This window comes from Paenibacillus campi, assembly GCF_034659835.1.
In the GTDB taxonomy this organism is placed as follows: domain Bacteria; phylum Bacillota; class Bacilli; order Paenibacillales; family Paenibacillaceae; genus Saccharibacillus; species Saccharibacillus campi.
Map to the genome: position 1 here is coordinate 57672 of NZ_JAXSQZ010000001.1, position 57671 is coordinate 115342.

34 protein-coding genes and 1 CRISPR repeat array (2 of these 35 cut by a window edge) are annotated in these 57671 nt (G+C 48.2%); of the genes, 16 read left to right on the forward strand and 18 right to left on the reverse strand.

Translation table 11 applies throughout. The features are described from left to right. From U1I11_RS00245 to pruA, 7 genes are all read right to left on the reverse strand, one after another. Positions 1 to 1602: the 5' portion of an ABC transporter ATP-binding protein gene (locus U1I11_RS00245; RefSeq protein WP_416235575.1), read on the reverse strand. Its footprint begins 357 nt before the window's first position; only the first 1602 of its 1959 coding nucleotides appear in the window; the start codon lies at positions 1600 to 1602; the stop codon falls past the left edge of the window. After that, a complete protein-coding gene (locus U1I11_RS00250) occupies positions 1595 to 3340 on the reverse strand; it encodes an ABC transporter ATP-binding protein (protein ID WP_322902851.1) in 1746 nt (581 codons plus the stop codon). Before U1I11_RS00250 ends, U1I11_RS00245 begins: the two co-directional genes overlap by 8 nt. A 480-nt stretch (positions 3341 to 3820) precedes the next feature. Further along, complete coding sequence (locus tag U1I11_RS00255) at positions 3821 to 4987, reverse strand: GNAT family N-acetyltransferase (protein WP_322902852.1); 1167 nt, start codon at positions 4985 to 4987, stop codon at positions 3821 to 3823. A gap of 454 nt (positions 4988 to 5441) precedes the next feature. Beyond that, positions 5442 to 7397 carry a molybdopterin oxidoreductase family protein gene (locus U1I11_RS00260; protein WP_322902854.1) on the reverse strand — a complete coding sequence of 652 codons (1956 nt, stop codon included), beginning with the start codon at positions 7395 to 7397 and terminating at the stop codon, positions 5442 to 5444. Beyond that, positions 7288 to 9696: an FAD-dependent oxidoreductase gene (locus U1I11_RS00265; RefSeq protein WP_322902855.1), complete on the reverse strand. Its 2409-nt coding sequence runs from the start codon at positions 9694 to 9696 to the stop codon at positions 7288 to 7290. The genes U1I11_RS00260 and U1I11_RS00265 overlap by 110 nt, the downstream gene beginning before the upstream one ends. Positions 9697 to 10285: 589 nt before the next feature. Further along, entirely contained in the window at positions 10286 to 11518 is a 1233-nt protein-coding gene (locus U1I11_RS00270) for a chromate transporter (RefSeq protein WP_322902856.1), read from the reverse strand. A gap of 470 nt (positions 11519 to 11988) precedes the next feature. Continuing rightward, positions 11989 to 13560, reverse strand: a complete 1572-nt coding sequence (gene pruA, locus U1I11_RS00275; protein ID WP_322904422.1) for an L-glutamate gamma-semialdehyde dehydrogenase — start codon at positions 13558 to 13560, stop codon at positions 11989 to 11991. Between the two features lie 223 nt (positions 13561 to 13783). Between pruA and U1I11_RS00280 the strand changes: the two genes are divergently transcribed. After that, positions 13784 to 15577, forward strand: a complete 1794-nt coding sequence (locus U1I11_RS00280; RefSeq protein ID WP_322902857.1) for a sigma-54 interaction domain-containing protein — start codon at positions 13784 to 13786, stop codon at positions 15575 to 15577. A 562-nt stretch (positions 15578 to 16139) separates the two neighbouring features. Here U1I11_RS00280 and U1I11_RS00285 read toward each other — a convergent pair. Beyond that, complete coding sequence (locus U1I11_RS00285; protein WP_322902858.1) at positions 16140 to 17054, reverse strand: proline dehydrogenase; 915 nt, start codon at positions 17052 to 17054, stop codon at positions 16140 to 16142. Between the two features lie 456 nt (positions 17055 to 17510). Continuing rightward, a CRISPR array of direct repeats spans positions 17511 to 19104; the repeat unit is 32 nt; unit sequence GTCACTCTCCGTGCGAGAGTGTGGATTGAAAT. Between the two features lie 809 nt (positions 19105 to 19913). On the opposite strand from U1I11_RS00285, the gene U1I11_RS00290 reads away from it, so the two are divergent. Then, the gene (locus U1I11_RS00290; RefSeq protein ID WP_322902860.1) at positions 19914 to 21128 is read left to right on the forward strand and encodes a nitrate/nitrite transporter; all 1215 of its coding nucleotides are present in this window, start codon (positions 19914 to 19916) and stop codon (positions 21126 to 21128) included. Positions 21129 to 21830: 702 nt separating this feature from the next. Here U1I11_RS00290 and U1I11_RS00295 read toward each other — a convergent pair. The 5 genes from U1I11_RS00295 to U1I11_RS00315 all read right to left on the reverse strand — a co-directional run bounded on the left by U1I11_RS00295 (position 21831) and on the right by U1I11_RS00315 (position 27700). After that, positions 21831 to 22859 carry an ABC transporter substrate-binding protein gene (locus U1I11_RS00295; RefSeq protein ID WP_322902861.1) on the reverse strand — a complete coding sequence of 343 codons (1029 nt, stop codon included), beginning with the start codon at positions 22857 to 22859 and terminating at the stop codon, positions 21831 to 21833. 199 nt (positions 22860 to 23058) lie between these two features. Continuing rightward, positions 23059 to 24060, reverse strand: coding sequence for a galactofuranose ABC transporter, permease protein YjfF (gene yjfF, locus U1I11_RS00300; protein ID WP_322902863.1), 1002 nt, complete (start codon positions 24058 to 24060; stop codon positions 23059 to 23061). After that, positions 24050 to 25090: an ABC transporter permease gene (locus U1I11_RS00305; RefSeq protein ID WP_322902864.1), complete on the reverse strand. Its 1041-nt coding sequence runs from the start codon at positions 25088 to 25090 to the stop codon at positions 24050 to 24052. The genes yjfF and U1I11_RS00305 overlap by 11 nt, the downstream gene beginning before the upstream one ends. A 7-nt stretch (positions 25091 to 25097) precedes the next feature. Beyond that, positions 25098 to 26606 carry a sugar ABC transporter ATP-binding protein gene (locus tag U1I11_RS00310; RefSeq protein ID WP_322902865.1) on the reverse strand — a complete coding sequence of 503 codons (1509 nt, stop codon included), beginning with the start codon at positions 26604 to 26606 and terminating at the stop codon, positions 25098 to 25100. Between the two features lie 92 nt (positions 26607 to 26698). Then, positions 26699 to 27700, reverse strand: a complete 1002-nt coding sequence (locus U1I11_RS00315; RefSeq protein WP_322902866.1) for an ABC transporter substrate-binding protein — start codon at positions 27698 to 27700, stop codon at positions 26699 to 26701. 350 nt (positions 27701 to 28050) lie between these two features. On the opposite strand from U1I11_RS00315, the gene U1I11_RS00320 reads away from it, so the two are divergent. The 9 genes from U1I11_RS00320 (at position 28051) to U1I11_RS00360 (ending at position 44545) form a co-directional block, all read left to right on the forward strand. Further along, positions 28051 to 29859: a sensor histidine kinase gene (locus U1I11_RS00320; RefSeq protein WP_322902868.1), complete on the forward strand. Its 1809-nt coding sequence runs from the start codon at positions 28051 to 28053 to the stop codon at positions 29857 to 29859. After that, positions 29856 to 31448: a response regulator gene (locus U1I11_RS00325; RefSeq protein ID WP_322902870.1), complete on the forward strand. Its 1593-nt coding sequence runs from the start codon at positions 29856 to 29858 to the stop codon at positions 31446 to 31448. Before U1I11_RS00320 ends, U1I11_RS00325 begins: the two co-directional genes overlap by 4 nt. Further along, a complete protein-coding gene (locus U1I11_RS00330; protein WP_322902872.1) occupies positions 31445 to 32404 on the forward strand; it encodes a sugar ABC transporter substrate-binding protein in 960 nt (319 codons plus the stop codon). Before U1I11_RS00325 ends, U1I11_RS00330 begins: the two co-directional genes overlap by 4 nt. 220 nt (positions 32405 to 32624) lie before the next feature. Next, positions 32625 to 33857 carry an aminopeptidase gene (locus U1I11_RS00335; protein ID WP_322902874.1) on the forward strand — a complete coding sequence of 411 codons (1233 nt, stop codon included), beginning with the start codon at positions 32625 to 32627 and terminating at the stop codon, positions 33855 to 33857. A gap of 347 nt (positions 33858 to 34204) precedes the next feature. Beyond that, positions 34205 to 36559, forward strand: coding sequence for a glycoside hydrolase family 3 N-terminal domain-containing protein (locus tag U1I11_RS00340; protein ID WP_322902875.1), 2355 nt, complete (start codon positions 34205 to 34207; stop codon positions 36557 to 36559). Positions 36560 to 36739: 180 nt separating this feature from the next. Further along, positions 36740 to 40642 (forward strand): alpha-mannosidase, encoded by a 3903-nt coding sequence (locus U1I11_RS00345; protein ID WP_322902877.1) that lies wholly within the window; start codon positions 36740 to 36742, stop codon positions 40640 to 40642. Next, on the forward strand, positions 40639 to 41961 hold the full coding sequence (locus U1I11_RS00350) for a glycoside hydrolase family 125 protein (RefSeq protein ID WP_322902878.1): 1323 nt from the start codon (positions 40639 to 40641) through the stop codon (positions 41959 to 41961). The genes U1I11_RS00345 and U1I11_RS00350 overlap by 4 nt, the downstream gene beginning before the upstream one ends. Before the next feature lie 135 nt (positions 41962 to 42096). After that, a complete protein-coding gene (locus U1I11_RS00355) occupies positions 42097 to 43524 on the forward strand; it encodes an alpha-L-fucosidase (protein ID WP_322902879.1) in 1428 nt (475 codons plus the stop codon). Between the two features lie 592 nt (positions 43525 to 44116). Next, positions 44117 to 44545, forward strand: a complete 429-nt coding sequence (locus U1I11_RS00360) for a DivIVA domain-containing protein (RefSeq protein ID WP_322902881.1) — start codon at positions 44117 to 44119, stop codon at positions 44543 to 44545. A gap of 229 nt (positions 44546 to 44774) precedes the next feature. On the opposite strand, the gene U1I11_RS00365 is transcribed toward U1I11_RS00360, so the two are convergent. The 3 genes from U1I11_RS00365 to U1I11_RS00375 form a co-directional block, all read right to left on the reverse strand. Beyond that, positions 44775 to 45665: a TetR/AcrR family transcriptional regulator gene (locus U1I11_RS00365; RefSeq protein WP_322902883.1), complete on the reverse strand. Its 891-nt coding sequence runs from the start codon at positions 45663 to 45665 to the stop codon at positions 44775 to 44777. Between the two features lie 392 nt (positions 45666 to 46057). After that, entirely contained in the window at positions 46058 to 49180 is a 3123-nt protein-coding gene (locus U1I11_RS00370) for an efflux RND transporter permease subunit (protein WP_322902885.1), read from the reverse strand. After that, entirely contained in the window at positions 49173 to 50690 is a 1518-nt protein-coding gene (locus U1I11_RS00375; RefSeq protein ID WP_322902886.1) for an efflux RND transporter periplasmic adaptor subunit, read from the reverse strand. The genes U1I11_RS00370 and U1I11_RS00375 overlap by 8 nt, the downstream gene beginning before the upstream one ends. 323 nt (positions 50691 to 51013) lie before the next feature. Between U1I11_RS00375 and U1I11_RS00380 the strand changes: the two genes are divergently transcribed. Both U1I11_RS00380 and U1I11_RS00385 read left to right on the forward strand, forming a co-directional pair. After that, positions 51014 to 51184 carry a hypothetical protein gene (locus tag U1I11_RS00380; protein WP_322902887.1) on the forward strand — a complete coding sequence of 57 codons (171 nt, stop codon included), beginning with the start codon at positions 51014 to 51016 and terminating at the stop codon, positions 51182 to 51184. Between the two features lie 377 nt (positions 51185 to 51561). Further along, on the forward strand, positions 51562 to 52839 hold the full coding sequence (locus U1I11_RS00385) for a TolC family protein (protein WP_322902889.1): 1278 nt from the start codon (positions 51562 to 51564) through the stop codon (positions 52837 to 52839). Positions 52840 to 52970: 131 nt separating this feature from the next. On the opposite strand, the gene U1I11_RS00390 is transcribed toward U1I11_RS00385, so the two are convergent. Both U1I11_RS00390 and U1I11_RS00395 read right to left on the reverse strand, forming a co-directional pair. Then, positions 52971 to 53453, reverse strand: coding sequence for a GNAT family N-acetyltransferase (locus U1I11_RS00390; protein WP_322902891.1), 483 nt, complete (start codon positions 53451 to 53453; stop codon positions 52971 to 52973). 204 nt (positions 53454 to 53657) lie between these two features. Further along, positions 53658 to 54917 carry an MFS transporter gene (locus U1I11_RS00395; RefSeq protein ID WP_322902893.1) on the reverse strand — a complete coding sequence of 420 codons (1260 nt, stop codon included), beginning with the start codon at positions 54915 to 54917 and terminating at the stop codon, positions 53658 to 53660. A gap of 558 nt (positions 54918 to 55475) precedes the next feature. Between U1I11_RS00395 and U1I11_RS00400 the strand changes: the two genes are divergently transcribed. The 3 genes from U1I11_RS00400 to U1I11_RS00410 form a co-directional block, all read left to right on the forward strand. After that, complete coding sequence (locus tag U1I11_RS00400; protein WP_322902895.1) at positions 55476 to 56162, forward strand: GntR family transcriptional regulator; 687 nt, start codon at positions 55476 to 55478, stop codon at positions 56160 to 56162. Positions 56163 to 56431: 269 nt separating this feature from the next. Beyond that, positions 56432 to 57175 (forward strand): ABC transporter ATP-binding protein, encoded by a 744-nt coding sequence (locus U1I11_RS00405; RefSeq protein WP_322902897.1) that lies wholly within the window; start codon positions 56432 to 56434, stop codon positions 57173 to 57175. Further along, a protein-coding gene (locus U1I11_RS00410; protein ID WP_322902898.1) for an ABC transporter permease crosses the window boundary here: on the forward strand, positions 57172 to 57671 show its 5' portion. 388 nt of this gene lie beyond the right edge of the window; only the first 500 of its 888 coding nucleotides appear in the window; its start codon is at positions 57172 to 57174; its stop codon lies beyond the right edge, outside the window. Before U1I11_RS00405 ends, U1I11_RS00410 begins: the two co-directional genes overlap by 4 nt.

Genomic DNA, 57671 nt, shown 5'->3' on the forward strand with positions numbered 1-57671 from the left:
ATCATACTGCTGTGGCAGCCGTTCGATCATCTCATGCGCACCGACAAAACGACATGCTTCCATCACCTGTTCACGGCTAATATCGGATTGGAACATCCGCACATTATCGATAATCGAACCGGAAAATAGAAACGGCTCCTGCTGAATCAAACCAACGACGCGGTGCAATTGCGGCTGCGGGATGCGGCGCAGATCGATATCATCGATCGTCACCGAACCTTCCCATACATCGTAAAAGCGATTGAGCAGCGAGATCAATGTACTTTTGCCAGCACCTGTCGTACCGACAACACCGATCATTTCGCCCGGACGGATATGCAGATCAAGCTCGGTCAGTACCGGTTGCCCTGGCTCATAACCAAACGTAATTCGGTTAAAATCAACTTTGCCGCGTACATGCTCCGGTTTGAGTAATTTAGCTTCATCCGGCGCTGGATCAGCGATTTCCGGCTGTAAACGCAAAATACGCCATATGCGATCCATCGACACGATCGTCGATTGAAATGTATTCCACTGCATCGTAATCTGGTTAATCGGCTGAAAAAACTGGCGGATATAGCTAATAAATGCGTACAGTACACCGACTTCCATTTGCCGATTAAAGACAGCGACCCCACCGAGCCATACCATCAGCACGAGCGCAATGTTGCCGAGCACATCAAACGTACGGTTGAACAGCACATTCGATTTGAGTTGCTGCACATTCGCTTCCCAGTAATCGCTATTAAATTCGGTAAAACGGCGTGTCTGCTCCTTTTCTTGATGGAAAATTTGGATCAGTCCCATGCCCGACAAATTTTCCGCTGTAAAAGCGACTAGGCGGGACAGTCGGCTACGAGCGAGCTGGTACACTTCACGCAGCCGTTTACGAAACAAAATCGCCAATGTTGCGATAATCGGCAACGTGATCATCGAATACCAGGCAAGCGTTGCATCGAGTCGGAACATAAAATAAATGATAAACAACACCATCATCCCGTCACGAATAAGGCTGAGCAGCACTTGCGTGAAAAACTGGCTAATCGTCTCGGTGTCGCTCGATACATTGGTCACTAGCCCGCCGCTGCTAGAACGATCGAAAAAGCTCATCGACAGTTTGGAAATATGGGCAAACAAATCTTTACGGATGCTGGCAACGATATGCTGCCCGGCATATTGCAGCAGATTGCTCTGTACATAGGTGAAGATTAGACTAATAATCGCCAGCCCCAAATAAATCAGCGCCATACCGATCAGAAACGCCAGCCCACTCTTGCCGACCGCAATATGATCGTCGATCACGATACTGACCAAATATGGCTGCAACAGATCGGCAGCAATCGCCAGCATCGTCGTAAAAAACAGTCCGATAAACGTCAGCTTATGCGGACGCGCATATTGCATAATTGCGCGCAATGCTTCATAGCGCGAAGGAGGAGGCGTATTGGGCTTCGAAGGCGGTTTGTCGTGCGGTTCGTTATTGCTGTTGCCCTGGTCTTGCCCATTCCGATCGGCAGCCTGCTGTTGATCGGAATGCCGTCGTTTTGTCTGTTGTGCCGCCGAACCGTCCGACGCAGCGGTCAACAGTTTGCGCCGGTTGTCATTGGTGCGGGACTCATTCATAGTACAACCCTTCTTCCTGTAGCTGGTACATAGATGCATAGATGCCCCGTTGTTCCAACAATTGCTCGTGTGTACCGTGCTCAACGATTCGCCCTTCATCCAGCACGATAATGTGATCTGCCTGTTTGACAGCGCTAATGCGGTGCGAAATGATCAGCGTCGTGCGCTGCTTGCGTTCCTGTACTAGATTGGCAAGTATACCGGTCTCCGTTACCGCATCAACCGCGCTCATACTATCATCGAGAATGAGGATCGGCCCAGTTTTGGCAAGACCACGTGCAAGGCTTGTGCGCTGACGCTGTCCACCGGATAATGTAACGCCGCGTTCGCCTAGCCGTGTATCGAATTTATCGGGAAAACGTACAATTGGCTCATAAATCATCGCCTGGCGCGCATGATTTTCCACTTTTTCCAATGGAATGCTACGGTCGCTAAAGGCGATATTGTCGCGAATCGTTGTGCTGAACAAAAAGCCGTCCTGCGGCACATAAGCGATGCGTGAACGCAGGCTATTGATCGAAATGTCGCGTACATCGGTGCCACCGAGTAGTACGGTGCCTGGCGGCGGATCGTAAATGCGCAGCAGCAGCTTGACGAGCGTTGTTTTGCCGCTGCCTGTTTTGCCAACGATCCCGAGCGTTTGTCCGCTGGCGATATGCAAATTAATATTTTGTAGCGCTGGACGTTCGCTGCCTGGATACGTAAACGAAAGCTGTTGTAGTTCCAGATCAGGCGACGCTGCCAGCGGCTCTGCATGCTCGGCATCTTGAATGTCCGGCTGCTCGCTTAGCAAGCGATTGACCCGATCTAGTGAAGCGCCGGAGCGCTGCATCATATTGATCACGTTACCAATTTGCTGTAACGGGCCTGACATAATGCGCAAGTAAAGGGTTAACGCGATAAAATTACCGATCGTAATACTGCCCTGTATCGCCAAATAGCCGCCATACAGCAATGAGATAACGAGCGACAGTGCACCGAGAAACGGTACGGCTGCCTGAAACAGCGAAGACATGCGTACGAGGTGGAGTTGATTGTTTTTAATCTGATCGACCGTGCTGCCAAAGCGTTCGCGTGCGGTCGGCTCGATCGCAAATGTTTTGGTGACACGTATGCCGCGCAGTTGTTCTTCCGCCGAATCGGTCATGACCGCCAGCGATTCCTGCACATTCATCGAACGTGTGCGAATGCGTGGGCCGAAATAAACGACGAGAAAAGGGATTGCGATCATCGGGATAATACAGACGATGATCAAATGTAGCGGAATATGGCTGAGCAGCATCATTACCACACAGGACAGAAACAGAAATACCGCATTGGTCGTCATCGTCACACCGTTGGAGATCGATTCACGTACAGAGGTAACATCGTTCGTCATCGAGCTAAGCAGCTTGCCCGTGCCCTGTCTGGAGAAATAGTGCTCGCTTAGCGTGGAAAATTTGCGGAACAGACTTTGTCGCATCGCAAACTCGAATTTCCGCCCGAGCCGCATGACCGAAAATTGCCCGGCACCAAACAATACGTTGTAGGCAATGCCAATCCCCGCCAAAATCAGACTGTAACGCACGATCATATCGTAGCGGATACCCCCCGCCACTAGTGCATCGGTAAACTGCCCCAGCACTCGCGGCAAAGCAGCCTGTGCGATATTGGAAGCGATGATCAGAACGACAGCCAGCAAATAGTAGTACCAGTGCTCCCGCACATAGTCCGTCAAAATGCTCCGGTCTTTTGTCATGGACATTCCTTCCTTCTTTACGCAGCTTAATCAGTTGCTTTGTTACACTATTATTGTTTTAACCAGAAACGTAGTGATGCTTTCACTGTTATTATAGCTTCGTTATGTCAAAATATACACTTTGATTTCAGACGGGATATTGTGTATTTGTAAGGTGAGGGAAAAGAAGTAGTGAATAGGTAATTAGGTGAAGAACGCAAAGCGAAATTGCGCAATGAACCGTTATTTTATATTTTAAAATGATGAGGACATCTATACGTTTAACAGATGTTGATTCGGCTTGCTTAAGATCGTAAAGGATTCATTATAACGATAGCGAGCAAGCTGGGATTGGCTATGAAGCTGGTTGTGATTATTAAAAGTTATGCTATTTTACGCACAAAAGAGCAATCGAGTGTTCGATCGCTCTTTTGCGATGCTACTTGTTAGCTGTAACCTGTAAATGAGATGGTGGACTATCATGCAATTTGTAAGTAGACGTTAAATAAAATACAACCCATACATATAAGGTAGCGGCACCGTCGGGAACGTTTCGGTTTGAGCGACAGCTATATCGGCTTGCGGATCGAACAATAGCGCGCACAGCTCGGCATCATCGGCAAGCGTATACTCGTTTGTCGGAGTATGCACGGTGTAGCAACTTTGCTCGTGCACCGCGACATGTACAGTCGCCTCATCGTTCAGATCATCCAATAACCCGGTTTGCGCGAGCAGTGCACCGCCGTTTACGATCATAACTGTACCGCCGTTACGGCTGGTAGTGCAGACGGCTCCGGTAGCCTGTGCTTCTGCCAACAATGATTGCTCCTGCCACGGGATCGTAACCGTAAGGGTAGACAGACTGTAGCGACGAATCGCTTCCAGCCATAGTTCGCGCACAGCATCCGGTCTGCCTGCGCATTCGATGACCGAGCCAGCACGATCGGTTGCATGGAGTGGTGCTAATGTAGTTGTTGTATCTCCATTATTGTTATTCACATCATAGAAAGGAGGAATAGATAAAATCGCTACACCGGCGATGCCATTAGGCGTAGCGGCGACGAGTACGTGTTGCTGTTGTTGATTCACATGTGCCATCGCTTGGGCAGCGAGCATTTGCTGCATTTCGCCAATACTTAGCTCTACATGGGCAGTTGGACGCTGAAGTAGCGCATGTACAGCAAACAGATCACATGACTCCATTTCACGCAGCTCCCACAAGTCAGACGGCTCGCTTAATGCGTGCTTGTGTGTCAAAGTAACGCTATGCATATGTCCAAAAAACTGACTGCCTGCACGCGTATACAGAGAGCGATCGCCGGAAATAAACATCATGGAAGCGCCTGCTGCAATCGCATGTTGTCGGCATCGTTCCAATAATTGTCCAGCTAGCCGCTGTCCACGGTAATCCGGATGCGTGCATACTGCGCCAATCGAAAAAGCACTGATCCGTTGCGAGCCGACAACGATGTTTACAGGCACTAACCCCATAAAAGAAACGAGTTGTCCGTTATCGTTAAAAGCGCCGTAGGAATGGCTCATACCCGGACGAAACAGTGTAGGAAATGAAGTTCCCATATAACGCTCACCTGTTTCGCAAAAAACGTTGTTTGTCAGCTCCGCCGCCAGTGGCAATTCGTCGATATGTACACTGCGAATGTTCATCATGTAGGTTCCTCCTGAATGAGTGCATAGTGTATAGCTGGCTGTACAGCTACACAACTATGACAATTTAAATGTTAAAGCGCTATAACTTTTGTGGTTGTATTTAGCATACAGGAAATGAGTATGGATGACTACAACTCATAGATCGAAACCGTCAAGCGGGGAGCTAGACGATGCGTTTATTGCGCAACCCTGTTTAGACTGACTTCGGACTTCGTGTGTAAAAATCGCTAACCGTGGAGAGGAGAGCACTTGTCCCTTTCGTTTGTTTGCCGAGCTGAAGCAAGTATGGGCGTACATCGGTATGCGTGCAAGCAGCAAATTTTTCTTTTTGCCATTTGCACTAAGTGTTCTGCAAAAAACGGCATCAAAAAACAGACCGATTGTTATGAATCGGTCTGCTGGCAGATTACATCATTGCACGATATATAAGGTTGTAAGACTATAAACAAGTGATTTACAGCTGTGGCGAATGTTCCGGTTGCCACGGACGGACGGTGACTGGAGTGAATTTAAAGCCCGGCATTTTGCAAAATGGATCGAGTTCCGGTGGGGTTGCCTCGTTTACATTTTGTTTGCCGCCCCAGTGCATCGGGACGAATAATGTATCGGTTCGAATCTGCTCGCTCACACGGCAACGCACGACAAGTCGTCCTTGGGCGGATTGAATTTCTGCCCATTGTCCGTCTTTAAGATGATACCGTTTGGCAGTTAACGGGTGAATTTCCACAAAGTTTTGCAGCTCGCGCGCAGCGAGCGTGGGACTGCGGCGAGTTTGCACGCCGGTTAAGTAATGGGACAGCACGCGCCCGTTCGTAAGCAGTAACGGACGCTCTGCGGACGGCTGCTCGCGCACATATCGGTGCGGCAGTGAAGTGAACAGCGCTTTACCATCATCATGGGCGAACCGTTGCTGGAACATCGTCGGTGTGCCAGCATGCTGTTCATCCGGACATGGCCAATAAATGCCTTCCTCCTGACGTAAACGTTCATACGTAATGCCAGAATAGTCGGCAAGACCGCCACGGCTGGCAAGGCGCAACTCGTCAAAAATGTGCTCGGACGACTCGAAGGCAAAATAACGCCCTGTACCTAGTCGCTCCGCAAGCGCGTGCAAAATCGACCAATCTTGCCGCGCTTCGCCAGGCGGCTCCATCACCGCTTCACGCAGCAATACACGACCTTCCAAATTCGTCAGCGTGCCGGTATTTTCCAGAAAAGAGGCAACCGGCAGTACGATATCCGCCATCCGCGCCGTTTCTGACAGAAACAGATCGGCAACGATCAGCATCTCAAGCCCTTCCAACGCACGCCGCACGAGCGGAATATTCGGGTTCGATACGACCGGATTCGAGCCCATCACGAACAACATTCGCAGTTTCCCTTGATCGGCAAGCTCCAGCATTTCGTAGGCGGAGACGCCTTTGCCCGGAATAGCAGACGGCTCCACCCCCCATATGGAAGCGACATAAGCGCGATCAGACGCATCTTCAATCGAGCGATAGCCGGGCAGTTGGTCGGCTTTTTGCCCATGTTCGCGTCCGCCTTGCCCATTTGCCTGCCCGGTAACCGCGCCATATCCGCAGCCCGGACGCCCGATTTTGCCGGTTGCTAGCACAAGATTAAGCAAATAACGAACAGCAAGATGACCGTCTGTCTGTTGCTCGATCCCGCGTGCAGTCAAGATCATACCGGTTGCCGCAGTGCCGTACCATTGCGCTGCTTGCATAATCTGTGCAGCCGGAATGCCGCATACTTGTGCGGTCTGTTCCAGCTCAATCTCATCCAGCAGTGTGCCAAGTTCGTCATAGCCATTCGTATGTGTATCGATAAACGTTCGATCGATCCAATCGTTGTCGATGATTAGCTTTAGTAAAGTGAGCGCCAGCAGCGCATCTGTGCCGGGTTTGAGCTGAAGATGCAGATCGGCAATCGCCGCCGTACCGGTCTGACGCGGATCGATCACGATCATGCGCGCTCCCCGGGCACGTGCTTCATTAAAATAAGGCAGCAGTGTAGGCTGACATTCCGCAATATTCGTGCCTGCCAGTATGATGCACTCCGTCAGCGGAATATCTTGTAACCGAAACGTTAACCCGCGATCGACACCGAATACTTTGGTGCCTGCTGAAGCCGCTGCCGACATGCAAAAGCGTCCATTATAGTCGATATAGCGTGTGCCGATGCCGATGCGGGCGAATTTGCCGAGCAAATAGGCGGTTTCATTCGTAAGCGAACCGCCGCCATACACACCGATCGTATCCGCTCCATGCTGTCGTATCGCTTCTTGAAAACGACTCGCTTTACATTGTACGCTGCAAAATGGACATTGGGTCTGCATCGGGATCGACTCCTTTCGTAACGGCTGTGTTAGCAGGTTCGTACAGACGGCGTAGCACATGCTCGCGCACATGCAATAATCCGACACGTTCTAGCCATTCATACATCGCTTCGCCATAATAAGCGGTGCTTACATAATAATGAAGACAATGATCGAGCAATGTTAGCACATCGTACCATTGCTCCATTTCACCGATTAATTCACCTGCTTGTAACGGCTCCATCGCACCGCCGGCATACAATTCCCAGCCGTCCGGTGCAGCCATAATGCCAAGATCAGCAAGTCGTACGGTCGCTTCCACAGCAGTACCGCTCACTTCGGTGACAATATGCAGCGGGTGGGGCAGAATATGTTGTTGCCAAGCGGTATACATAGACTGTAACGATGCTGTGCTTGCTTGTGCGATAGGCATCGTGATATAGGCATTGTGCATGCTGTCCAGCGATGAAGCGGCGGCAGCAGTAGATGAGGGATGCAGCGATCCAGAAATCGGATCGGTGTAACGCATTGCTGCCACATCGGCATAATAATGAATCGCTGCCCGACATAACTCGCAACCGGTATACTCCGAGTCGGTGATCAGCTCTGCCGCTAACATTTGCACGACAGATTCAGGCAAACGAAACGGTGCGTGCTTGCGGTCATTTGCATCGCCAGAGTCGTTGCTACTAGTAAAATGGTTATTTGGAACGAGCGTTTGAGCAGGATCACTATAAACGTGAGCTTGCGCTTGTGTTTGTGCAAGTCCGTAACGACTGCCAGCACTAAAGTGATCGGATGCGGTTAACCATAAACGGGCGGTATCGGTAAAAATCTGCTTCCATTGCAATGTATTGGTAAGTGTCAGCACCTGTTCCCGCAGCTCTGCTTGTGTCCACGGGAGGCAATCACAGACGGTAACTGTTGCTGGATGAGCAGGAGTGGCGGCTGACAGACCGGAAGCCGCCGCTTGTTCACAAGCGATACTACAGCGAGTGAGCGCTTCAACGGTAGGGCGGCAACCGCCGCAGGAGCCGGATGCACGGGTATGCTGTTTGACTTCATCGGCGGTTTGCAATCCGTGCTCACGCATCGCATCGAGAATATGTTGCTTGCTTACCGCATTGCAGGCACAGACGATCGAGTGTGGAGCAAGTGCAATCGCTGCCGCTTCCGCCGGATCATGGGCGGTTCCGTTAGCCGTAGCTGCTTGTTGACGTTCCAACCACTGCTCGGTTGACATGCCTTGTTTGATCATCTCGACTAATGCTGTGCCTTCCGCGGTATTGCCGTACAACACAGCGCCGCTAATGCGTCCGTGCGTAGCGGTAATTTTCCGGTACGTTCGTGCGACACCATCGTATTGCTGTACAAGCGTTTCACTATGGGCAGACTGAATATCACCGATTGAAAATACTTGCACACCGGAAATTTTGAGCTGGGAATACGGTAGTGAACCGGTGTAAGGGGGAGCGGGTTGCTGACAGAGATGGGCAGCGAGTATTTTGGCTTGTTCATATAGCGGAGCGACCAGCCCGTAACTCACACCGCGATGCTCGGCACATTCACCGACAGCGTACACATCCGGTACGCTCGTGCGCATCCAATCATCGACGATAATGGCGCGATTGACCGCCAGCCCGCTATGCTCAGCAAGCCGCACATTCGGACGAATGCCGACCGCCATGACGATCAGATCAGCCGCGAGCCGTTCGCCATTTTCAAAGCGTAGTCCTTGTGCACGGTGGGTGCCGTTAATGCGAATCGTTTGCCGATTAAGCGCAAAGCGCATCCCTTGTTGTTCCAGCTCCTGACGCAGCAAGGCGGCAGACATCTCATCCAGCTGCCGATTCATCAAATATGGCGCATTGTGTACGACATAGGTTTCCATGCCGAGCTGCACTAGTCCACGCGCCGCTTCCAGTCCGAGCAAGCCGCCCCCGATAACGGCTGCTTTGCGATAACGTTGAGCATACTCGGTCATTCGGTCGCAATCGTCTAGCGTGCGAAAGGCGATGACGCCCTTTTTGTCCGAGCCGGGCAGTGGGGGAATATAAGGAACCGAGCCGGTCGCTACGATCAGCACATCATAGCCAACTTCCAACCCGGAAGCGGTGCGCACTGTACGGCGAGCGGAATCGATCAGCGTCACCGTTTCGCCCATAAACAGCCGAATTTGGTGCTGTTCATACCATTCTAACGAATGCAGTACAATATCTTCAAACTGACGTTCGCCATGCAATATTTCCGACAGCAAAATCCGGTTATAATTCGGACGCGGTTCCGCTCCAAACACCGTAATCGCAAACCGCTCTGGCGCCATCCGTATGATTTCCTCCACACAGCGCATGCCTGCCATACCATTGCCAATTACAACCAAACGGGCAGTCATAAGGCTGACCTCCTTTATCCATACCGGCTATTGTACCGGCGTCTCTGTCTAGCTTATAATCAAGCCTATTGATTTGCGGTGACCTATCGAATAATACGTGCGATTTATCGTTCGCTAGCTGATCCAGCACTTACATCAAAAAATCAAAAAAGCCCCTTTTCCAGATATGTATGCGCACGGACGTACACATCACATACCGATAGAAAAAGGGCATCATTGCCGCATGTATCGTGACCCACATCATTGTGTGCCCGAAATCTACATTAACAGTAACGGATTGCCTGTTTTGTGTCAATATAATTGACGTAATTTTTGATGTGAGAATGAAAAATCGATTTTCATGTCAGGAAAGTGTACTTCAAAAATGCTCCTCCACAGCTATATATCGTAGATGTCGTAAACTGTCCTCGCTGCACAGCTTCCGATGGCGCTGTTGTTCGATGGTGGCATTGTGGCTAACAGGATGGTAACTAGTAGCTTGTCTCAAATTTATTCAGGGATTGCGTTCGTCTGAATGCTGCACGGTTCAAGCAGGGTTCAGATGGACGCAAGCTTACATCTTCTTGAGACAAGTCACTAGTATGGCAAGTTACAGCGATAACGAGGACAAAAGTATACCGCCTAACGCTCCCGTCCATACAATGACCCACGGCGGTAGTTTCCAATATACGAGCATGCTAAACAAAATCGCCGCAAATGCAAAATCGCTTGGCACCGCAATCGAACTTGTCCAGATCGGATCATACAAAGCCGCGATCAAAATACCAACAACTGCTGCATTCACGCCCGTAAAAGCGCCTTTAATCGCCGCATTGCGCCGTAGCGTATCCCAAAACGGTAATGCACCAAGCACGAGCAAAAAGGCAGGCAGGAAAATCGCTATTGTTGCTACCAGTCCTCCGAGCCATCCGTCCATCATCGTACCGAGATAAGCAGCAAATGTAAACAACGGTCCAGGCACCGCCTGCGCCGCTCCATATCCTGCCAAAAACGATTGCGGATCAAGCCAGCCAGCGGGAACAAATTGGCGCTCTAGCAGCGGCAATACGACATGACCACCGCCAAACACAAGCGAGCCTGCCCGATAAAAACTGTCGATCATCGCCACCCATCGTAACGATGTCAGCTCCCGTATTACCGGCAATATAACGAGTAAAGCGCCAAATACGATCAGACAGATCGCCCCGATGCGGCGTGATACCGGAACAGAAAAGCTGGCATGATGATCCGGTTCATCGTGCTTGTACATCAAGTAGCCGATCCACCCGGCTACTAGGATCATACCGATCTGTGTATAGGCGGTCTGCCACAACAATGTACCGACTAATGCAAGCAAAGCGATCGCTTTTCGTTTTAAATCAGGTGTTAGCTTCTGTGCCATGCCGAGTATAGCATGTGTGACAATGACAACGGCGACTATTTTTAAACCATGTAACCAGCCTGTTTCGCCGATAGCGAACTGCTGCACAATGAACGCAAACGACATCAGCGCTATGACCGAAGGCAATGTAAACCCGATAAATGAGACGATCCCGCCCCATATGCCGGCGCGCATCACACCGATGCCGATCCCAACCTGACTGCTTGCCGGCCCGGGCAAAAACTGGCATAAAGCAACCAAATCAGCATACGTCTGTTCGTCAAGCCATTTGCGACGCCGTACATATTCCTCGTAAAAATATCCAAGATGCGCAATCGGCCCTCCAAACGAGGTCAGCCCCAGTTTAGTAGAAACAAGCCCAATTTCGAGCAGACGCCGCGCATGCTCTCTATTACGCCTTCGTATATCGGTTTTAGTATGATCTGTTTTGATCCGTGCCATTGTATCGCTCCTTTTCTATAGTGAAGATGAAATAGTAATTTGCGGCAGCTTCACAGTCAGCCGCTGCTGCTGAGCCGTTCCAGTCTATATTCCTTTGAGTAGTAAGCTATGTACTAGATTGATGTATACCGATTTTGTATCGATCATAGCATAGGAATGAAGCGGTATTAACTGATTTACCAAACATTTACGTAGCGTATACATAACGGCAATAAAGCGTTGATATGAATGTGTCATTGCGCAAGCAACGATAATCGAACTGACATACGCATCTGTTCGCCGCGCTGTCCGTCTTGGTTAAAATAAAACAGCAGCGATGATCCGGTAATAGGTCATCGCTGCTGTTTATGTTTTATACGGTTAGCTTGGTCATATCGTATTTTAATGTTGTTGCTGTATGGACATTGGTATCATTCAGCACTTGAAGTAGATGCAAAGTTCCAAGTGAAGCTCGGTCAATGTACCGGTTATTAACCTAGCTTGCGAGACGTCAGTTTCGCCTGTGTAAACAGCAGTAAATAATCATATCCGCCGGCTTTGGAATCTGTACCTGACATATTAAAGCCGCCAAATGGATGTGCGCCGACTAATGCGCCGGTACATTTACGATTAATGTACAAATTGCCGCAATGCATTTCGTCCAGCGCTTCTGCGATCCGTGTTTCGTCGGTCGAGAAGAAGGAGCCGGTCAGTCCAAACTCTGTATCATTATAAATCGCAATCGCTTCACGATAATCGGCTGCCGGGCATAGTGCAAGTACAGGGCCAAATATTTCCTCCTGCATAATCCGCGCATCGCGTTTCACATCCGCAATTACGGTCGGCTGAATATAATAGCCGTTGCCGTCGCCACGTTGTCCGCCGGTAAGCAGACGACCTTCGGATTTGCCGAGCTCGATATAGCTCATAATTTTGTCACGGGAAGCTTCGTCAATGACTGGGCCGATCGGGTAATTGTCTTCCGGCAATCCAATCGCTAGCTTGCCTGTCAGTTCAGTAACTTTGCGTACGACTTCATCGTATACCGATTGTACGATCACGGCGCGTGAACCAGCAGAACATTTTTGCCCTTGGAAGCCAAATGCGGAGGCAACGATCGCCTGTGCTGCGGCGTCCAGATCAGCGGTTTCATCGACGACGATCCCGTCTTTGCCACCCATTTCTGCGACGAGTCGTTTGATCCAAATTTGTCCGTCCGCCGTATCTGCCGCCAGCTTGCTAATGCGCAAGCCGACTTCTTTGGAGCCGGTAAAGCTAATGAAACGCGTTTTTGGATGAGTCGTCAAATAGTCTCCGACTTCGGCACCGCTACCTGGTACATAGTTGATTACGCCTGGCGGCAAACCGATTTCTTCCATCAGCTCGACAAACATATGTGCGATTACTGGAGTGGTGGAGGCGGGTTTGAGCAACACCGTATTGCCGGATACGATCGCCGCGGTTGTCATACCGACACAGATGGCGAGTGGGAAATTCCACGGCGGGATGACGATGCCGACGCCGAGCGGGATGTAAGTTAGGCGATTTTGCTCACCGGCAACCGGAGTGAGTGGCTGTGTGTCGTTAATTCCGTCCAGCCGTAACATTTCACGCGCATAAAATTCCATAAAATCGATCGCTTCCGCTGTATCGGCATCTGCTTCGGCATAGTTTTTGCCGGATTCCATAATCATCATCGCTGAAAAGTCATGTTTGCGCTCACGCATTAATGCTGCCGCTTTGAACAAATAGTCGGCACGCTCACCAGCAGGAACTTTTTTCCATTGTACAAACGTCGTTAGCGCCGTCTGCATCGCTTGCTCGGCAAGCTGCTGATTCGCTTTGCTAACTAGTCCGATCACCTGCTCGGTTTGCCCTGGATTGATCGAAGTGATGACCTCGTCGGTAAATAATTGCTCGTTGCCGATATGGAGTGGGATTTTCCGTCCAAGCTGCTGTTTAACACGTTCCAATGCAGCTTTCATTGCATCACGCTGTGCAGGCTGGCTAAAATCCGTAAATGGCTCATTGGCAAATGGTTTAATATCGGTCATTTTATTCATCATCCGTTCTCCTCTCAAATTGGCACAAGTATGGAATAGACTACAACTAACCATTAGTGCGACCGAAATAGCGAAACTGTTCAATTCGGTCGGCAAGTGAACAAAGCATCGACAAAAAGCGGTAAAACGGCAATTTTACTGCCTATACAGTCAGCAAAGCGGTTGTAACCGTACAATCACTCATGTAAAATGAATACAAAATAACATGAAGTGAGAGGTTATCATGTTCAATAATGAACAAATTCACATACAGAAAAGATGGACATCGTTACAAACGGAACATGATCGTGATGACCTGATTCGTTTATTGGAATCGGACACAGCCGTATGGCTACACATTGAAACAGAGCGCTACGTGTTTACGACAGCCGATCTGCGATTTTGGCGGCAATGGCAAGGCGAGCTGGCAGCTGGTATACGCTGTTTTGAGCCGTCTGCTGTGTTAAAACTGCCGTTAGGGAACGATTCTGAACGCGGACAGATCGTATTGGAACATTTGTTCTTGCCCGCTCAGTTGGATCGTCCTGTCATCGTCGTCACAGCGGACGGAACGCCACAAGGCTGGCTGTCTGCCGCTGGGCTGGCAGCGCAATTGCTGCGGCAAAAGCAGCGTGCCGAGCTGTATTTACAGGCGCTGCTGGATACGGTGACTGATGCGGTGACCGCTGTCGATCAGGACGGAACGGTGATCTGCTGGAACGATACGGCAGCACAGATGTACGACATCCCACATGAGCGTATTATCGGGCATACGATCGATGAACTGTTTGACCCGGAATCGCTGATGCTGCTACATGTGCTCGATAAAGGGCGCAAAATCCGCAATATGTACCACCAGTCATCCGAAGGCACACATGTGCTGATTAACGCCTCCCCGATTATGGACGCATCCGGTACGATCGTGGGCGGGCTCGCTTCTGAGCAAGATATTACGCATCTGGTCAAACTCAATCAGGAGCTGTCTACTGCACAGGCGAGCATTCATGAAACATTGCCACGCAGCAGCGATCCGTTCACATTGTTGGACGGGCAAAGTCACAGCATTAGCAAAGTGGTACGGATCGGCAAAAAGGTTGCCGAGCTAAACACGCCCGTACTACTTTACGGCGAAACAGGCTCCGGTAAAGAGCAGCTTGCCCGTGCAATCCATCTTGCTAGCGCTCATGCTGATGCGCCATTTCTAAGCGTCAATTGTGGCGCGATTCCGCCCGGTTTGCTCGATAGCGAGCTGTTCGGCTTTATCGGCGGCACTTACTCCGGGCAGGACATTCAGGAAGCCGGCAAGTTGGAGCAGGCGGGAACGGGCACCCTTTTTCTGAACGAGATCGACCGCCTGACACCGGATATGCAAAATAAACTGTACCGTGCGCTCAAAACACGCGTCTTTCGTCGATATGGTGGACAGGACGAATTGCCACTGCATGCCCGCATCATCGCCGCCAGTCGCCACAATCTGGAAAAATTGGTGACGAGCGGACAATTCAGCTCCGAGCTGTATTATGCGCTCGGGGTCGTTACGATTGCCGTGCCGCCGCTGCGTGAACGCAGGGAGGATATCGCGATTTTGGTGCACATGTATTTGCGCGAGTTTGCGATGCAATATCATAAACCGCTGCCAAAACCAACGCCGGATGTGCTAATGGCGTTGGCACGTTACGATTGGCCAGGCAATGTGGCTGAACTGCGCGCTGTGATCGAACGCTGTATTATTTTGAGCGATGGCGATGAATTGCATCCTGAACTGCTGCCAGATTCGTTTCAAAAACTGCTTCATTTTCCTGCATCCGCCCCGGTGCAGTTGCCGATCCAGCGCCGTCATACCGATGAGCCAATTGCCACTATGCAGCCAACGATCCAGCATCAAGGGTTAAAAGCGCGCATTAGCGATGAGGAGGAAAAGCAGCGCATTGAGGAAGCGATCCACAAAGCGTCTGGCAACAAAAGCATCGCCGCCCGCCTGCTCGGCATCTCGCGCGGCACATTGTATAACAAAATGAGCAAGCACGGGATGGATTGAGCTAGCACGGGTTTGTCACCTGGGCTAGATGGAAGCGGGCATGCCAGTTGAAGTTATATAGATCAATGGCATGGAGCGATTCCGATCGTCAACGCCTATTTTTAAGCCTAGCTGCTGATTATGACAACGGTTAAAATGGCGATATATGCTTAAGGCGTACATTTAATCAATACTAGTACTTTGACCGAGAGTAGTTTGAGCTTTGAATCTGTTTTAAGATCGCATGGATCAAGGTTTTTGTACACAATCAAAATTAACATTGAACTTGGTCAAGATGCTATTAGCTTGGCTTAAATACATGTACAGTTTGTCGATCCAACAGTCGCTCGGTGCTGAATCGACTTAGGGACGTTTAAACACAATTTTCATTTGAGACAGCCGACTAGCCACATGACTACACCGACCATAAATACGATGAAGACGATGTACTCCGTCGTCTCATCTATACAAATCGTATTACTACCGATAAAATCGTGTAAACATATTGCCAATTTACAGTGCCGACTTTGCCTGCTGCCACTAATATGGCGGTATCGGCTAAAGTCGGTTTATTGTCGGCTTATTAACGAAACAGATTTTTCATCACAAACCAGACATTTGCTGGACGCTCGGCAAGACGGCGCATATTGTAGCCAAACCAGTCACGTCCATAAGGTACATACACACGTACTTTGTAGCCTTCGGTAACGAGCCGCTTTTGCAATTCCTCGCAAATGCCGTACAGCATCTGAAATTCAAACTGCTCAAGCGGAATGCCGCGCTGTGTTACTTCTTGTTTTACAAACTGCACAATCTGTTCATCATGCGTCGCAATAGCCGTATAATTGCCATGCGTCAAATGCTGGATAATAATTTTACGATAATTGGCATCCACATCTTGTTTTGCTGGAAAAGCGACCGTAGCCGGTTCTTTGTACGCCCCTTTCACCAGCCGCAAATTAGCATGCAATTCATGCAGATCATCCACATCTTGCGCGGTGCGAAACAAATACGCTTGCAGCACAATGCCCACATTGTCATACGACTTGCGCAGCTCACGATACAGATCGAGCGCTGGCTGACAATGCGCATAATCCTCCATATCGATCCGCACAAAATTCCCGTATTGCTGCGCCCGCCCTACAATTTGCCGCATATGCTCCAAACAAAGCTGCCGATCGATATCAAGTCCAAGCGATGTGAGCTTAAGCGATAGATTGGATTGGACACCGCTTTCATGAATGGCATCAAGCGTCGCCAAACACATATCGAGCGACTGCTGCGCTTCTTCCCGTGTCGAAATGAATTCCCCCAGATGATCAAGCGTCGCCAAGCGCCCATCCAAATTCAACTGCCGCACCGCCTGCACCGCTTCCTTAATCGTCACCCCCGCTACAAACCGCTTCGCCCCAAACCGCAGCCCATACTTCTTAGCCATCCGATTCGCCGCCGGATTTTTAGCCAACGACTGAAACAGATTCCGAAGCACCGCCTCCATACTATCCCTCTTTTCCTTAAAAGCTGGTTGAATTCAACTCCATTCTAGCCAAATGAACACAAAATGTACATAAAATGTTCAAAATAATACGATTAAATTTTGAAAGTTTGATTTTTGAGGATGAAATGTTCAATATTGAACAAAATTAAAAATGAGCGAATCGTGAATCTGGTAAAAAGACTGCTCGCGCAATATAATCATGCGAATTTGAACAGATGTTCCATGCAATTCGAATGGACAGAGAAGACATGCTAAAGTACCAAACTGCGCCTCTAAAACGCTCAAAAAGCGCGAACCCCAAGCTCACATGAAATCCCTGGGAGGTTCGCGCTCCTTGCTACATAAGGGCTGAGCGGTTTTTTGTTGTTTTTTGCCCTCATTTCCAGTACCCTAAAAAGGAGGTTCGCGCTTTTTGGCAGTTTTTCCCTTGCTACGTAAGGGGGGAAAGGGTATGCGGTCACTCTCCGTGCGAGAGTGTGGATTGAAATTACACAAGCAGAACATCGGCAAGCACAACTGGAGCTGTCACTCTCCGTGCGAGAGTGTGGATTGAAATCGGTCGTGTTCATACTCGTTTAATCTGCTTTGCAGTAGTCACTCTCCGTGCGAGAGTGTGGATTGAAATAGGATCAAAGCCGGGTAGCGTTCGGAAACGATAGTGCGTCACTCTCCGTGCGAGAGTGTGGATTGAAATCAATCTAACCATGATGAAGTCTCTCCAATCTGATGAGTCACTCTCCGTGCGAGAGTGTGGATTGAAATAAACCATTTGGGAGCGCCACCAATAACAGCCACCGGTCACTCTCCGTGCGAGAGTGTGGATTGAAATATCTAGGCGTAAATGAGATGGTTCACTAATGCGTAGTCACTCTCCGTGCGAGAGTGTGGATTGAAATGCAACAGTAACGTTATCTACGTCAGCAATCTTGAGTCACTCTCCGTGCGAGAGTGTGGATTGAAATCATTTTCTTCAATAAACAAACCAGGATTGTCAGAATGTCACTCTCCGTGCGAGAGTGTGGATTGAAATTTTGCTCTTTGATCCTAGGCACCATACCAATACCGTCACTCTCCGTGCGAGAGTGTGGATTGAAATATCACTATTAATTAATTGATTAGTTACTGGATTTAAAGTCACTCTCCGTGCGAGAGTGTGGATTGAAATACAATATTTGTTATGTACAACTACGAGCTATCGCTGTCACTCTCCGTGCGAGAGTGTGGATTGAAATAGTACGATTGTGAGTCGTGTGACGCCCGCGGGGAATGTCACTCTCCGTGCGAGAGTGTGGATTGAAATACCTCCCTTCTCGAGCACCCAAAGTGCAAAAGAAGTCACTCTCCGTGCGAGAGTGTGGATTGAAATAAAATGATCATGGATACGATGGTTAATAATCCGAAGTGTCACTCTCCGTGCGAGAGTGTGGATTGAAATCCAATATTTTTTTGGCATGTCTAGAGGACTATAAGTCGTCACTCTCCGTGCGAGAGTGTGGATTGAAATATGCTCATATGTGTAAAATCAGTTTTTAAGATTGGTCACTCTCCGTGCGAGAGTGTGGATTGAAATCGCCTCTGTTTCAGGGACATATGAATCGTCATAACTCGTCACTCTCCGTGCGAGAGTGTGGATTGAAATGTAATGACCGCAATAGTTGCGCCAGAAGTCTGCCGGGGTCACTCTCCGTGCGAGAGTGTGGATTGAAATTTGATTTAAAACAACTCCACTTACTGCGACCGCTCCGAGTCACTCTCCGTGCGAGAGTGTGGATTGAAATGCCCGCAGCGCGGGCAGGTTGACGGACATGCGAATCGGTCACTCTCCGTGCGAGAGTGTGGATTGAAATTTGCTCTTGGCTGCCAGATGGATATGGGAGGCATTGGTCACTCTCCGTGCGAGAGTGTGGATTGAAATAATTAAGGGGATCAAATCCCCGACCGAAGAATACGGTCACTCTCCGTGCGAGAGTGTGGATTGAAATGTATACGCTTATACTTGGGATATTGGATAGCATCATGTCACTCTCCGTGCGAGAGTGTGGATTGAAATTTACAGTCATACCAGTTGTCACCGATATTGATACTGATACCGCAAATCTCCATACGAGAGTGACTTTGCAACATGCGTACACCCCTGCATGCTGCAAGCCGCACTTCACTGCGGGAAGGAAATAAAGGGAAAGGATGGACTTTAGTGTTTGCGATTTTCAAACACGAGGTTCAATGAAAAGAGGTTTTTGCGTAGCAAAATACCCTACCTCTTTTGAGCACAGTAATCTACCATTCCTCCTACTCCGTAGATTCCTGTACGAGACGGGAGTCCGTCCCCTTATTCCGTACCGAAGTGGTTGCTGCCCCAACACAAAAACCTCGCGCAAAACTCAACATCTTCCACCCTATTTTCCGCAATCCCTATCCAGCTAAAACAAATCCTTCCAATAAAACTGTAATCAACACAACCACCATTCCCGCATCAAACATTCAAATTCAGCACCTCAGCAACATAGATAAAATCCTTAAGTTTAGTGTTACATTTTATTACATATAATCACTAACCCACCCACAAAAAGCACCAAAACCCGAACATTCCCACGCAAAAACTCCCCCAAAAACATTTATTTTCAAAATTTAAGTAAAATAAGTTGACACAAATCGATCTTATTCCTATAATTTGAATCAAATTCACTGTTCGGTGATTCATAAGCTAACATCAAAAACAACAACCACAATGATGTGCTTGTTGCAGGCAAAGAAGCCGCAATTTCGCTCTGGACTCCAGGGTGAATTGTGGCTTTTTTTATGGATGATCGTCCATGAGCGCTTATGAATCACCGCCAAGACAAAAAGGGAGTGGAATGGATGGAGGCAAAAAGTTTTTGGAAAAGCGGGCATAAGCCTACGTTGTTCGGATCGTTTTTGTATTTTGATATCAGCTTTATGATCTGGGGTATGATTGGGCCGCTAAGTGTCGTCATTGCGCATGACTATCCGATGGACCCGGTGCAAAAGGCACAGCTCGTTGCGCTGCCGGTGCTAGGCGGCTCGATTTTGCGGCTCTTGCTTGGTTTTATGTCCGATTATATCGGGCCGAAACGGACGTCGCAGATCGGGATGATTTTGACGCTCGTACCGTTGTTGCTCGGTTGGCAGTGGGTACATTCACTGGATCAATTGTACGTGGTGGCGCTGCTGCTCGGTATTGCCGGGGCATCGTTTGCCGCAGCTTTGCCGCTTGCGAGTCAGTGGTATCCGAAAGAGCATCAAGGCTTGGCGATGGGCATTGCCGGTGCGGGTAACAGCGGTACGGTGTTAGCGACATTGTTTGCGAACCGGATCGCTCAGCATTTTGGTAGCTGGGAAGTCGTGTTCGGTCTGGCGATGATTCCGATGGTGCTCGTATTTATTTACTTTAGTATTTTTGCCAAAAACAGTCCGCAGCGTCCTGCTCCGAAAACGATGGCGCAATATGCGTCCGTGTTAAAGCAACGTGATACTTGGGTATTTTGCGCCTTCTATTGTGTCACATTTGGCGGTTTTGTCGGTCTGGCGAATTATTTGACTATTTTCTTTAATGCACAATACGGTTTGTCTGCGATCCAAGCGGCGGATATCGCGACCATTTGTGTCATTGCTGGTAGTTTCTTCCGTCCAGTTGGCGGATATTTGGCGGATAAAATCGGCGGTACACGCATGCTAATGTATTTGTACGGCGGTGCGGGTGCGATGTTGATCTGTGTATCGTTTTTGCCACCGCTGGCGGTCGTCGTATCGTTGCTGTTTGTCGGTATGATGTGTCTCGGTGCAGGCAATGGGTCGGTGTTCCAGCTCGTACCACAGCGTTTTTCCAATGAGATCGGTCTTGTCACTGGTATTGTCGGGGCGGCAGGCGGATTGGGCGGTTATGCGTTACCACTCATACTCGGTAATTTATACAAATCGACAGGCTCGTACACACCGGGCTTTATCGTACTCGGTTTAGTCGCACTATGTACACTCGTGCTGCTCGGCATTATGCAGAGTAAATGGCGCAGTAGTTGGCTCGAGCAGACGACTGCATTACGCGAATCGGCATAATTTTCATCTACACATCCAAAAAGCAGATGGAATCCACTGTTAAGTAGTGGATCATCTGCTTTTTGTTGTGGAGAGAAGCAACAGCTGTATGCACCGATGGATTAGGACTGTAACTTCCAGAACAGTATTGTTTAGCCTAAATTTGGTACATGTTTGCATAGCGATTTGACCGAGTTAAATTTAAATTTTGATTGCTAGTAGGCTGTCTCAAATGAAAATTATGTTTAAATGTACCTAAATCGATTCAGCACCAAGCGATGGTTAGATAAACAAACTGTAAATGTACTTGAGACAAGATACTAGTAGGCTGACCAGCTTAAATTCAGTGTCTGATTCACTCCATCTTATGAAAGACACACTGGAATCGTAGCAGGAGAACATCGTTGCTCTGCAATATCAAACTACTTATTTAATGCGGTCAGCCTACTAGGAAGCGTACGCAAACTCGTAGGCTGCTCCAACTCGCCACGTTTGCGTATACGCCCTAACATGCTTATAAATAAAAGCTTGAGCCAGCTTCAAAAATTAGATTAATCTCGATTAATATAATAGCACATTGACCGATATTGCTTTGAGTTTTGAATCTGTTTTAAGGTCGCATGGTTCAGGATTTCAGTACACAATCAAAATTAACATTTAACATGGTCAAGATAATAGTTTGCTGAAACATGTTGCTGTCTACGATGCCGCCCATTTCATCCGCTAATATTTACGCTGTTCGATCTCTTTTGCCGCTAGCTCTTGTGTGAAAATATCTTCTGGTGTGATCATCCGTTTGGGCAGTGTGCGACCGGACATAATCTCTTTCGCTGCCTGCATGACCAGTGGGCCGAGCAGTGGATTGCATTCCACAACAGCGTTAATATGCCCTGCCGCCATCTGCTGAAAGGCACGCCGTGTGCCATCTACCGAAATGATAATTATATCGCTGCCTGGTTGCAAGCCGACTTCTTGAATCGCTTTGATCGCTCCAATCGCCATATCATCATTATGGGAAAATAGCACCTGTGGCCAATTTTTGCGCGGTTGCCGCAAAAACTCACGCATCACTTCATAGCCTCCACTTTGCGTGAAGTTGGCTGGTTTGGATTGGGTAATTTGAAAGCGTTTGTCCGTAGCGATCATTTGGCGAAAACCTAAGCCTCGATTGATGGAAGGGGTGGAACTGACTGTTCCTTGTAGTTCAGCGATACGAATGATGCCCGGATGGTGGCGCATGCGATCGATCATATATTTAGACGCTTTGACCCCTTCTTCATAAAAATTAGAGCCTATAAACGTAACATATAGCGAACTGTCCTGCACATTGACTGAGCGGTCGATAATAATGACCGGAATATCGGCTTGTTTGGCTTCTTTTAAAATAGGCTCCCAACCGGTTTGCACGACTGGCGCAATCGCAATAATGTCCACATCGCGACGAATAAACGACCGAATCGCTTCAAATTGTTTCTGTTGATCTTGTTCGGCATTGGTCATCAGCAACGTAATATTCGCTTCTTTTGCCGCTTCTTTGATCGAGGCTGTGTTCGCTTGTCGCCATGTGCTTTCCGAACCAAGCTGAGAAAAACCGAGTACGATCGGCTTCGTGGTCGTCTGATCGACAGTTGACTCATAATCGGCAATGACAGCTGTATCGTGCGATGCCACTTTTGGTTTGATCTCACCGTTCTGACCGTAGCAGCCGGATAACAGTAGCACAAACAGCAAACACGCTCTTACCCACTTCATACGCAGCCCCTCCATGATAACGGTTTCAAAGCATATAACCTAAAGAGTGGGAAACGATGTCGATCGTTTCCCAATGTAAGATGTCGATATCATTGTTGCTGTTGTCTATAATCGTTGCGATTGGCTAGTCGTTTGTTTCAGATTCATGCAGGATGTGCCTAGTTAGTCATCGCTTGATCATCGATACGCCCAAGTTCGTTCAAATTGGGTTTTTATTGGAGACAACGCTCTGCGATTGCTTCTGGGCAGCACGATTGGCGCTTAACACACGTTGTAGCAAAATGAAAATAAACAGCAACAGCCCGATCGCAATCTTCGTCCACCATGAGCTTAATGTGCCTTCAAAGCTAATGATCGTCTGAATAATGCCCTGAATTAATACGCCAAAAAATGTGCCAAGCACATAACCTACACCACCGGTCAACAGCGTGCCACCGATGACAACCGCAGCAATCGTATCGAGTTCAAAGCCAACCGCATGCAGCCCGTACCCTGACAACATATAAAAGGTGAATACAACCCCTGCCAACGCAGAGCAAAACCCACTCAGAGTATAAACCAAAATTTTAGTACGCGCTACAGGAAGTCCCATCAATAACGCTGACTGCTCGCTGCCGCCTAGTGCATATACGTTACGACCAAAACGAGTGTAGTGGGCAACATAGATCGCAATCACGACGACAATTAAAGCGATGACGGCGCTAATCGACAATGAATGACCGCCTGGCAACGGGATTTTCGTCTGTGCCATCGCCGTATAAAACGAATTGTCGATCGTAATCGTATCGATGCTAATCACATAACAAAGTCCCCTCGCCATAAACATGCCTGCCAATGTTACGATAAACGGCTGGATTTTAAAATAATGAATAATCGCACCCATCGCACTGCCGAACGATGCACCGATCAGTAGCACGAGCGGAATTACGATCGCAGGCGACCAGCCATGCTGCTGAACGAGACTAGCGGAAACCATCGTTGACAGCGCAATGATCGAGCCAACCGACAGATCGATCCCACCGGACAAAATAACAAATGACATGCCGACAGCGGTAATGAGCAGAAATGCATTATCGATTAGCAAATTCATCAATACTTGAAACGAGAAAAAGCCGGTATAGCGAAACGAACCAACAGCAAACATCAGCAAAAACAGCATCATCGTGACCACGATCGGAATATATTTGCGATTAAGATACATGACGGGTAAGCTCCTTTTTCACCGGATCATTTGTTTTGGGCCGACGATAGCCGATCGAAGCGCGGAACGATTCCGATTGAATCAAACAGACTGCCAACACGACAAATGCTTTAACGACGAGTGTAATTTCCGGCGGTACGCCGATCATATAGATAGTCGTAGTCAGCGTTTGAATAATCAGCGCACCGACTACTGTACCAGCAAGATAAAAGCGTCCGCCATTTAAGGATGTGCCACCGATGACGACCGCAAGAATCGCATCCAGCTCATACCATAACCCTGCATTGTTGCCATCGGCGCTCGACACATTAGAACTAAGCAGCAACCCGGCAACACCCGCGCAAATGCCGGCAAAAATATAAACTGCAAAAATAACGACTTTGGCGCGAATACCCGCCATCAGACTAGCAGTTGGATTACAGCCGACCGATTCGATAAACAAACCGAGCGCGGTTTTGCGGGTCAATACGAGCGCAATTATAAATGCCAATGCTACCACAAAAATGGAAAACGGCAATGTCGCCAATGAACCGGAACCGATGTACGCGTACGTGCTGCTCGTCACCGTAATAATTTGCCCGTCGGTCACAAGCTGAGCGATGCCGCGCCCGGCAACCATCAGAATTAGCGTCGCGATAATCGGTTGAATGCCTGCTACCGATACGAGTAAACCGTTCCAGGCACCGAGAATGACGGACAGACCGACCGCAAGCACAATCGAAAAGGCAACAAGTCCGAACGCATTTTGATCGGTACCTTTGCTAATCGTCAGACAGGCGATCGCTCCGGATATGGCGACGATCGAACCGACTGACAGATCGATCCCTTTCGTGGCGACAACAAGCGTCATGCCGATCGCGACTAGCATAAGCGGAGCACCAAAATTAAGGATATCGATCAAGCTGCCGTACAAATGACCGTCATGCATCGTAATCGAGAAAAAATCCGGCGAGTACAGCAAATTAAACAGCAGCAGTGCAGCCAGCACACACAGCGGCCAGAACAAATAATGTTTGTGAATTTGGCTCATGTCTTTTTCAACCTCCCGCGATCGCCTGCATAATTTGCTGTTGATTCATCTGTTCATCCGTAAGCTCGGTCACTTTGTGACGATCGCGCAAAATGGCGATACGATCGCTAACCCGTACGACTTCTTCCAATTCAGAGGAAATGAACAGAAATGACATGCCTTGACGCGATAGCGAGAGCACCAGCTTCTGAATTTCCGCTTTTGCGCCAATATCGATGCCACGTGTCGGTTCATCGAGAATGAACAATTGCGGCGCTGTTAGTAGCCAGCGAGCGAGCAATACTTTTTGCTGATTGCCACCGCTTAAGTTTTTGATCAGATGTTCCGGATTGCGCGGATTAATATTCAACATCCGAATGTATTCGTCGGCATACTGTTGTTGCTGTTTGCGCGAAATCGTCCGGAAGATGCCTTGCTTAGCTTGCAATGCCAAAATAATATTTTCCCTAACGCTCAAATCGCCGATAATGCCTTCTGTTTTGCGATTTTCCGAGCAAAAAGCGATGCGGTGACCGATCGCTGCGCGTGGCGTTTGCACACCTTGCCCGCCAGCAGCAAACTTTAATGTGCCCGAATCCGGTTTGTCAGCACCGAAAAATAAACGTGCGGTCTCGGTGCGGCCCGAACCAAGCAAACCGGCTAAACCGACAACTTCGCCTTTGCCGATCGTCAGATCGAACGGTTCGATAGCGCCTTTACGACCAAGCCCTTCCGCTTGCACGAGTAGTTCACCGGTAGCGGTATGAGCTTCGGCAAGCTGTGGCAACTGTTCCAGCAAATTCAGCTCTTTGCCGATCATTTTTAATACGAGTTCCAGTCGTGGCAAATCTTTGGCGATATATTCACCGATCAATTCACCGTTACGCAAAATCGTGACCCGATCCGAAATTTCATACATCTGATCCAAAAAATGCGTAACAAACAAAATCGCCAAGCCTTCACGCTTTAACTTTTGAATGACTGTGAAAAGTTGCTGCACTTCATTTTTATCAAGACTGGAAGTCGGCTCGTCCAAAATGAGCACTTTGGCGGAAATATTAAGCGCTCTGGCGATCGCCACTAATTGCTGCACCGCCACCGAATACATAAATAACGGCTCTGTCACATCGATCTGCAAATTTAAACGTTCACGGAGAATATGCTGGGCGCGTTTGTTCATTTCTTTCCATACAATGCGTCCGAATCGTCGTGGCTCTCTGCCGATAAAAATATTTTCAGCCACTGTCAAATTGGGGCATAAATTCACTTCTTGGTACACCGTGCTAATGCCAGCCGCTTGCGATTCGAGCGGACTTTGGATCGAAATCGGTGTGTCTTCCATTTCCACCGTGCCTTCATCGATCGCATAGACGCCGGTCAACACTTTGATCAGCGTCGATTTCCCTGCGCCATTTTCACCCATCAGCGCATGCACTTCACCGGGAAACAGGCGTAGGCTCACATTGTTTAATGCTTTAACACCTGGAAACTGCTTATGAATGTGCTTCATGTGCAGCAACGGTTTTGGCATGTTCATATCCGTGGTCACTCCTTTGGTTGAAGTCAAAAACAAAACACTCCGGCAGCAACCGAGGCGACCGGAGTGGCAACATGAACATCAAACCCGGATTAATAAGCGCGGCTCGGTAAAGCGGCTTTTGCCTGTTCGGAAGTGAATGTCGTTTCTTCCGTTACGATGCGTGGTTGTACCGATTTACCATCAACGACGTCTTTGACGATTTTCATCAATTGCGGGCCGAGCATCGGATTGCATTCAACGATAAAATTAATTTTGCCTTCGCTGGCTGCCTGCATACCGTCTTTGACAGCATCGACGGAGATGATTTTAATGTCCTGCCCTGGTTTCAAGCCAGCCGCTTCAATCGCCTGAATCGCGCCAAGCGCCATATCATCGTTATGCGCATACAATACATCGATATCTTTATTCGCTTTCAAAAATGCCTGCATAACTTCTTTGCCTTTGGCACGGGTGAAATCGCCGGTTTGGGAAGCGATCACTTTCAGATGTGGATTGGTTGCAATCACTTCGGCAAAGCCTGCCATCCGATCATTGGCGGGAGCGGAGCCGGTTGTGCCTTGCAATTCCACGATATTCACATCGTCTTTTGTATCTTTATATTGATCGGTCAGCCATTGACCGGCTTTGCGACCTTCTTCTACAAAGTCGGAGCCGAGGAAAGTGACATATAAGGAAGTGTCTTTGGAATCGACTGCACGGTCTGTCAGCACGACCGGGATTTTGGCATCTTTGGCTTCTTTAAGTACGGTATCCCAACCGGATTCAACTACCGGCGAAAAAGCGATCACATCGACTTTTTGCTGGATAAACGAACGAATCGCTTTAATTTGATTTTCTTGCTTTTGCTGTGCATCGGAGAATTTTAAGTTATACCCAGCTTCTTTGGCGGAATCTTGAATCGATTTGGTGTTGGCGCTGCGCCAGCCGCTTTCTGCACCTACTTGTGAAAAGCCAAGTGTAATATTGCCATCCGCTTTGTTTCCACCTGCTGCATTCGTTGCATCGGTTTGACTGTTGCCACATGCTCCTAGCAATGTTACACATAATGTTAGTGCCAGTGCCGCGCTCATTTTACTGAATTTGTTCATCATTTGTATTCCTCCCCTTTTGTCGTTCGGTATCGTGTAATGCTTGCCCTTATTATAAAGCGCTTACAAAAAGAGAAGATATTGACGCATTTAGTCATTTGCGTTCTTTTTTTTGGTTTTTATCGTTTTGGAGTGGAGATGGTGTGTATTTTTAGTTAAAAAGTGTATACTTTTAGCTAAAAGGTGTAGATTTTTGATAACGCTTTCTTTTTATGTCCGATTAGGCTTCACTTTGTGCATAATTGGAGAAAGGAATGTATTTTGGATAACGATAAGGGACGCTCGATCGCTTCGTAGCCTGTGGGCGAGTTGGCGTTGGCATTTATTTTTATAATGATGAGGTGCGATGATCGATGAAGCTGATCCGTTTGCTATCTTCCAGTTTGAGGATCAAGCTGCTGGTGTTGTTCACCGTTTTAACGACCGTTCCGTTAATGACCGTAGGGATTATTTCCTATCAAAAATCGTATGAATCGATTTCGGAATATAGTAAAGCGGCAAGTATGTTGCAGGCGGATGCATTGGGCAGAAGCATTAACAATCTGTTTGCTGACACCGAGCGATTGCTGGAATTGAGCAACAATCCACAAGTGATTCATTTCTTATTTTCGCAATCCGAAACGTATGAGGAAGCGAAAGGCATTTTGCAAACGTTCGAGCTGTACCGAGATACGTACAAATACGACAATGTGATGAATATAAGTTTTGTTAATTTTTATGGCAAAGGGATCAGCGAACGAAAAGGTGTATTCCAGTCCAATATTAATCCTCTGCGCAATCCACATTTCCAGACACTCACCCAGCATCCGGATACGATTTTGAGAATTCCGCCTTCGATGGCGTCCGATTATGATCATGTCGATGGATTTACGTATCCGCAGGAACAAGTCATTTCTATTATTGCGACGGTGCAACAGCGGATTACGCATGAAGTGATCGGGTTTATGATTATCGATTTGAACGCTTCTTTTATTAAACAACTGGATGATCATAGTCGGATTGGCAAGACCGGATTTTTCAGCATTATCGATCAGACCGGCAATCCGATTTACAAGCTATCAGCGGACAGACAGCAACTAGAGCAGCTTGCGCTCGCCAATTTGCCTGCTGCCGCACAAACGGGCAGCGATAGCTTTGTCGTCTATCCTGAAGGGCAACCGTGGTTTGTCGTCTTTACGTCTTCGCTGACGACAGGCTGGAAAATTATCGGTCTGGCGCCGCTACAGGAAATCGTGTCCGAAGCGGAGCGAATTCGGCAACTGATTATTTTTAGCGTGCTGCTTAGCATTTTATTTGTCATTATTATTCATTTCTTTTTGACATACAGGCTCACACAGCCGATTCAGTTGCTCAAACATAAGATGCGGCTAACCGCAGAAGGATATCTGGAAGCTAAAGTAAACCCGGTCGGCAATGATGAAATTTCCGATCTCGGTCAAAGTTTTAATATTATGGTGGAAAAAATCAAAGAGCTGCTAAAACAGAGCATTTTAAAACAGCAATTGTTGCAAAAAGCAGAGCTGCGTACATTGCAAGCGCAAATTAATCCACATTTTCTGTACAATACGCTTGATTCGATCGTCTGGATGGCTGAAGCGGGCAAAGGGGAAAGTGTCATCCAACTGGTCAAAGCGTTATCGCAATTTTTCCGACTGAGCTTGAACAAAGGCAGAGATTGGGTGACGATTCGTACCGAACTCGCCCATGCGCGCAGTTATTTGATCATTCAACAAATGAGGTATCGGGACATCCTAGCCTACGAGCTGCAAGTAGCTGAGGAGCTGCAAGAGTATCCGATTTTAAATATGACATTGCAACCGTTGATCGAAAATGCGATCTACCACGGCATCAAAAACAAACGCGGCAAAGGCATGATTACGATTAGCGGGTATGAGGAAAACGATGCTGTCGTCGTGCTGACCGTTACTGATAATGGGGTAGGCATTACACCTGAACGGCTTGCTTTTTTGCGCAGTGAGTTGGATCATCCCGCACGTACTGAAGATGATGATTCATATGAAGGCGGATTCGGATTGTTGAATGTGCATCAGCGCTTGCGTCTGTATTTTGGCGAGCAATACGGTGTGCAATTAAACAGTGTAGTAGGAGAATGGACGGAAATTTCGATTCGTATTCCGCAGAACAGGAGGTTTGAAAGATGAAAAAAATCATACTCGTTGATGATGAAATTTTGATCCGTGAATCGATCCGCGAGCGTATTGATTGGGAAAATGAACGGTTTCACTATTGCGGTGATGCTGCGGATGGTGAATTGGCATTGCCGCTCATTGAGCAGCATCTGCCTGACATTGTCATTACCGATATTAAAATGCCGTTTATGGACGGGCTTGAGCTATGTGCGGTCGTGCGCCAGCGCTTTCCGCATATTAAAGTGATTATTTTGAGCGGGCATGACGATTTTCATTATGTCCAAACCGCTTTGCGGCTTGGGGCAACGGATTATTGCTTAAAGCCGTTTAGCGCTGCCGATCTGCTGCAATTGCTGCGCACGGTAAGCGACCGGATTGATCAGGAAGAAAACGCCAAAAAATGCGAACACTATACGGCGGAAAAGCTGTTTGCCGATCTGTGCGGTGGGCTGGTCAATACGGTTACCGCGCTCAAAGTTGCCGATCAATTAAAACTGCCGTTGATGACTTCCCATTATGCGGTGGCGATTCTCACATTATGCTCCACCGATCTGACGAAACCCGAGCTTGATCCGGCTTCGTGTTGGGAAGCAGGACGATGGGTCGATGGGCGCTTAAGCGAGCAGATCGATTGTTTTATGTATAAACGTAGCCGCACGGATACCGTATTGATCCTCAAAGGGAAACAGGCGGAAGACGTATGCGCGCCTTTGCACCTATTGGTGAATGAACTGCAACTCGTCTTAAACGCCCAATTTAACTGCGAACTGACCGTTTCGTTAGGCAGTGTACAAGAGCGGCTACAAGGAATCCATCGCTCTTATGTAGAGGCGGAAGCGCAGCAGATGGCGAGCAAGCTGTCCCGGCAACATAAAGCCGCTTATATGCAGACCACGTTCGATTCATCCTATGAAACGGTGCTGCTCGATCGTAACGGATTGCTTGATTTTCTCAAGCTTGGTTCCCCGCAAGCCGCGCCGGACTTTATGCTCACATTCACTGCCGGGCTGGACAATATGAATTGGGATTCGCCATATGCGTATTATTTGCTGCATCATTTAACGCTGGAAATGGTCGCTGCTGCCAAACAAAATTTCCAGACGAGCCGCAGTACAGAGGACGTCATGGCTGAGCTGCAACAGCAGCTCAAACGAATTGCCAGCCGTGACGAGTGCCAGCACTATTTGCTCCAGTTACTGACGCAATTATGGGAGTGGCGGCAAGCCGGTGCGGATAAATACGGCGAGCTGATCGACAAAGCGAAACTGTACATCCGTCAGCATTATGGCGATGATCAGCTATCACTATATGAAGTGTCCAAGCAACTGGCAGTCAGTTCCAGTCATCTTAGCAAAATTTTCAGCCAGGAAACCGGGCAAACGATGACCGATTATTTAACGTTGCTGCGTATCGGCAAAGCGAAAGAATTGCTAAAAATGACGCGGCACAAAACGTTTGAAATCGCGTTTCAGGTCGGGTATAAAGACCCGCACTATTTCTCCAATTTGTTCAAAAAGATTACAGGCTTAACCCCTACCGAATATCGCAAACATAATGTTGCCCATCATGAGCAAGTGACGGCGGAAGGGAAGCGGCAATGAGCAAGCGGCTTGTTCTGGTCATTAGACTGTTGCCGCTACTGCTAAGCTTTGTTGTCCTGGTCGCATGCGACAGCAGCAATGGTGCAACTAACCCGCCCAATTTAAAAGAAACCGCATCTGTTACTGGACAAAGCGAGCGCGCGCCGCTTGTGTTTGGCATTATTTATCCAACCGTCAATCCGACCTATGAAACAATTACCGAAAATCTGGAAACTGCCAGCACCGGTCATAACATTAAACTGCTTATTCAAGCACCAGATGAAGCCAATTTGGAACAGCAAATCCGCATGATGGAGATGATGATCAAACAAAAGGTCGCCGGCATCGCGATCGATCCTGTCGATTCGGCGGCGCTTGTGCAAGTGATTAACAAAGCGGTTTCCAAAGGCATTCCGGTCGTCTGCTTTGAATCCGATTCCCCGGATAGCAACCGGATCGCTTTTATCGGTGCCGACAATTACGCAACCGGTGTGCGCATCGGACAAGCGGTCAGCAAGTTACTAGATGGTCAAGGTATGGTCATTGTCGAGTCCGGCATGCCGCATATGTTAGGGCTAAGTCAGCGCATGGACGGGCTACAAGCGTATTTGAAGCGCCATACGACGATCGATATATTGCAGATCAGCTACAATGATGGCAGCGAGCAGCAGGCAACACGGCAGTTGGAGCAGATGATTAGCGCACACCCGCATTTTAGCGCATTGCTTAATCTTGATCCGGTATCCAGTTCCAGCTCTATCCTCGTCTGGAAAGCCAAAGGCTTGCAAAAATACAATATCGCATTCGGTCTCACACCAGCCGTCCAACAATCGTTAATTAACGGACAGATTACCCGCATCATCTCCCAAAATGAACAACAGTGGGGCGCATCGATCATTCATACACTGCTTGCTATCACTAACGGTCAAACGGTGCCACAGTTTGTGAATACCGGTATTACAGAGCTTGGTGAATGACGCACTGGATCACCACATCGAACAGCGGTCAGCAAAGCTTGTCCTTTACAAAGATAAGCTTTTTGTCATAAGCCATTTTTCCGACAATGATGTAAACAGCAATCGGGCGAGATCGTAATCATGGACAAAGAGGAGTATAATGAGAAGGCTTGATTTGCTGTCAGATCGTTAGCTCAATTCAAGTGCTTACATATTCAACAGACACCAAAGGAGAATTGCGATGAATACATTTACAACGATGCTAGCCAAATATGCCCGTCTAGTCGTACAGATCGGGGTTAATATTCAGCCCGGACAAGTGCTGATCGTCAATGCACCACTAGAAACTGCCGAGCTGACACGTTTAATCGTGGCGGAAGCGTACGATGCAGGCGCACGTTATGTGATCGTCGATTGGGATGATGAGGCGATTACGCGCATTCGTTATGAACATGCGGCAGACGATACATTTGACTATTATCCGACATGGCAGGCGGAGATGATGGAGAAGTTTGCGGCAGAGGGCGGAGCGATTTTACGTATTAAAGTGCCGAATCCGGAGCTGTTTAACGGAATCGAGTCGTGGAAAGTGTCCAAGTCGGTCAAAGCAGCCGCAATCGCCAATGAAAAATACAGCGACTACACCCGCAATAGCCGTATCAGCTGGGCGCTTGTCAAAGCACCAACAACGGCTTGGGCAAACAAAGTGTATGCCGATCTGCCGGAACAAGAGCGCATTCCGGCGATGTGGGATGCGATTCTTATGATGAATCGTGTCACACCGGACAATGATCCGGTTGCCGACTGGCGCGCACATGTGGAACGTCTGCAAGCTGTGCAACAACGCCTGAACAGCAAACGGTACAAAAGCTTGCACTACCGCGCACCAGGCACCGATCTACGCGTCGAACTGCCGCAAGGTCATCTGTGGAAAAGCGCAGGCGGTCCGAATGCGGACGGCACGTATTTTATCGCCAATATGCCGACTGAAGAAGTGTATTCGATGCCACACCGTAACGGAGTGAACGGTACAGTAACAAGCACGATGCCGCTAAATTTGAACGGACGGCTAGTAGAAGGCATCACACTCACCTTTAGCGAAGGCAAAGTGACCGCCTATGATGCGGTATCCGGACTGGAACATCTGACCTCACTGCTGGAAACGGATGAAGGCGCCATGCATCTCGGTGAAGTGGCGCTTGTACCGCATGATTCACCGATCTCGAATTTAAACCGCATTTTCTATAACACCGGCATCGATGAAAATGCCTCCTGCCACTTTGCACTTGGCAGCGCCTACCCGACCAATCTGGCAGGCGGCACCGAGATGAGCAAAGAGCAACTACTAGAACATGGAGCCAACGTCAGCCTCACCCATGTAGACTTTATGGTCGGCTCCGCACAACTGGACATCGACGGCGAATTGCCAGACGGCACGTTAGAACCTGTATTCCGCAAAGGGAATTGGGCGTAACAAAGCTGCAATGCTGACCACTGTAAAGATAATAAAAAAGATAACAGTGTTAAAAAAGAAGCTGTCCTATTCCGATCGGTAGCTTCTTTTTTACATCTATTTTAACTAAATAATAAATTTTTTTACAAACCGACTCTAATTTTTACCCTTTTACAAACAGGTATCTGTCATCAACAACCGAACTACTACACTGTGACAAGAGCCACAGGCGATAACAACCACTTGATTACTCCCCCCCTCTATAGGCTAGCATATGTATACAAACTCGTATGTTGCAAGCAGCACTTCACTCTCCCCGCCCATACAATTTAGCGCTAAGCGCCATGAAAGGAAAGGTGATTTCACCCATGAGCTACCAAAATCCAGCACTCCCATTGCAGGAGCGAGTCCAGCACCTGCTAACCGAGATGACGACAGACGAGAAAATCGGACAACTAATCCAACCATTTGGCTGGAAAATGTTTACGAAAAATGAAGATGGCAGCATCACATTGACTGAAACGTTTAAGCAAGATGTGCGTGCCGGACGAATCGGAGCACTGTATGCAGCGCTGCGTGCCGATCCGTGGACAGAAGTGACATTGGAAACAGGACTGTCCCCGCGTGAAGGGGCGCAAGCGCTCAATACGATTCAGCGCTATGCGATGGAACATTCACGGCTCGGCATTCCGATCTTATTCGGTGAAGAATGCTCGCATGGACATATGGCGATCGGAGCGACCGTGTATCCGGTGCCACTGTTGACGGCAAGTACATGGAATCCAGCGCTGTATGAACGCATGTGTGCGGCGGTTGCGCTGGAAACGCGCAGTCAGGGCGGTGTTGCCGCCTATTCGCCAGTGCTCGACATCGTGCGTGATCCACGCTGGGGACGGACGGAGGAAACGTATGGCGAAGACCCGTATTTGGCGGCAGAGCTGGCGGTAGCGGCGGTGCGCGGTTTGCAAGGAAACTCGCTCGCTGCGCCGGATCGTGTAAGCGCGACGCTCAAACATTTTGCCGGATATGGAGCGTCAGAAGGAGGGCGCAATGGTGCGCCTGTACATATAGGTTTGCGTGAGTTGCATGAAGTTGATCTGTTGCCGTTTCGTAAAGCGGTGGAAGCTGGCGCTGCATCGGTTATGACCGCGTATAACGAAATCGACGGTGTGCCATGTACGTCGAACGATTATTTGCTAGATGATGTGCTGCGCAAGCAATGGGGATTTGACGGTATGGTCATTACCGATGCCAGTGCGATGAATATGCTCATGCAAGATCATGGGCATAATGTGGTGGAGACGGGCGAGCAGGCGACTGCAATCGCACTGGCGGCAGGTATTGATCTGGAAATGTCGGGTTATATGTTCAGCCTCTATTTGCCGACCGCTTTGCAGCAGGGGCTAGTTAGTATGGAGCAGCTTGATGTGGCGGTAGGGCGTGTACTGGATATGAAATTTCGGCTTGGTTTGTTTGACCAGCCATATGTTGATCCGAATAGGGCGGAACAGGTCATTCATTCGCAGGCACATATCGAGCTGGCACGTGAGATTGCACGTGAAGGTATCATTTTGCTGAAAAATGAGGCGGAGCTGTTGCCGCTAAACGTTACCGCTTCCGGGCGTATCGCTGTCATTGGGCCGAATGCAAACAAGCCGTACAACCAGCTTGGCGATTATACGTCACCACAGCCTGCTGGCAAAATAGTAACGCCACTGGAAGGCATCCGCGCGCGGCTAGCAGCGGCAGGGCAGGCGGAGCGGCTGCTGTATGCGCCGGGTTGCCGGATTAAAGATGGTTCGCTGGAAGGCATCGCCTATGCGCTTGAAGTCGCTGCGCAGGCGGAGACGATCGTGCTTGTGCTGGGCGGGTCGAGTGCGCGTGATTTTGGCGCAGGCACGATCGATCTGCGTACCGGGCAATCGCTTGTACATGCATCCGAGCAAAGCGATATGGAGAGCGGTGAAGGGATCGATCGAGTTGATCTAACACTTACAGGAGCACAGATGGAGCTATTTCGCCAGTTGCAAAAGCTGAGCAAGCCGATTGTAGTCGTGTATATTAACGGTCGTCCGGTCATTGCGCCGGACATTGACGAGCATGCCGGAGCGATTATCGAGGCATGGTATCCGGGGCAGGAAGGCGGACATGCGCTCGCGGAAATTTTGTTTGGTGATGTAAACCCTTCCGGTCGGCTGACATTATCGGTGCCACGTCATGTTGGTCAGTTGCCGCTATATTATAATGCCCGTGCTACACGTGGCAAACGCTATTTGGAAATGGAGCTGACCCCTGCGTATCCGTTCGGTTATGGGCTAAGTTATACGAGCTTTAGTTATGCTGCACCGACCGTGCAACCTGCTGCTGTTGATGATGCCCGCATCGCTGCACCGGGAGCGGCAGGTTATACGGATGTGCTGACTGAAGTTAGCGTACAAATAACGAATACAGGCACATGTGCCGGGCATGAGGTCGTGCAATTGTACGTAACCGATGTCGTTGCTTCCCTGACCCGTCCTGTGAAAGAACTGAAAGGCTTCCGCAAAATTTATCTTCAGCCTGGCGAAACGCAAACGGTCACCTTTCCAATTACCGCCGAGCATTTGGAAATGGTGAATCGCAAGCTGGAACGCGTCGTAGAACCCGGACAATTTCGCATACAGATCGGCAGTCATGCAGCGGATGGACAGACGGTTTCGTTTAGTGTAAACGCTTCGCATTGACGGCTGTCCTACCGCTCCAGCGGCGTCATTACAGCAAAGTGCATATCGCACATATCCGCTCATATCTCACATATTGTACATCCAACAACGGTATAGCATAATGCCGTTAAGTTGAATGACACAAGTGGCTCATATGTTGGTAATCCACCTGATAATAAGTAAAAGGAGGCTCATATCGTTATGCATCGGATACAGCGATTTCTCAAACATTTAGTTGAAGCACAATGGCTAGAGCAGATCGAACTGGAGCAGTGGACGATTGAACAGGCACGCTATGTGACTGTAGGGCATTATGAAATATTGTCTCCACGCACGGTCAGCGACCGGACGCTCCAAGGCACCCACGGCATCACGTATAAACTGGAAACGAATGTGACGATTCCGCCAGCGTGGAGCCAGCAAGCGGTCGCGATTTTGTTTGATGCTGGTGGTGGGGAAGGATTAATGCAGCTCAATGGTGAGCATTATCATGGGCTGGATCGGAATCATACATTTGTCCCGCTGCGCACGAGCCATATCGGACAGCCGCTTACGATTGAAATCGAGCTATACGACCCGATCCCTGAGCCGCATGATCCGCTGAATGGACAGCCGGAATTTGTCGCACCACTGGTCGGTTTTACCGCCAGTATCGTGCGTGTAAATGCCAGTCTGCGCAGCTTAATGCACAGTGTTCGTCTGTTGACCGATGCGGCGCAGCGTTTGCCGGAAGGGGAATTGCGGCGTAGTGAGATCGTGCGGGCACTGGAAGAATGTATGCACACAGCATATGATTTGCCGCAAGCGTCATGGCAAATTGAACAACCGTGGGCACAGCTACAGCAATTGTTGCGCGAACGTGTCGGTCAGTATGCACCGACTGCCGACACGAACGGACGTATGATTATGGTCGGGCAATCGCATATCGATATCGCCTGGCTATGGCCGATTCGGGAAACGGTGCGCAAGACGAGCCGTACCTTTTCCACGATGTGTACGCTGCTGGAACAGTATCCTGAATTTGTATATACACAGAGCCAACCGCAACTGTTTGCTTATGTAAAAGAGCATTACCCAGAGCTGTATGCCAAAATAAAACAATACGTCGCGCAAGGGCGCTGGGAACTGGTCGGTGGTATGTGGGTGGAACCGGATTTGAACATTCCGAGCGGTGAATCGCTGGCACGGCAGCTATTGTATGGACAGCGATTTTATCGGGCGGAATTTCAGCAGACTTCATCGATCGAGTGGTTGCCGGATACGTTTGGTTATGCGGCATCATTGCCGCAGTTGCTGCGACAGGCGGAAATCGATTATTTTATGACAACTAAATTGAATTGGAATGATACGAATGTGTTCCCGTACGATCTGTTTCAATGGGTCGGGATCGATGGCACACCGGTATTGTCTTATTTGAATCACGGTGTTAACGAGTCGACGACGGTCAAAGATATCGCTGAACATTGGCAATCGTTTCGGCAAAAAGACATTCATCCCGAGCAAATGTTATTGTACGGACACGGCGATGGCGGCGGTGGGGTGACCGAGCGGATGGTGGAATATGTGCAGCATGCCGAATGGATGATCGGTCAACCGCAAGCCGAGTTTGGCACGGCAAAGCAATTTTTCGACCATGTGCAGCAATGTGAATATGAGCTGCCCATCTGGCGTGGTGATCTGTATTTGGAGCTGCATCGTGGCACGTATACGACGCAAGCGTGGAACAAACGTTATAACCGTAAAGCGGAAATATTGTATCGTGAAGCTGAAGTTTGGGAGCGACTTGCTCAATTGCAGCTTGGCACTAGCAGTTTGGCGACGACAGATACGGGCGTTGATCCCGATCATATAGCTATAGCAAAAAGTAATCATACGGCGCATAGCAAACCGATTGCGACGACCGTTGAGCAGGCAAACGATGACAGTGCTATCCCTATCGATCAATTGTCTACTCTGACCACGGCACAGCCGTACACCGTCTCCGGTCAGGCAGCCGCGCACAATCAGCAGGCAGCGTCATATTCCGTCAGCCCACTATTGCTGCATCGCGCTAAAGATGCCGATCAACAGCCGATCACAGCCGAACTGTTTAAACAAGGCTGGCTCGGCATTATGTTGAATCAATTTCACGATATCGTGCCTGGCTCAGCGATTCATGAAGTATATCGCACATCGGATGTGGAATATGCGGAAATATTGCGCATCGGGCAAGCTGCCCTAGATCAGGCGCTACATGTATGGACAGAATCGATTGCACACACTTATTTGCATAAGCATTCGGATGGGAATGCACAGGCAGGCACGGCTTATATCGTCTTTAACAGTTTCGGCTGGGAGCGCGGCGACTGGGTCGAAATTCGCGGTGGTGATGAGCTGCATGGGCTGGCTGCTTTTGATGAGCATGGACAGGCGTTGGCTAGCGATGTGATCGTATTGGAGCTTGCCGAGCCGCAACCAGAGCCGAATCCAGTGCCATTCACACCGTTAGGCATTGCGCTCCCGAAATTGCCCGGCTTTACTACATGGACGGATTCATTAGCATCGAAGCAAACAGGCGCATATGATGTTAATAACAATAACAATAACAATAACAATAACAATACCAATACCAATACCAATAACAGTACCAGCATCAGCACTAATGCCAAAGCAAAGCCGGATGAGTTCGATCGGACAGCAGGCAATGTGGCTAACGATTCGTCCGCTGATCAGTCTATAGCTAATCGAGCGAGAATGGATTCGTCTGCGATCGATTCAGCGGCTGAACCTGCTTTTACACTTCGTATCCATGTGCCATCGATTCCAGCATTTGGCTATACGATCATCTGGTTGCGGGAGGCGGATCATATTGAAAGGAGCGCTCTGCCTTTGCATGAGTATGAGCATGCTGACGATGTATGCAGCCCGGCGGATATCGTGCTCGGTGCAGCGGTGCCGACGGTGTGGGAAACACCGTTTTATACGATTCGTTTTAATGAGCAAGGAGAGCTGGAATCGCTCTATGACAAGCAATATGCACGTGAAGTGTTCAAGCCGGGTCATGCTGGAAATACATTTGGTTATTATCATGATCGCCCAACGCTGTGGGATGCGTGGGATATCGATCCGCAGTTTGCGGCGCAGTCGGCAGGACGTGCCCATTTGCTCTTTTCCCAAGTAGTTATGCGCGGGCGTACCGGCGACATATTGCGGTTTCGCTGGGAAGTGGGCGCTTCAATCATTACGCAAGATATGTATTTGTATACGGCTCATCGTCGGATCGATTTCCGTACGACTGTAGATTGGCAGGAAAGTCATAAGCTGTTGAAAGTGAATTTTCCGGTTGAGCTGGTGGCAGAGCAGGCGACGTATGAAATTCCGTTTGGCGCATTGGAGCGCATGATGCACAATAACACTTCATGGGAACGCGCCCAGTTTGAAGTGTGCGGACATCGCTGGGCGGATGTGTCGGAAGGTGACTACGGTGTTAGCCTGCTGAACGATTGCAAATACGGTTATGATATTAAAGATGGGCATATGCGTTTATCGCTGCTACGTGCACCGAAATGGCCGGATCATGCAGCAGACATCGGTATGCATGAGTTTACGTATGCACTGCTGCCGCATGGCGGTAATTGGCGCGATGCCCATACGGTGCGCGCCGCGGCTGAGTTAAACCAGCCAGTGCCAGTGCGGTCGATGGTGAATGATTCGGCGCTCACGCCCAATATTGCAAATATTCATAATGCTATCCATACTCCAAACGCTGCAAATACTCCAAACGCTCAACATGCTCACCTAGCGTTCCAGTCCGCTTCTGTTGCAAGCACATATGGCGTTTCACTGCTGCATTATGACAGCCGTCATGTCGTGCTGGATACGATCAAGCCTGTTGAAGATGGAGACGGTACTATATTCCGGCTGTACGAATCGTCCGGCAGTCGAGGTAAAGCGGTACTGGCGATTGTGTCCGCAAACGGTCAGCATCTAGACGGACAATGGCTGCTGACCAATCTGCTGGAAGATGAGCAGCAACATTTGCCAGCTCAAGCGGGACGATTGGAACTTATATTCAAACCGTATGAGATCAAAACGCTAAAATGGAAAGGCAGTGAATCCATATGACCCAAAATATGGCGAGCATTACGATGACATCGTTTGAGCTACCCGATGCGGTCAAAGCGGTGCTCGAAGAAGCGGAACGTCGCCTTCAGCACCGCCCTAGATTGGCACAGCAGTTTCGTAACTGTTTTCCGAACACATTGGAAACGACGACCAAGCTGCTCGGTGATGGGACGACATTTGTCATTACCGGTGATATTCCAGCGCTATGGCTGCGTGATTCGGTAGAGCAATTGATGCATTATGTGCCGCTTTGTCGTGACGATGAGTCATTGCAGCGCATCATTAGCGGTTTGATCCGGCGGCATCTGTTTTATTTGTCAATCGATCCGTATGCGAATGCGTTTAACGAAACCGCCAATGATTGGCATTGGGACCCTGCCGATGAAACCGAGATGGGAGCATGGGTATGGGAGCGCAAATTCGAGCTGGATTCGCTCTGTTTTACGGTACGACTGGCGTATCATTATTGGAAAACGAGCGGCAAGACAGACATTTTTGATGGTGGCTTTAAACAAGGGCTGCGTACGATTTACGAGCTATGGCGGACAGAGCAGCGCCATATGGAGCAATCGCCGTACCGTTTTACCCGTCGTCATTGTCCGGCGACCGATACGATTCGTAATCGCGGCTTGGGCATGCCGGTTAATTACACCGGTATGATCTGGTCGGGCTTTCGTCCAAGCGATGATGCGTGTGAGCTGCATTACAATATTCCGGCAAATCTGTTTGTGATCGTCTGTCTGCGCCAGATGCAGGAGATAGTGCGGTTTGTGTATCGTGATCTTGAATTTGCCGCAGAGCTGGCGGAAATGGAAGCCGAAGTGCAGCACGGAATTGAGCTATATGGTATGTACCGTCATCCCGAATATGGGCTAATTTATGCGTACGAAACGGACGGATTTGGCAACTATTGCCTGATGGATGATGCCGGTACACCGAGTTTATTGTCGCTGCCGTATTTTGGCTATTGTGCGCCAGATGATCCGCTGTACGTGCGGACGCGCCGTTTTATTTTGAGTACGGAAAATCCATTTTATGTGGAAGGCAAGGCGGCGAGTGGGATCGGTAGCCCACATACACCACCACAATACGTCTGGCATATGGGTTTGTCGCTGCAAGGTTTAACCGCATCTAGCGATGAGGAAATGCTGGCGATGATCGCTATGTTGGAAGCGACCGATGCGGATACCGGTTATATGCACGAAGGCTTTCACGCGGATGATCCGTATACGTTTACCCGTCCGTGGTTTGCCTGGTCGAATAGCCTGTTCTCCAATTTAGTCTATACGGCACTGCAAAAAGGGCTATTGGACGCGTGATCGTCTGCGTACACATCCATATCCATATCCACCAATGTTCCAGCTAATCGCAATATGTTACCGAACAAAAATAATCCATAGTCTGTAATCCTTGTAAAACAGCTACTAAATGAATGCGCACAGGGAGGTCATACGATGAGCGAACAGCAGGTGACAGCGCAGCAACAGCAGCAGCTCGACAAGCTGTTGGAAGTACAGGATGGAGTTCATCATTATAGCAGTGAACAATCATGGGTGAAACCGGAAGACCCGTATTTGCTGGAACGTCTGGAATGGTTTAAAGATCAGAAGCTTGGACTGATGATGCACTGGGGTCCTTACGCTCAGCTCGGTGTAGTGGAGTCATGGGCACTAAGCGATGACGATGGCGATTGGTCGCGTGATGGCATCGACTGGCAGCCTGATCCGCAGCAGCTTAAGCGTGAATATTTTGGCTTAAATCGTACCTTTAATCCGCTCCGCTTCCAACCGGACGTATGGGCAGCGCTGGCGAAAGCAAGCGGCTTTCGCTATTTGAACTTTACAACTAAGCATCATGATGGGTTCTGTATGTGGGATACACATACGACGGATTACCGAATTACCGGCAAGGATACGCCTTTTCACCAGCATCGTTATGCGGATATTGTAGGCAATCTGTTTGCCGCCTTCCGGCAACAGGGACTGGCGATCTCGGCTTACTTTTCCAAAGCAGACTGGCATACGCCATATTACTGGACAGACGGAATGGAGCGTAGCGATCATAGCTGGCGCGGACCGAGCTACGATCCGCATCAATATCCGTGGTTATGGGAGCAATTTGTTCAGTTTACCCATAACCAGATCGAGGAGCTGTTAACCCGATACGGACGGGTCGATGTGCTGTGGCTGGATGCAGGCTGGGTTCGTCCCGGTAAAGGCGGTCAAGATATTCGATTGGGCGAAATTGTCGAGCGGATGCGGGAGCAGCAACCGTGGTTGCTCGCTGCCGACCGTACCGTAGGCGGTGCGTACGAAAATATCGTCACACCAGAACAGACCGTACCTCAGCATGCGATGGCGATTCCGTGGGAAAGCTGCGTTACGATGGGCACCTCATTTTCGTTTCGGTATGAAGACGAATACAAATCGGTACGCGAGCTTATTCACCTGCTGCTGGAAATCGTAGCCAAAGGCGGTAATTTGGCACTAAACGTAGGTCCCCAACCAGACGGTCGCTTACCTGCCGGAGCGATTGCACGGATGAAAGGAATGGGGACTTGGCTGCATATTTATGGGGAAGCCGTATATGGAACACGTAGCTGTGCACCTGCTTATACCAATCACTGGGCATTTACGCAACGAGCCGCGGAACGATATGTATATGCCAGCTATCTGTATGCTAGTGAGCACACACCTGTACCATCGCTGCATCTGATTCCGTATGAGGGTGAAGTACAGTCGATTGATCTGTTAGGTGAAGAAGTACGAACTCATCTAACGTTCCGCCAGACCGAGCGAGGATTTGAAGTAGAGTTACCAATCGCAGCTATAACCGCAACAGAAGCGCCGATCGCGCATGTGTTTCGTTTGCATACGAGCTGAGCTTCTTCAAAACAGTGTTGGCTGAAACATATGCTGTATAAGCAGTATGGCAGTAGACGTATAAATGTATAAGTATGGAGTGTACAGTAAAGCTAACGGTTTCCTAATGATTGCAACGGGTGCGAAGGGATTCACGATTTCAGTGTGAAAACGTATTTTCCTGTGCAAATCTATCGACCATACAGCAATCCCAAATCAGCCTGACTATAGGCTGATTTTTTGGTTATCGTTATTTCCAGCTCATGATAGGAGCGACAATAATTAGCATCATGCTGAATAGCCCGGTACGTTGTGCACATTAAATCGTATTTTTAAAGATGTACTGCTATTGCTACGTACCGCAGTGGTCGGTGCTCCAACTCGCCAGGTTTGCGTACACGCGCTAAATAAAATAGTGCACGTTAATTGTAAAATGGCATCCTTGTTCTGATCGGATCGGCATTCGCGTCTTTCGGCAAACATTGCAGTTGCAGCGGTATATGGCGCATCCCCTGGTGGTGCTATTTTGCCAAACGCATCGTTTGTGATACATTAATAAACAGATAAAGTAGCGGCTGATCGCACGCGAACAGGAATGAGGGGATTAATGAATATGGCTGTCGATGAGAATTATCAACGCAAGCTGGAAGAACAGAAGCGTCTATTCAAGCAGCTGGGCATCAAGTTTGATTCACTTACGATTCATGAGAAAGATTTTCCGACCAAAATGCGCGGTTATTCGCAAGAGGAAGTCGATTTTTTCCTTGATGATATCATTCAAGATTACGAGCGCTTTTACAAAATCATTACCGACTTGCTGGATAAATACAATGAATTGCAACGCCGCCAAACGTATGAGAAAGAGCGCGCTTCACTGGAACGCGAGCGTGCTGCCGCCGAGCAGGAGCGAGCATTTGCCCGTGCGCGTGCGCTTGAAAGTGGCGTCGATCGCGCTGTCGTAACCGAGGCAATTACCAGTTTGGAGCGTACGATCGCCCAGATGAAAGCGCGCCTTGATGAGCCGCGAGATCATCACTACTAAGTCAGCGATGCCGCAATTCATTGCGCATAGTACAAAACGTTTATCCATTCCATATGCAGCAACCGTAGCAACGATAACTAAACAGGACGGCTACCTTTCAATTGTGCTTTGAAGGGTAACCGTCCTATTTAGTTTATTGCCATAACAATAGAAATAACGATAGTAATACTAACAGCGCAGCAATATGAAATGATTACCGCTATGCGTTCAGCGCTCGCCAATCGTCCGTTTAACGCAAAGAAAGCACATGCTGCAACTTCGAAGCATATTCGTTTAGTGCGTTATAACTTTTTAAAAATTCAAGCATCGCTCGTATGAGACCAGAGCGTCGTTCCATACGGGTAATTTCTTCTTCAAGCGAGCTGAGCACTTGCCATAATTCGGTTCGTTCATCTTCCGCGATGTCAAGACTAGGTAGCGTCCGTTTGATGCCAAGCAGCAACTCATGGATTAAAATTCCTTGAAATACCGGGCTTTGCTCAATCCGATCGGGTGACATGTCTACATTTTGCCAATTCCAGATCGGCTGATACTGAACCTGAATCATATTGGTGACCATCTGATCGACTAGTCGCGTTAACATTTGGCTTAATTGATCAATTGAAATTTGCGGTTTAATGCCAATGATCGGCAGAAACATAAACTGCATCAACAGCGCACGCACCATAAAAATAATATCATACACATACGGATCAACCTCTGACCCATAAATCCGGTTTAGACAGTCGGTACACCACTGGTTCGTGTTGTATTCGACTTGCAGGCAAGCGTGCAATAGCTTCTCATTTTGCAAAATGCTTTTGTCATGCAATGACACCATAATCGAATGGATTTTACTTTCCATCACATTGTTTAGCTGCAATTCAATAAAGCTGCTCAAACGTTGTTCCGGAGACTGATCGGTAGCGGCGTATAGCCGTTCGATCATTTCGCCAATAACGCGACCGTGCTCGACGATCGTAGCAACGAGTACATCTTCTTTACTTTGGAAAAATTTATAAAACGAAGCCTTAGCCATACCGCTTTCTTTGGCGATCTCGTCTACTGAGGTTGCGGTATATCCTTTTTCAGAGAAAAGCCGCACCGCCGCTTCGATAATATACTGTTCTTTTGTTTTCAAGGGCGCGTCCTCCTGGCTTTGTACGGCATCCACTGGCGCAGCGATATAACGATGCGCTACAGCCTGATTTCGTAATGAAAATGGAGCAAACGGACAATAATCTGCCCATTTGCTCGCTAAATAAATCCGTACTTCGTATTATGCCTGTTATGTGCCATAGATGCAATCTGAATCCGCGCCTATAACAGGCGGATAGGAGGCTGTTCATAACGATATCGTATACGATTAGCGTTTTGCAGCGGCATGTATGCAGACCGTAACATCATTTTGCAGCAGCTATTATCATTGCTCTGGAAAAGCGTGCATGTATACTTTATCCTGACTGCTTTGGAGAAGCATGCGTGCACATCATTCCTCACTGCTTTGGAGAAGTGTGCATGTACACGCTATTCTCACAGTTTTGGAGAAGCGTTCAACTTATCCAGTCTTTTTTGCTTACGTTCACTTTTGCGTGCTTGTCGCTTTTCTTTCCAACGTGCCACAACCATATACAGCGATGGCACGACGAACAATGTCAAAACAGTGGAGAAAATCAATCCAAAAATAATGACCACACCGAGCGGACGGAACAGCAGCTCACCGATCGTAGCGATCGGAATCATACCGACAATCGCCGTCAGCGATGTGAGCAAAATCGGGCGGAAACGGGCGGAAGCAGCTTGAATGACCGCTTCTTTTAATTCCATACCTTCATGGCGCGCATCTTCGATAAATTCGATCAATACAATCCCGTTACGCACGACGATCCCCGCCAGCGCGATAATGCCCATCACTGACATAAAGCCAATCGGTGTGCGTGTCAGGAACAGTCCGAGAATACCGCCTGCTGCTGCCAAATAGACCGTCGTCATAATGATAAGCGGAATTGAGAGCGAGTAGAACTGAATAACGATCAAGATGAAGATTAAGAACACCGCCACGACAAACAGCTTGCCCAAATCACCGAATGTATCCGATTGGTTAGACGTTTCGCCACCAATCTCATACGTATACCCTTCCGGAAAATTAATCTGTTGCAGTTTTGGCGTAATATCCTGCATCACTTCAGTCGCTGTACGACCGTTCACATCCGCTTCGATCGTATTCACACGCTGCAAATTGTAGCGATTGATCTGCTGGATCGTAAATGTCGGCTTTAAGCTTACTAGTTGCGATAACGGAATTTGTGTACCTGCCGAATTGGTCACATTGACCTGTTGCAGCAGTGTCGTTGGACTGACCGTTTGTGAGCCTTTCATATACAGCTTCATATTGATCAAATCTTCGCCATTATCGAAGTTACCGACGCTCATACCGCTACCCATCATAAGTAGCGTTTGCGTCAGATTGGCATACGTCACTTTGTAACGATCCATCGCTTGTTTGTTAACGACAAAATCAAGTGCATAATTATCGATACCCATACTGTCACTAATGCCGTATGTGCCAGGCGTATCACCGATAATTTGTTTGATTTGGTTTGACAATGAACGGATTTCCTCGATATTATCGCCGAGCACGCGGATCGATACCGCTTTACCGACCGATACGCCGACCGCTGTACCGCTTACGGTCGTCTGGATACCTGGATAGTCTTTATCCAGTTGATCTGCCCAGCGATCGGTCGTTTGTTTCACATTCATCCCGTGTTGACCGGTAATAAGAATTTGTCCGACACTGGAACCGCTGCCGGACAGCACGCTCAAGTTAGTGAACAATTGCGGTGCTGCACCGCCGGAAGCATAGGCCATATTTTCGACTTCAGGCTGCTTTTTCAGCCATGCTGCCATACCGTGTACGATTTTATCCGTTTCTTCCAGCGATGTACCAGAAGGCATCTGCACATTGACCGTAATTTGCGGGTCTTCGGAAGTCGGGAACAGCTCAATCGGTGTAAAAGCAGCTAAGCCGTAAGCGAATGTGCTGACGATCAGACCGATCAAGGCGACGAGCAGCGGTCGTTTTAGCACTTTAGGCATTAAGCGATGCGCATAGCCGTTGCTGACCGCTTGGATTTGTTTGCCAAGCAGACCGGCAGGGCGATCTTTGCTACGGCGTCCACGCTCGATTTGACGAATTTCGTACCATTCACGGAAAATAGGAATGATCGTCAGCGACATGATCATCGAGGCAAGCATACAGAGCGAAATGATCGTCGGAATCGGTCGGATAAATGAACCCATATCGCCTTGCAACACCATCAGTGGTAGGAAGGCGGAAATCGTAGCGAGTGTCGCAGTAATGATCGAGACGGCAACTTCCTTCGTCCCGTTCAAGGCGGCATCGGTCGGATTCTCACCTAATGTCGATAGCCTTCGCTCAATATTGTCGTTGACGACGACCGCATCATCGACGAGTATACCGAGTACGATAATAAGACCGACAATCGTAATCTGATTGAGCGTAATCCCAAGCCCAGGCAAAAAGATCAGACCGATCGCAATCGAGATCGGAATCGCCAGCGCGACAAAGCCAGCAGTCAGCCAGTTCATGCCGAGCGTACAGATCAAAATAACGGCTGCGATCGCGATAAACATCTCCCGAATCAGATCACCAAAAATGCGGTTTACTTCATCATTTTGGGCAAACAGCGAGACGATTTGCACATTGGACGGCAATGTTTTTTTCAGCATATTCATCTTCGCTGTCAAACGTTCATTCATCGTTGGCACGTCCGAACCGGTCTGGCTGCTAACATCGAGCGAGATCGACGGAACACCGTTGTAGTAGCTTAAGTACGCTTCGTTTTCTTTGGTCAATTCCACATCTGCGACATCTTTCAAATAGACAGGAATACCGGCTTCCGTTTGGGAAACGACGATATTTTTTAACGTAGTATAATCGGTCGTTTTATCAACGGTCAGCTCGTAATTACGATCCTGGTAAGTGATATTACCGGTTGGCACACGATTGTTTTCCGATTGGATCGCCTGTCTGACCGTCTCCCAGGAAATTCCGTATTGTTGCAGCTTTGCCATATTGGCATCGATGCGTACTTGCTGATCGGGAATTCCTTTAATATCGACATTCGTAATGCCTGGCACCGAGCGCAATTGATCACGCCATGTGTTCATCAGATCGCTTAGTGCATAGATGTCTTGTTTTGTTTTGCCGTAAATGGCGAATGACTGTACAAACGTCTGGGTCAGATTATCATTAACCGTCGGTTTGTCGGCATCGGCAGGCAACTCCGCTTGCGCATCTTCTACCTTACGACGGAGCTCATTCCATGTATCTTTGGCATTGGCATTATCTTCTGCCTGTACGGTAATGGAGGAGATGCCGTTACCGGATGTGGACGCGATCGTTTTGAGATCGGTCACCTCTTTGATCTTCTGTTCCAGCACCTCGGTAACGGTCTGTTCCATCAGCTCCGGGCTGGCACCGGCGTACGTTGTCGTGACGATCGCGGTTTTGATCACGACGTCCGGCATTAGTTGTTTGGGCATCTGCCCGAGCTGTACGAGTCCGAACAAAATCAGCATAACGAAAAACAGTAATGTGATTTTGCGTTTTTGGACAAAATATTTAATCATTGGCGCTTGCCCCACCGTTTGTACCGGTTGAAGCTGCACCCGACTGGGCATTGCCATTCGTACTTTGGGCTTTGTTCGCGGCAGCTTCACTTACCTTCAGATCATCACCATTAAACAGACGGTCGGCACCGCGTGTTACGATTTTGTCGCCAACTTTGAGACCATCGGTTACTTCATAATTGTTATTGTATAAACTGCCCAGCTTGACCGTTGTTTGTACCGCCTTATTGTTGACGACTTTGAATACATAAGGCGCATTGCCAGAGCTGACGACGGATTGCGCTGGTACGAGCAGCCCTGTTTTGGAAGAAGACTGACGCGAAGCGCTCACAACTTGACCTGGCTTCCAATCCAGCTGCGGATTGCTGATGGCGACTTCAACGCTAATCGAACCTGTATTGGCGTTCGTTTGAGGATAGAGACGGGTAACTTGACCGGTACGCACTTCGTCATACAAGCTAATGCTCACTTGCTGACCTGTGCGCCATTGGCTAATCTCACTGTCTGGTACAGGCAGCAGCACTTTCAGGCGATTGATTTCACCGATCGTGAACATCTCTGTGCCTGCGCTTACCGTTTGCCCGTCGGAAATCGCTTTGGTCAAAATTGTACCGGAAGCAGGAGCCGGCAAGCCTGCACGCGTCAAATTCAGCTGAGCGGTATCACGCGAAATGACCGCCTGGTCATAACTTGCCTGCGCTTGTTCGACTCCGGCGTTTGCTTGCTCGACTGCCGCATTCGCTTGAGCTACGCTTGCTCGTGCATTTTCAATTCCAACCTGTGCTTGTTTGACTGCCGCCGCTGCCGAAGCGCGATCTGAATTTTTGGCACCGGCGAGTGTGAGGGAAAGCTGTTCTTGCGCATCTTTGAGACCAGCTGTTGCATTTTCAAGTGTCGTTTGTGCCTGTTCGTTTTCTTGCTGGGTAAGTAAGCCGTTATCGAATAGCGTTTGAGCGCGGGTGGCAGCGGTTTTGGCTTGATTGTAGGCAATCTGTGCTTTGCTGACCGCATTTTCCGCTTGCGCGCGTTCCTGTGGACGTGCACCATCCAATACGCCTTGCTGACTCGCCTGTGCGCTTTCCAATTGCGCGCTTGCGGAAGCGACACCAGCGGCAGCAGCTTGTTGACCTGCACGCGCATTCGTAAGCGATGCTTTAGCGCTCGACAATGAAGCGGCAGCAGCAGCAATCGATTGCGTTGCATTTTCCACTTGCAGCTGCAAATCGGCAGTGTCCAGCCTTGCCAGTACAGTCCCTTTATTGACACGATCTCCCACATCAGCGTTAACGGCAGCTACCGTTCCATTAATGCGGAAAGATACCGGTGTTTGATCATAAGCGGCAAGTGTACCGGACAGATCATAAACTGCATCGAGCGGCTGCTCTTTGATCGTCGTTACTTCGACGGTAGTCGTTGCCGGTGCTACTGCCGCATTGTTTGCTGTCGAACAAGCCGTTAGGCTTCCAGCAAGCAATAGTGCCGTAATAGCCAAAGGCCAACTGCGTTTCATCGTATGGTGTCCCCCTTTAAACTCTCCAGTTTATTTTATACTCTCTAGTTCATGGCTGAATTATAAAATTAATTCAGACTACTTGTCAATTGTAACAATCTGCCACTAAACTGTACTCAACCTAGCGATTGAATTTATATTACGAACAAATCAGTCTTCAAACCGAGGCGAAGAAAAGCTTTATGAAGAAAAGCTTTATATAGAAACAATATGTAATGCTGTCGCTAGCCCTTATAAACCGCCTTCGTTTGTGAAAATATTGTGAACACTGACGAGAATTGATGTATAATCGGTATACAGAATATGGAAGGAAGGGATGACCAATGAAAACGGGCGATGATCCGCACACTCATCCAGAAGCAACGTATGCAGACAAGCATCAGCCGAGCGACTTTGCTGTCAAGCCGTCCTTATCCGGTGAACGTACTCAATTATTAATCGCAGCGATCGTGCTTGTCGTCTTGGCAATATTGCTGATCGAATGGCAATGGTGAACATAGCAAATTATCATTTGTTGGCGAAAGTTGATGTGTATGCAGGCAGAATGATCATAGATACGAGGCGAGCAACATAGCGCTGCTATACAGTTAACATTAGCAAGCGTAGTCGCTAATGTTGGAAACGGTAGGCATAATTAGTCATTATAATTTGTAAGTCATATCTAGTTAAGCGCAGTATAGTGCGATATAATGAAAGGTGGCGTATGAAGCTGCCTTTTTATTTTTTTTGGCAGTAAAGTGTGCAGTTAGAGGTTGATTTATTTTGTTAGGAATGCTAAAATAATTTTATTAGTATTACTAACTGTTTTTGCAAAGTGATGAATGTGTCGGTAAATCATTTGCTGAAATACATGAAGGAAGGAATTTGTACAATGAAAAAAGGAATGGTCGGTGCGTCCGTATTTGCCATACTGCTTGCTGCAACACAGCCTGCACTGGTACATGCTGCGGATAGCACAACTGCAACTACTGCGCCTGCTTCGACTACAGATCAGGCGGCTACTACTGCCAATGCGACAGGAGTAGACACACCACAATCTCAAATTTCCGGTGTACGCACACCGAAAAAAGTCGATAGTCTGGACCTTGACAAAGTCATCGATCTGGCAATTAATGACTCATACAATTTGCAACTGCTGCAATTGAAATACCGTGTATTGGATCAGCAAAATGCGAATTTAGGTCTGAACTATGTTGATTATTTGAACGCATCGCCAGGTTTACAATATGTAACGACAAACCGCAGCAATGAAGTGAGTTTGTCACAAGGTTCCCGTACCGGGCAAACATTGGAAGACAATATTCGCGATCTGAACACCCAGAAGCTGAACACACAATTGCAAGTGGATGAAGCCAAAGAAGGCACACGTCTGGCAATGACCGGTCAATATGTACAATTGCTATCGACCCAAAAACAAATTGCGCTGTCTCAGGAATACATTCAGGTGCTGACACGCGATGTACAACGCGCCCAAACTTTGCAAAGCCTTGGCTCCGGCACACAGGAAGATGTAGATAAAGCAAATCGTGCACTGAAAGCGGAACAGGATAACCTGACCAAGCTGAACGATACGTATCAAGAAACACTATCCACATTATGCTATGATCTCGGCATCGTGTACAATCCGAAAATCGAATTAAAACCGCTCGATGTGAAGCTTGATCCAGTGCCAACCGTAGATGCAGATGCACTGCTCAGCAAATCGTATCAAATTCAATCGCTTGGTAACAATCTCAACAAAGCTCGTCAAGATGAAGAAAATGCGATCACCGACAACAGCTTCCAAGAGCAAGCGAACAAAACGACAACTGATATCGCAGCCCAGCAACTGGCGCAAGGTAAAGTAAACTATGCCAAAGCGATTCAGTCCAACTTGGTCGATATGGATACCGCGTACAAAGCCGTACAAACTGCACAACGTCAAGCACAAGATGCGACCGTAGATGGCGTCAATCTGCAAATCCGCTACAACGCTGGCGTCGTCACTAAGTACGATCTGCAAAAATATCAGTATCAAGTAGATGCGACGCAAGCTAAAGCTGATCTGACAGCTATGCAATATTATGTACAAAAAGCAAAAGTAGATGCGATGAACAAAGGGTATATCGCTAACACTTCCGCTTCCGCCTCGGCTTCTGCACAACAATAATCGTTGCAGTGGTTATGATCTTTGGGTATAACGGAGCACTGCTTGATGAAGCAAACGATCAGCTACGAATGATATGATGAATAGGCGAAAAAGCACCTGTCCTGCTGGGCGGGTGCTTTTTGTTGTAAATTTCATGATTCGGTTAATCTTTTCCGCAACTGTAATTCATCTGTTAACGGAATGCCTTCATTGCCGATTAACGGAATAGAAGGTTTCAATTTTCGCGCTTGATTGACCGCATCAGGTATAACCGACACCATTCGATAGCTTCTTTTTTGATAAAATTTCAGAGCGTTTAGATTGTCATTGGTGGTGATCAAACTGATAGCTAATAATTGGTTCTGCCTTGCTATATGTTCGACTTTATTCATTAGTGCAGAGCCGATCCCTTTGCCTTCCTGAAGGCTATCCAATGAAATAATTTCGATTTCATCAAGTCGTATCACATATGTAATCAATCCAATAATCTCATTATTTTCTTCAACTATAAAGCCATCCAGTTGTTCACATTGATAAGTTCCCGATGAAACGATCATCTGAGCGCTTCCCCAATTTCTTTGCAAAAACAAAGCAACCTGTTCTCGATGTGCGCTTGTTATTTGTGTAATATGCAATGCCAACTCTCCTATATTTAGATGATAAAAATATATTGTCAAAAGCCGTTTACTTTTAAAATGAGTTTTGTCTAGGTGATATATTCGATATTTCTACTCCGATCCCTTTCATTACGATCAATCCAATCTGTATAAACAAAACAATAGGAAGCGCACAGTAACGTTATGCATGCAATACTATGCGCTTTAATGAAATAATTACATTCAATCCGAAGCGCCATCTGTCCATTCGCTTAGCTTCTGATCGGATGGTAGCAGAAATGTAAGCAAGCCGAGCATCGGCAGGAAGCTACACAATTGCATAACCGGCGAAATGCCGAGCGCATCGATCATATTGCCAAGCACAAGCGCACCGATCCCGCCAAGTCCAAAGGCAAGCCCGGTAATCAAACCGGATACCATGCCAATTCGTCCAGGCACTAGCATCTGTGCATACACAACCGTAACCGAAAAGCTGGACGTTACAATAAAACCGACCAAGGCGAGCAATATGCCTGTCCACAGCAGATTGGCATAGGGCAACAATAAGGCGAGCGGTGCCGCCGCTGCCATCGAAATAAAGATCAGATTGCGTTTGCCAAACCGGTCTGCCAACGGGCCGCCAAAAAAGGTGCCGACCGCACCAGCAGCAAGGAACAGAAACACATACAATTGCGCTTCTCCGATCCCGACTTTAAATTGATCGATCAGCAAAAAGCTATAGTAGCTGCCGACGGATGATACATACCATGAACGAATAAATACGAGCACGATTAATACGACCATCGCAAACCGAATCCGCTGCTTTAATTCCGGTTTGATCGCTTTTGCAACACGCGCTTTGCGGCTTAATGCACCACTTTTCAATGTGCGATTATACCATCTGGCAATAAATATTTGCACGATAATACCGGCAGCAGCAACGCCGGTAAAGCCGATCGCCCCAAATTGCCCGAACGGTACGAAAATGAGCGAAGTGAGCAGCGGGGCGAGCGATTGTCCGGCATTGCCACCGACTTGAAAGATCGATTGCGCCAGACCACGGCGCTGACCGGCAGCTAGATTGGACACTTTCGAACCTTCCGGGTGAAATGCTGCGGAACCGAGACCGACAAATACAACGGCAACGAGTACCGCTGTATAGCTGGGCGCTAAGGCGAGTAGTAACATACCGGTAAACGTAAACGCCATCCCGAGCGGCAATAACACTGGTGTCGGGCGTTTATCCGAAAATAAGCCGACAAACGGCTGCATAATCGAAGCGGTAAAATTAATCGTAAAGGCGATCCAGCCAATTTGTGTATAGCTAAGCTGCATCGTTTGTTTCAAGATCGGAAAAATGGCAGGAATAACCGACTGCATCGAATCATTAAACAAATGCACGAGCGAGATCGCCAGCAATACACTAAAAATAGTGCGTTTAGCTTCAGAAGCGCCATTCGTCTGCGGGGAAATACTCGTTTTGGACAAACTGCTTGAAGACACGTACAGGACTCCTTTTGTATGTTTTGTAGTATGTACAGCTGATGCTGTAAACCGATCCCATAAAACTGTTCAACTATTCGTTATGCTTGCACGGTATGTTCATTAGTGAATGGCTGTGCCAGCAATATGAAAGTAGCTTTTAGTATAACAAAATAATCTGGATTTGCATGGAAATCAACACATTTAGCGTGAGCAAAATAACAATATTTTTACATAGTGAACTATTATACCATTTCAGTGTTTGTGATTATGGAATACGATGCTTAATGTGAGGTAATGTTACATAAAAATAATAACAACATATCGACATCCTTTGATCCAACAATGAACGATATCCGTTTAATCCAGCCTAAACGATTATTCATCATACGGAAATAAAGTGAAAATACCTGACATAGATTATATTTTTAGCAAATAAACAAAACAAATCCGGTTCATTAGTGCATGATTATAGAAAATAGTTGTTATATATGTAAAGTATATTGACTTCATAAACGACTCGACACTATAATCCATGTAACAAAAGCAAACATAAACCCGGATGGCGAGGGATATTATATGGCGCGTAAACAGGAACAGGAGATGTATCAAGCGATCAAGCAGGCGATTATGGAGCAAAAAATGCGCCCGAATATGCAACTGGTCGAGGAGGTACTGGCAGAGTCGTTTGGGGTCAGCCGTACACCGGTACGCAATGTTGTACGCAGGTTGGCAGCGGAAAAGCTAGTTACGATTATTCCATACAAAGGCGCATTTGTTTCATGCCCAACTGTGAATGAAGCGAGACAGGTGTTTGAAATGAGGCGTGTGATCGAAGTGGCAGTTGTGCGCAAAGTATGCGAGAACTTGAGCGAAGCGCAGTACCAACTGCTTAGCGGGCTCATTCAAGAGGAGCATCATGCTCAGCATAGTGGGCGAATTTTTGAGGCGATTCGCATTACCGGCGATTTTCATCTGCGTCTGGCGGAAGCATCTGGCAACAGTTATTACTATCGTTATTTGGAAGAACTCGTGTCGCTATCCTATGTCATTATCGCCCTGTATGGGGAGCAGAAAACGAAATGCTGCCATGATCATCAACTTATTTTAAATGCGATTCGTAGTGGAGACGCCGAGCTCGCTGAACGGCTGATGCTGGAACATCTGCATGAGATCGAACAGGAATTACATTTTGAAGAACAGTATGAACGTCCGCTATCCATTACGGATATATTCGCTAATGGACGCATTCAGGTAGGCAGCTAAGCCTATACTAGCTAATCGTATAGTAGACGGGGCTGACTTTGGAATTAGCGCTCGATAGGAAATGAATGAACAAGCTGGCGTTATTCATCGGTACGGTATCGTTAATTAAGCTCATTTGTACACAAGATTGTATACAATGTTGGATTCAGCATTGTTGGACATCGTTTTTCGTAGTCAAGTAATAGTGAATAAGGAACGAAGCAGAACGAGTCAATCGGTAACTTGAATATCATTCGAAAAAATGGATCACAGATGAAGGGGTGGATGGGATGAAATTAACGGTGGAAAATGTGCAGAAAAGTTTTGGTGACCGGGTGATTTTGCAAGATATTGATTTGACGGTGCATGACAATGAATTTATTTGCATACTCGGTCATAGCGGTTGTGGCAAATCGACACTATTAAATATGGTCGCTGGTTATATGTTTCCCGATGCAGGCACGTTAAAGATGAATGGTCAGTCGATCGAAGGCCCAGCCAAAGAACGCGGCATGGTATTTCAAGATCACGCGCTGTTTCCGTGGTGTACGGTGCTGGAAAATGTATCGTTTGGGCCGGAAGTGCAAGGCACGCCAAAAGCGCAAGCACGTGAGCTGGCACTTGATTTTCTGAAAATGGTCGGGCTGGATGCGTACGCTTCCCATTATCCAGCCGACTTGTCCGGCGGTATGAAACAGCGTGTCGGTATCGCTCGTGCGCTGGCAAGTCATCCTGAAGTGCTGCTGATGGATGAACCGTTCGGGGCGCTTGATATTTTGACTCGTGATCTGATGCAGCGCGAGCTGCGCCGTATTTACGAAAAGCTGAAAACGACGATTTTGTTTGTGACTCATAGCATTAGTGAAGCCGTCTATTTGGCAGATCGGATTGTAGTGATGAAGCATGGCGTAATCGCTGAAATTTTTGAAGTTGGCATAGAGCATCCGCGTACATTTGAGACACCTGGCTTTGGCGAGATGATGGCAAAGATTGAACGGTTGCTAATGGAAGATCAAGAGGAGGCAATTGTATGAATGAAGTACCGAATGTGTTAACCAAAACAAAGCCAACTGCCGCAACACCGTCGCTTGCGATACGTAAGACGAGCAAAAAAGCCGACTGGTCGTTATTGCAAAGCGCATTGCCATATGTGTTATTTTTTGCAATCTGGGAAGCATTCTCACGGCTCAATATGCGAATCGAGCTGTTCAATCCATTGTTTCTACCAGCACCATCTGCATTGTTGCAAGCTGGCTGGGCACTTGCCAAAACAGGCATTATTGTGGATAGTCTGCTCGCCAGCTCCGGTCGCATTGTGGCTGGTTTTGTAATCGGTGCGATTGCCGCGGTCATTTTGGCGGTGTTGATTAGCAAGTTTGCTACACTGGAACGTTGGATATCACCGATTTTAACGCTGATTAGCCCGATTCCATCGCTAGCATTGTTGCCGTTGTTCATTATCTGGTTCGGTATCGGTGAATTTCCGAAAATTACGCTTATTGCGTGGACGACATTTATTCCGGTGCTGGT

Bases quoted from the DNA above. Each gene is read 5' to 3' on its own strand.
- U1I11_RS00295 (WP_322902861.1), bottom strand. From the start codon at position 22,859: ATGAAGTGGGTAAGAGCGTGTTTGCTGTTTGTGCTACTGTTATCCGGC.
- U1I11_RS00345 (WP_322902877.1), top strand. From the start codon at position 36,740: ATGCATCGGATACAGCGATTTCTCAAACATTTAGTTGAAGCACAATGG.
- U1I11_RS00280 (WP_322902857.1), top strand. From the start codon at position 13,784: ATGTTCAATAATGAACAAATTCACATACAGAAAAGATGGACATCGTTA.
- U1I11_RS00350 (WP_322902878.1), top strand. From the start codon at position 40,639: ATGACCCAAAATATGGCGAGCATTACGATGACATCGTTTGAGCTACCC.
- U1I11_RS00360 (WP_322902881.1), top strand. From the start codon at position 44,117: ATGGCTGTCGATGAGAATTATCAACGCAAGCTGGAAGAACAGAAGCGT.
- U1I11_RS00265 (WP_322902855.1), bottom strand. From the start codon at position 9,696: ATGACTGCCCGTTTGGTTGTAATTGGCAATGGTATGGCAGGCATGCGC.
- U1I11_RS00320 (WP_322902868.1), top strand. From the start codon at position 28,051: ATGAAGCTGATCCGTTTGCTATCTTCCAGTTTGAGGATCAAGCTGCTG.
- U1I11_RS00260 (WP_322902854.1), bottom strand. From the start codon at position 7,397: ATGTGCGCGAGCATGTGCTACGCCGTCTGTACGAACCTGCTAACACAG.
- yjfF (WP_322902863.1), bottom strand. From the start codon at position 24,060: ATGTATCTTAATCGCAAATATATTCCGATCGTGGTCACGATGATGCTG.
- pruA (WP_322904422.1), bottom strand. From the start codon at position 13,560: ATGAATAAAATGACCGATATTAAACCATTTGCCAATGAGCCATTTACG.
- U1I11_RS00385 (WP_322902889.1), top strand. From the start codon at position 51,562: ATGAAAAAAGGAATGGTCGGTGCGTCCGTATTTGCCATACTGCTTGCT.
- U1I11_RS00250 (WP_322902851.1), bottom strand. From the start codon at position 3,340: ATGACAAAAGACCGGAGCATTTTGACGGACTATGTGCGGGAGCACTGG.
- U1I11_RS00290 (WP_322902860.1), top strand. From the start codon at position 19,914: ATGGAGGCAAAAAGTTTTTGGAAAAGCGGGCATAAGCCTACGTTGTTC.
- U1I11_RS00405 (WP_322902897.1), top strand. From the start codon at position 56,432: ATGAAATTAACGGTGGAAAATGTGCAGAAAAGTTTTGGTGACCGGGTG.
- U1I11_RS00370 (WP_322902885.1), bottom strand. From the start codon at position 49,180: ATGATTAAATATTTTGTCCAAAAACGCAAAATCACATTACTGTTTTTC.
- U1I11_RS00355 (WP_322902879.1), top strand. From the start codon at position 42,097: ATGAGCGAACAGCAGGTGACAGCGCAGCAACAGCAGCAGCTCGACAAG.
- U1I11_RS00310 (WP_322902865.1), bottom strand. From the start codon at position 26,606: ATGAACATGCCAAAACCGTTGCTGCACATGAAGCACATTCATAAGCAG.
- U1I11_RS00330 (WP_322902872.1), top strand. From the start codon at position 31,445: ATGAGCAAGCGGCTTGTTCTGGTCATTAGACTGTTGCCGCTACTGCTA.
- U1I11_RS00400 (WP_322902895.1), top strand. From the start codon at position 55,476: ATGGCGCGTAAACAGGAACAGGAGATGTATCAAGCGATCAAGCAGGCG.
- U1I11_RS00255 (WP_322902852.1), bottom strand. From the start codon at position 4,987: ATGATGAACATTCGCAGTGTACATATCGACGAATTGCCACTGGCGGCG.
- U1I11_RS00270 (WP_322902856.1), bottom strand. From the start codon at position 11,518: ATGGCACGGATCAAAACAGATCATACTAAAACCGATATACGAAGGCGT.
- U1I11_RS00340 (WP_322902875.1), top strand. From the start codon at position 34,205: ATGAGCTACCAAAATCCAGCACTCCCATTGCAGGAGCGAGTCCAGCAC.
- U1I11_RS00305 (WP_322902864.1), bottom strand. From the start codon at position 25,090: ATGAGCCAAATTCACAAACATTATTTGTTCTGGCCGCTGTGTGTGCTG.
- U1I11_RS00375 (WP_322902886.1), bottom strand. From the start codon at position 50,690: ATGAAACGCAGTTGGCCTTTGGCTATTACGGCACTATTGCTTGCTGGA.
- U1I11_RS00315 (WP_322902866.1), bottom strand. From the start codon at position 27,700: ATGATGAACAAATTCAGTAAAATGAGCGCGGCACTGGCACTAACATTA.
- U1I11_RS00285 (WP_322902858.1), bottom strand. From the start codon at position 17,054: ATGGAGGCGGTGCTTCGGAATCTGTTTCAGTCGTTGGCTAAAAATCCG.
- U1I11_RS00380 (WP_322902887.1), top strand. From the start codon at position 51,014: ATGAAAACGGGCGATGATCCGCACACTCATCCAGAAGCAACGTATGCA.
- U1I11_RS00325 (WP_322902870.1), top strand. From the start codon at position 29,856: ATGAAAAAAATCATACTCGTTGATGATGAAATTTTGATCCGTGAATCG.
- U1I11_RS00335 (WP_322902874.1), top strand. From the start codon at position 32,625: ATGAATACATTTACAACGATGCTAGCCAAATATGCCCGTCTAGTCGTA.